Below are 55,959 nucleotides of genomic sequence, written 5' to 3' on the forward strand. Positions count from 1 at the left end.
GACGACCTGCGCAACATGTGCTACGAAAAGGCCAAGCGTATCTACGGCGATCCGCTGCCCGAGCCGGTGCAGGCGCGGCTTGACCGTGAGCTTGGCTCCATCATCGGCAACGGCTATGCGGTTATGTACATCATCGCGCAGAAGCTGGTTACCAAGTCGCTCGCGGACGGCTATCTGGTTGGCTCGCGTGGTTCGGTCGGCTCGTCGCTCGCGGCGTTCATGTCGGATATCACCGAGGTAAATTCGCTCGCCCCGCACTATCTGTGCCCGGACGACAAATATCTCGAGTGGCACGAGGAATACTCCTGCGGTGTCGATCTGCCCGATAAGATCTGCCCGAAATGCGGCAAGCCGCTCACCAAACAGGGCTTCAACATTCCGTTCGAGACCTTCCTCGGCTTCGAGGGCGACAAGGTGCCGGATATCGACCTGAACTTTGCGGGCGAGTATCAGTCGCGCATTCACTGGTACACCGGCGAGATCTTCGGACACGACCATGTGTTCCGAGCGGGCACCATCGGCACGGTTGCTGAAAAAACCGCGTTCGGCTACGTTAAAAAGTACATGGAGGAGCGCGGCGTTGAGTGCTCCCGCGCGGAGGAAAATCGCCTTGCCGCAGGCTGCACGGGCGTGCGCCGCACCTCGGGTCAGCACCCGGGCGGCGTTGTCGTTGTACCCAAGGAGATTGAGATTTACGACGTCTGTCCGATTCAGCATCCGGCAGACGACCCGGATTCCGAAATCATCACCACCCATTTCGAGTATCACTCCATTGACGCGAACCTGCTCAAGCTGGACGAGCTGGGACACGATGACCCGACCATTATCAAGCATCTGGAGAACCTCACCGGCGTAAACGCGCAGGAGATTCCGCTCGACGACCCGGAGACCATGAGCCTGTTCCACTCATGCAAGGCACTCAAGTACAAGGGCGAAAACCCGGATACCGACCCGATCCTCGGTGACCTCGGCTGTGTGGCCGTGCCCGAGTTCGGAACCAAGTTCGTGCGCGGCATGGTCAAGGAGACACACCCGTCTACGTTCGCAGAGCTGGTTTCGATTTCCGGCCTGTCGCACGGCACGGACGTTTGGCTCGGCAATGCCGCAGAGCTGGTCCGCAAGGGCATTCCGCTGTCCGGCTGTATCTGCTGCCGAGACGATATCATGAACTACCTGATCCTGCAGGGCGTCAAGCCCAAGCTGTCGTTCAAGACGATGGAGTCCGTCCGAAAGGGCAAGGGACTGACCGAGGAAATGGAAGCCGCCATGAACGAGCAGCATGTGCCCGAGTGGTACATCGACTCGTGCAAGAAGATCAAGTATATGTTCCCGAAGGCGCACGCGGTCGCGTATGTCATGATGGCGTTCCGTATCGCGTGGTTCAAGGTGCACCGTCCGCTCGCGTTCTATTCGGCGTACTTTTCCATCCGCGCGAAAGGCTTTGATGCGTCCTGTATGATCAAGGGCGATAAGGTCTGTCTGGATAAAATGTCCGAACTGCGCCAGAAGGAGCGCGACAAGACGATTTCAGCGGCAGAAAAGGATATGATGACGACTTTGGAGGTCTGCCACGAGTTTTACAGGCGCGGATTTACGTTCGAGCCGATGGATGTTTATAAATCGGACGCAACGCGCTTTCTCGTAACGGAAACCGGACTGATTCCGCCGTTTACATCCATGCCGGGCATCGGTGAGCAGGCGGCGCTCAGCATCGTGGAGGAGAGAAAGAACGGTAAGTTCCTCTCGGCGGAAGAGCTGATCGTCCGGTGCCCGAAGGCGTCCAAGGCGGTCGTCGAGCTGCTTGAGCAGATCGGCGCGCTTGGCTCCATGCCGAAAACAACGCAGATGACCCTCTTTTAGAAAGGTGTGACGATTATGGCAAAGTACGAAAAGCATCTGACGGGAAATTTTGACGAGCTGCTGGAGCTTGTAACGGACGGCGTGCTGAACGGCAGCATGTCTGCGTCCTACGAGAACGGCTCGGATTGGACAAACGGCACGGTCCGCTGCGCGGTGCGCGTGTTCGAGCGTTACAGCTACATGGGCGGCAACCGCGTCAGCATGAATGTCACTCTGGTCGGCAACGACCGCGACCTGTTTCTCTCCGCCATCACTTCGGGCGGCAGTCAGGCCGTGTTCTTCAAGCTCAATACCCTCGGCGAGGAGAGTTTTCTGGAAAAGCTGGTGCCGATCGTGGAGAACTATGCAAGACGGTAAACATTCGTGCTGGTTCTGCTGGGGAGACAGCGCGCACGCCCTTCTGCGGGAAGCGCAGATATGCTATCCCTCTGTGTTCCCCAAAGCCGAGGTTTTCGGCCCGCAGGACGATCTCAGCGAAGGCACACTGCAAAACTGGAACAATCCGGCGGCGCGTGAGCAGATGCTTCGGGTACGCTATGCGGATTTTGATGCGGACACGTCCGATGCCTTCGTGCGCGAGAACGAGCGGGCGGCGACTGCGCTCGATACCGCGGATGAAATCGTGCTATGGACGGCGCAGGACTGCCCCGCAGAGCGGTGCATGATGCTGTCCCTGATCAACCGCTTGCAGGGAAGGGACGTTCCGATCTGGCTGGTCGAGGTGAGCGAGATGCCGCTCACCGAACTGCGCGAGCCAGAGGGCACGATCGGCGGCGCGACTGCCATCGCCGTCATGATGGATGATAAGATACCGTGGTATTGGCGGCTGTTCCGCCATCCGCTGACGTGGTGGTATCTGCGAAAACGCAAAAAGCTGGCGCGTCAGGAGACCCGCGCGGGCGGCACGGTGCGCTACGGCCTTGTCGGCGAGATGGAGTATCGCGCCGCGCCGTATTTCTGGGAAAAGCGGCGGCGGCTCACCGATGAGGAACGCCGGCGCGCCGCCGAACAGTGGGCGCAGCTTGTGCGTGAGGACGCGATGCTCCGCGCGGTCGTGAATGGGGAGGTGCGCTCGGTCGGTGAGGATTTCTACGACGAGATTATCCTTTCCTGCGTCAGCAAGACAGAAAAAACAGCGGCCGTCGCCATCGGCAGCGCAATGGCAAAGATCGATGCTGAAATGTGCAGCCGCGTCGGTGACCTGCTGATCTACCGCCGTCTGCGCGCGCTGGCAGATGCAGGACGGGTCGCGCTCGTGCGCACCGAGCCGCAGGAGGCTGGCGGCGCACCGTATTGGGGCGTCAGCGTCAAGCGCACCTGCTGAGCGAATGCAAAATAAGGACTTGACAGACCTTGGTTTGATATGGTATCATTTCATCGTGATAAAGTGATAAAGGAGCAGCGGAGCCATGAACCGTTTTCGTATTTCCACCCCGGAGGGTACCCGAGACCTGTTATTTTCCTCGTGCCGTGCGCTGCGGCAGACGGAAAACGCTGTGCGCGACGCGCTGGAGGAGCGCGGCTACAGCGAGATCATCACCCCGGCGGTTGAGTATTTTGATGTATTTGCGCAGGCAAACCCCGAGCTGGATCAGGATCAGATGCTGAAGATCATCGACAAGTCCGGCCGGATCTGCGTGGCGCGTCCGGATAACACCACGCCGATCGCGCGTATCGCGGCCACCCGACTGGATGACGCGGCGCTGCCGGTCCGCCTGTATTACAGCCAGAAGGTGTTCCGTTCGGTGTCCGGCGACCACGGCCACAAGGGCGAGTTTCTGCAGGTCGGCGCGGAATTTATCGGCGCGGACGGTCTGGAGGCCGACAAGGACATTCTCACGGCTGCGTTTGCCGCACTCAGCAAGACCGGCGCGGACAACTTCCGCGTAGAGCTTGGTCACGCTGAGATCTACAAGGCGCTGATGGATGAGCTTGGCGCGGATGCACAGTCCGCCGAGGGCATCCGCCGCCTGATCGAAAACAAGTCGTTTGCCGCGCTCGGTGACGCACTTGAGCCGTTTAAGGGCAAGCCCGCCGCAAAGGCGCTCAGCGCTATGCCGAACCTGTTCGGCGGCATCGAGGTGCTTGACGAGGTCGAGTCGCTCACCGGCAACGTGCGCGTGCTCGGCGCGACCGCTTATCTGCGCCGACTGTATCAGGCACTGGATGAGGCAGGCTACGGCGACCGTATCATGATCGACCTCGGCCTTGTCCACGAGATGGATTACTACACCGGCATCATGTTCCGCGGCTACATCGGCGGAGCGGGCGCGGCCATCCTCGCAGGCGGCCGTTACAACGCGCTGTGCGCCAAGTTCGGCAAGGATATGCCCGCGGGCGGCTTCGGCATTGACGTGGAGAGCGTTGCCGACAGCCTTGCAGGACAGAGCCGTCCCGAGGTCGCAACCCGCCGGGATACCGTGCGTATCGCACTGACCAAGGGCCGTCTGGAGAAGAAAACGCTCGCGCTGCTCAAGGCCGCAGGCTGCGATATCTCCGAGCTGGAGGCCGGAACGCGCAAGCTCATCTTCACCCTGCCGGACAGCGGCGTGGAGATCGTGCTTTCCAAGGCAGCGGACGTAATCACCTACGTTGAGCACGGCGTGTGCGACATGGGCGTGGTCGGCAAGGATACCATCATGGAAAAGGGCGGCAGCTTCTACGAAATGGTAGACCTCGGCTTCGGCAAGTGCCGCTTTGCCCTCGCCACCAAGAAGGGCAAGGACGTGTACGGCGGCTATAAGACCCCGGTTATCGCTACCAAGTATCCGGCGGTCACCAAGGCCTTCTTCAATAAGAAGAATATGGATGTTGAGACCATCAAGATCGAAGGCTCGGTCGAGCTGGCGCCGCTGCTCGAGCTGGCGGACGGCATTGTGGATATCGTGGAGACCGGCACGACGCTCAAGGAGAACGGCCTCGAGGTCGTTGAGAATGTAGCGCCCATCTCGGCAAGAGTTATCGTCAATCTCGCAAGCGCGAAGATGAAGAAGGCAGCGATTCAGAAGGTTATTGCAGAACTGGAAAGTGGCTTGGAGAAGTAAGCCAATACATATATAATATAAATCATATCCATAGGGCGGGGTGCCCTACGGAATATTGATACCAATGCCGGTGGACGAAAACGGTTGACACAAAAGGGGAATACCACAATGTTTATGAAAACAGTCCTCGCGGACGGACAGGCAGAGCAGCAGGTTATCCGCGAAATGAAAGCCCGTGCGGCTGGTGCGCGCGGCGATATTGAGCAGATTGTCCGCGGTGTGATGGCGGACGTACAGCAGCGCGGCTGGGATGCGGTCGTGGAGTACGCCGAGCGGTTTGACGGCAAGGCGCCGTACATTGTCGAGTCGGAGGTGCTTGACGACGCGTACAACGCCTGCGACCCGAAGCTCATCGCGGCGCTGGAAAAGGCGGCGGCGAACATCCGCGACTACCACGAGCAGATGCTCGTCAAAACGTGGGAGTGGAACCGCTCGGGGGGCGAAACACTCGGTCAGACCGTGCGCGGACTTTCGCGCGTCGGCATTTATGTGCCGGGCGGCACGGCAGCGTATCCGTCGAGCGTGCTGATGAACGCCATTCCGGCCAAGGTTGCCGGCGTCGGTGAGCTTATCATGGTAACGCCGCCGACCGAGAATATGTCGAACGAAGTCCTCGCGGCGGCGAAGATCGCCGGTGTAGATACCGTTATTGCCATCGGCGGCACACAGGCGATTGCCGCGCTGACCTACGGCGCAGGCTTTATCCCGCAGGTGGACAAGATCGTCGGCCCGGGCAACGCCTTTGTTGCGGCAGCCAAGAAGCTGGCGTTCGGCACGGTCGATATCGACATGATCGCCGGTCCGTCCGAGGTGCTTGTCATTGCCGATCACACCGCCAACCCGACCTACGTTGCCGCCGACCTGCTCAGTCAGGCCGAGCACGACAAGCTGGCTTCCGCCGTCCTGCTGACCGATTCCATGGCGCAGGCACAGGCGATCTCGTGTGAGATGGAGCGGCAGGCGAAGCAGCTCCCGCGGTGGGATATCATCAAGGAGAGCGTTGCGAACTACGGTTGCGCCATCGTGTTTGATGACCTGAAGGACGCCTGCAGGATGGCTGATGTGGTCGCACCCGAGCATCTGGAGGTCGTAACCGCCGCTCCGCGTGAGCTGCTGCCGTACCTGCACAACGCAGGCGCGATCTTCCTCGGGCAGTACGCCCCGGAGCCGCTCGGTGACTACATGGCAGGCCCGTGTCACGTTCTGCCGACCTCGGGCACGGCGCGTTTCTTCTCGCCGCTGTCCACGGACACGTTTTTGAAAAAAACCAGCGTTATCGAGTACACGCGGGACGCGCTCGAAAGCTACGCACAGGATATTATCGCGCTCGCGCAGAGCGAGCATCTGGACGCGCACGCAAACTCCATCGCGGTGCGCTTTGCGGAGGAAAACGACAATGAGAACCGCTGAAATCAAACGAAAGACCAAGGAAACCGACATTTCGCTCAAGCTGACGCTTGAGGGCGGCGACCGCAAGATCGACACCGGCATCGGCTTTTTCGACCATATGCTGAACAGCTTTGCCGTGCATTCCGGCTTCGGTCTCACGCTCACCTGCAAGGGTGATCTGGAGGTGGATGGTCACCATTCGGTCGAGGACTGCGGCATCGCGCTCGGTCAGGCACTGGCGCAGTGTGTCGGTGACAAGGCCGGAATCGCGCGCTTCGGTCAGGCGTTCGTGCCGATGGATGAGGCGCTCGGCTTCTGCGCGCTGGATATCTCCGGCCGCCCGTACCTCGTGTTCGATGCCCCCATGCCGCAGCCGATGTGCGGCCAGTACGACACCTGCCTGACGGTCGAGTTCATGCGTGCGCTGGCGGTACACGCCGGACTGACGCTGCACCTCAAGTGCGAGTACGGCGAGAACGCGCACCATATCACAGAGGCGCTGTTCAAGGCGCTTGCACGCGCGCTCAAGCAGGCCGTTGCGGTTACCGGCGGCGGCGTTTTGAGCGCGAAGGGTGTTCTCTAAATTTCATAAACATGGTGCCAACCGTTACGGCAGGATGAGGTCATCCCGCCCTGCGGAACAGATTCCGAGAGGTACAACATGAGTTATATTGCAATCGTAGATTATGGCGCAGGCAATCTGATGAGCGTACACAACACGCTCGATTACCTGGGTTATGAAAATAAAATCGCGGCTTCGGCGGACGTGATCGATAACGCGGCGGGCGTTATCCTGCCCGGTGTCGGCGCGTTTCCGGATGCGATGGCGGCTTTGACCGACTCCGGTTTGACGGAGGCGGTGCTGAAGGCTGCAAAGGAAAAGCCGTTCCTCGGTATCTGCCTCGGCATGCAGATGCTGTTCGAGGAATCGGACGAGGTGCGTCCGTGCAAGGGTCTGGGTCTGCTGCCGGGACGCATTGAGCGCATTGAAACGGCGCTCAAGCTGCCGCAGATCGGCTGGAATGCGCTGGACATTCTGCGTCCGAATGCCATGACCGAGGGTCTGGAAAACGGCAGCTATGTGTATTTCGTGCACAGCTTCATGGCGCATCCGGCGGACGAAAACGACCTTGCCGCCGTGACGGATTACGGCACGCGTGTGCCTGCCATGGTGGCGCGGGGGAACCTGTTCGGCTGCCAGTTTCACCCGGAAAAGAGCGGTGAAGTGGGACTTGCGATGCTTCGCAACTTTGCAAAACTGACGGAGGTGGGAAAATGAGAGTTATCCCCGCGATTGATTTAAAAGACGGTCAGTGCGTGCGCCTGCAGAAAGGCGACTACGGCACTGCACATAAAGTAGCAGAAAACCCGGTCGAGACCGCACAGCGGTTCCTCGATGCCGGTGCAGACCTTGTACACATGGTTGACCTTGACGCCGCGAAGGACGGCTCGCACGCGAACTACGGCGTGGTGGAGCAGGTCATCCGCGAGACCGGCGCGACCGTGGAGCTTGGCGGCGGCATTCGCTCCATGCAGGATGTCGAGACCGTGCTTGCACTGGGCGTTTCGCGCGTTATCATCGGCTCGGCGGCTGTCCGCGACCCGGAATTCGTAGCCGAGGCTGTAAAAAAGTACAGCGACAAGATCGTTGTCGGCATCGATGCCAAGAGCGAGACCGTCCGCACGGACGGCTGGCTGGGCGACAGCGGTGAGAACTACATCGCGTTCGCGGAGCGCATGGAGTCCATCGGCGTGCGCCACATCATCTTCACCGACATTGACAAGGACGGCATGCTCGCCGGTCCGAACTTTGACCAGCTGGCGGCGCTGCGCGCCTCGGTCTCCTGCGAGATCATCGCGTCCGGCGGCGTGTCCACCCTTGAGGATATCGCAGGCCTGAAAAAGCTCGGCATTGATGGTGCAATCGCAGGCAAGGCGGTGTATACCGGCACCCTCGATTTGGCAAAGGCCATCGAACAGGCCAAGTAACCGCTCTACGGTTACGATTGAACCTTCGATTTGAACGGAGTGAAAAACTTGTTAGCAAAACGCATCATCCCCTGTCTGGACGTAAAGGACGGGCGCGTGGTAAAGGGCGTGAACTTTGTCGGACTGCGCGACGCGGGCGACCCGGTCGAGCTGGCGAAGTTCTACTCGCAGGAGGGCGCGGACGAGATCGTGTTCCTCGATATCACCGCCACGAGCGACAACCGCGATACCATTGCCGACGTTGTGCGCCGCACCTGCCGTGAGGTATTCGTGCCGGTCACGGTCGGCGGCGGCATCCGCACCGTGGACGATTTCCGCGAGATTTTACGCGCCGGTGCAGATAAAATTTCCATCAATTCCTCGGCGGTCAAGAATCCCGATCTGGTGAACGCCGCTGCGGAGAAATACGGCAGCCAGTGCGTGGTCGTTGCCATCGACGCGCGCGCGAACGCCGAAATGCCGTCCGGCTTTGAGGTTTACGTTGCGGGCGGCCGCACCCCGACCGGCAAGGACGCGGTCGCGTGGGCGAAAGAGGTTTACGAGCGCGGCGCGGGTGAGATCCTGCTGACCTCGATGGACAAGGACGGCACCAAGTCCGGCTTTGACCTAAAGCTGACCAAGGCAGTTGTGGAGGTGGTCGGCATTCCGGTCATCGCGTCCGGCGGCTGCGGCTCGCTCGAGCATTTCTCCGAGGTGTTCGAGAAAACCGGCTGCGATGCCGCATTGGCAGCCAGTCTGTTTCATTATCGGGAATTGACCGTGGGCGAGGTGAAGGAACATTTGCAGGAACGTAACATTCCTGTAAGACGGTGAAGTAATTGAGAATTGAAAATGGAGAATTGAGAATTAAGGAACGGTGCGAAGCACCGCATTAAATTCCGCGCTTTGCGCGGCACATTCATTTTCCATTTTCCATTCTCCATTCTCAATTAAAAGGTGAATACAATGGAATTATCTAAATTTTTCAAAAAGGCTCCTCTGGTGCCGATTATCTGCCAGGATGAGCGCAGCGGCGAAGTCCTGATGCTCGGCTACGCGAACGAGGAGGCCCTGCAGCTGACGATGGACACCGGAACGGCATGGTTTTTCTCGCGCTCGCGCCAGAAGCTGTGGAACAAGGGCGAGACCTCGGGCAATTTTATCTTTGTCAGCAGGATTCTGTCCGACTGCGACGATGACACGCTCATCTATGTCGGCACGCCCAAGGGTCCGGTCTGCCACACCGGACACCGCACCTGCTTTTTCACCACGCTGTGGGAGAAGCCGGAAGAAAAGTAAAAGGAGAGCAGCATTATGAATTCGTTTGAGCAAATGGAAGCCGTTATCGCGCAGCGCCGCGCCGAGCCGCAGGAAGGCTCATACACCTGCTATCTGTTCGAGAAGGGCATTGACAAGATTCTCAAGAAAGTTGGCGAGGAGTGCGCCGAGACCATCATTGCAGCCAAGAACGGCGACAAGGCCGAGCTGGTCGGTGAGATCAACGACGTATTCTACCACATGATGGTAATGATGAACGAGTGCGGCGTGACCATGGAGGATGTCTGCAAGGAAATGGACATCCGCGCCCAGAAGATCGGCAACCTGAAGAAATTCCACGTTTCCGACCACAACACCTGATTTAGACTGCTGCAAGACTGCAGTTTCGAGACAATATAGGACCTGTGCCAAAAATGCACAGGTCTTATTGTTTTGTCGGAAGGAATATGGTATGATGAACTTGAGGTGAGCAATATGCGCAGAAAAGACAGAGAAATCACCGGCCGAGAGAACATCGAGCCGATCCTGCAGGCCTGCAAGGTCTGCCGCGTCGCCATGACCGGCACGGACGGCTGGCCGTACGTCATTCCGATGAACTTTGGCTACACCTGGGATGAGGACGGGCTGACGCTCTACTTTCACGGCGGCGTGAAGGGCAAGAAGATTGATTCGCTGAGGGCGGACCCGCGTATCTGCTTTGAGCTGGACTGCGAGGAGGGTCTGACCGGCGAGGGCGACTTGGCCTGCCGGTACAGCTATGCGTTCTCGTCCATCGTGGGGTACGGCAAGGTGGAATTTGCAAAGGACAATGACGAGAAACGGCAGGGCTTGGACGTTATCATGCAGCACCAGACCGGCAAGGGCGGCTGGACGTACACGGACGCGGCTCTGTCCGTCACCGAGGTGATGCGCGTGCGCGCGGAGTCGTTTGAGGCCTCGCGCAAGGCGCCGAAGGGATGAGCATGAAGCACATCGGGACCAAAATTCTGGCAGGCGTGCTGGTGGTGCTGCTGGCGGGAGCGGGCGTGCTGATCTGGCGGAATCTGCCGGAGGATGCACCGCGCCTGCAGGAGCCGGAGGAGACCGTTCGGCAGGAGCCGGAGGTGCAGCCGGACACCACAGCGACCCTGTGCGTGGCGGGCGATATTGTGGCGCACATGCCGCTTGTCGCGGATGCGTGGAACGGCGAAGCGTATGATTTTACGCACCTATTTGCGGACGCAAGACCGTATTACGAGGCTGCGGATTACGCAACGGCCTGTCTGGAGACCACGTTCAACGGTCCGCCGTATTCGGGCTATCCGCAGTTCTGCGCACCGGATGCGCTGGCCTACGGCCTGGAAACGGTCGGGTTTAACCTGCTCTCAACGGCGAGCAACCACAGCATGGATACCTGGTACAGCGGTCTGGTCCGCACACTGGATGTGCTGGACGCCGCCGGTCTGGAGCATGTCGGCACTTACCGCACACAGCAGGAGCGCGATGCGGTGAAGATCATCGACGTGGGCGGCATCAAACTGGCCATGCTGGCGTACACCTTCAGCACAAACGGCCTGCCGGTGGACAGCGAGCACCCGTACAGCGTCAGCGTCTACACGACCGACTACATGACCGACTGCAGTGTGGTGGATTACGACCTCATCCAGTCGGATCTGGACAAGGCGGGGCAGTCCGGTGCGGATGCGATCGCCGTGTATGTACACTGGGGAAACGAGTACCACACCGAGCCGTCCGAGCAGCAGGAGCAGCTGGCGGACTACCTGTTTGCGCACGGCGCGACATTGGTGCTCGGCGGGCACGCGCATGTGCCGCAGCCGATGGAGCTGCGGACGCTGCCGGACGGCCGCACAGGCTATCTGTGCTACTGTCTCGGCAACCTGATCTCCAACCAGTTTGACCCGTACACCAACCTGACGGCGGCTGTCACGCTGACACTCACCAGAAGCGGCGAGACCGGACAGGTGACGGTTTCCGGCGCGGAGTACGCGCCGATGTTCATGCTGCACGCAAGCGACTCCAACGAGGGACGCTACCGCCTGCTGGATATTCGGAAATCCATGCAAGATTTTGAGCAGGGGGATACGTCGGTTGTAAACCGGTCGGTATATGACCGAATGAAGCAGGGACGTTCCGATATGCACCGTATCTTCGGCACGGATGAGGTGCTTTCGCTTGCAGCATAAGAAAACCAGCAGGTTTCCCTGCTGGTTTGAGGCTGTCGAAAAACTCCGTTTTTCGAGCATCCTCTCGATTGAAACCACGCTTTCAATCGAATCTTGACGAAAAGCCGCGCCCTACGGGCACAATTTTTAGTCCCTTGTATAATTCCCGAGGTACACGCCCCCGGGAATTATGAATTTGCTGTGCAAATTCTATTTTATGCGTGCTGCCGCACGAAAAATAAAAACGATAGATTGACTTTATCGACAGACTGAAACCAGCAGGTTTCCCTGCTGGTTTTTTAACACTTTGGTAACATTTGATTTTCGACACGGTGTTGACTTGCGGACACAACGCTGATAAAATAAGTACCATCCACAGAAAAACGTCCTGCTGAGCACCAAGGAGGAAAATGCGCATGCCCGAAGCCAAAAACAACCGCAGAGTGCGCTTTACGCGATCTGCACTGCGTGAAGCCCTAATCGACCTGATTCTGGAGAAGCCGCTGGTCTCTATCACGGTCAAGGATATCTGCGCGAGAGCGGACATCAACCGCTCGACCTTCTACCTGCATTTCAAGGACGTGACCGACATCCTTCGCACGACCGAGGACGAGATCATCGAGCACATGCGCGAGCATGCGCCGATGCACGAACGGGAGTGCCGCGAGCTGCAGGAGATCAAGGAATTCTTTATCGACTTTCTGGAACAGATCCGGAACAATCCGCGCATAATGAAGGTGATTCAGGTGCTGTGCAGCGAGCAGGGAGACCCGTATTTTGTACGCAAGCTGCAGACCATGACGTATGAAGCCTTCCTCGACGGCTGGGATATGCACATGATGCCGGAAATGAGCGAGCAGCGGAAGCTGCTTGTGTTTTCGTATATCATTTCGGGCATGGTATCCATGCTGTCCACCTGGGCGACCAGAGCGCAGGACACGCCGACCGAGCAGGTTGTATCGCTTTTGATGGGGTTGATGTGGCACGGACTGGACTGTTTTGCAGCATTTGACAAAAAAAGTGCTTTTCCGATCGAATAAGCCACTTGACATTTCTATGGGGAAATGGTATATTAAGGATGCTTCGTAAATAAGCAATGTTTTCCGTCGATAGCATTGCAGATCGGCCCTTTTCGGTGTATTCCGGGAAGGGTCGATCACTTTTTATATAAAAATTTGAGGAGGAGAAGAAATTGCACAAACAGGGAGCTTTGCGCGAATTCGGGCACTATGCCGCGATGAACATCCTGGGGATGATCGGCATTTCGTGCTACATTCTCGCGGATACATTTTTTGTCGCACAGGGCACGGGCTCGCTCGGATTGGCGGCGCTCAACATCGCCATACCGGCGTACAACCTGATGAACGGCATCGGCCTGATGCTCGGCGTGGGCGCGGCAACGCAGTACATGATCGCGCGGGCGCAGAACGATCAGAGACAGGCGGACAGCGTATTCACGCACGCGGCGGCACTCGGGCTGCTGCTCGGCGCGCTGTTCCTGCTCGGCGGACTGTGCTTTGCGCAGCCGATCGCGCGGCTGCTCGGCGCGGACGCGCAGACACTCGGCATGACGACAACCTACCTGCGCATGCTGTGGTGCTTCGGGCCGTTCTTCGTGATGAACAACGTGCTGCTGGCATTCACGCGCAACGACGGTGCGCCGACCGTTGCCATGTGCGGCATGATCGCGGGCAGCCTGTTCAACATCGTGTTCGATTACATTTTCATTTTCCCGTGCGGACTGGGCATGTTCGGTGCGGCGCTTGCGACCGGCTTTTCGCCGTTTGTCAGCATTCTGGTGCTGCTGACGCACCTGCGGAGGCCGTCCCGCGGATTCCATCTTGTCAAAACGCCGCTGCGCGTCAGCCGTGTGCCGAGCCTGTGCGCGCCCGGTCTGTCCTCGCTCATCGGTGAGATCGCCTCCGGCGTGGTGCTGCTGCTGTTCAATCTGGTGCTGCTGCGCCTCAGCGGCAATACCGGTGTGGCGGCTTACGGCGTGGTGGCAAATCTTGCTCTGGTGGGAATCGCTGTCTTTACCGGATTGTGCACCGGCATACAGCCGCTGGTCAGCCGCAGCTCGGGTCTCGGTGACAGGGAACAGCTGCGGCGGCTGTTCCGTTGGGGCATCTGTACTGCGCTTGCGATTGCAGCCGTGCTGTGCGTATCGGTTTTCCTCGGCGCGGAGCCGCTGACGGCGGTGTTCAACAGTGAGCATGACCCGGAGCTTGCCGCTTATGCGGAGAGCGGCCTGCGGATCTACTTCACAGGCTTTTTGTTCGCAGGCGTGAACATGGTCACGGCAGCGTTTTTCAGCGCGTCGGATAAGACTGTGCAGGGCTTTGCCATTTCGCTGCTGCGCGGTGTGATTGCTGTGCCGCCGATCCTGTTCCCGCTCGCGTGGGTGCTCGGCGTCGATGGCGTCTGGCTGACGTTCCCGATGGTGGAGCTGGTCACGGCGGTCGCCGCACTTGTCTGGGCGCGAAAGTACATCGTTGAGAATTGAGAAATGGCGTGGTGGCTTGCGTTGGTTCTCCCCCTCAAATATCATTCTCTATTATTGCACGAAAAAAGGACTGATTCTCTCGGATCAGTCCTTTTATGATACCGTTTAACCTTACAGCTCTTCCACAAGCGCCTTAAACAGCTTGCCGCGTTCCATGAAATTCTTAAAGCGGTCGAACGACGCACTGGCCGGACTCATGATAACGACATCGCCGTTTTCTGCGCGGGCAGCGGCCTCCTGCACGGCTGTTTCGAGGTTCTCCACCTCGATAATCGGGGGATGCTCGCCCTCGATATTCTCCACGCACTCCCGAATCTTGGGTGCAGTCGCGCCGGTGAGCAGCAGCAGCTTTACATGGTCGCAGATAGGCTGACCGAGCACATCGTAGGGGATATGCTTGTCGTAGCCGCCTGCAATGAGAATGACCTTCTGCTGGAAGGAATTGAGGCCTGCGATGGTTCTCGTCGGACTGGAGGCGATGGAGTCGTTATAATACTTCACGCCGTCCTTCTCGCGCACGAACTCGATGCGATGCTCGACGCCGCCGAACGTGGTCGCCACGGCGCGGATATCGTCGTCAGAGGCGTAGCCCTGCACGACGGCGGCCGCCATCATCATGTTGTACACGTTGTGCGCGCCCGGAATGCGGATGTCGGATGCGGGCATCAGCTCACGGCGCACGCCGCCGTCCGCGATGTAGATCATGCCGTCCTTGAGGAACACGCCGTTGGCCAGCTCCTGCGTTTTGCTGGTGCAGAACAGGTTGCCGGATGCCTTGAGCGAGCGCGTCACCTCATCGTCGAGATTGAGGATCAGCTTGTCGTTCTCGCCCTGATTGCGGTAAATGGCAGTCTTGGCCTGCACATATTCGTCAAAATCCTTGTGGTAGTCCAGATGATTGGGCGTCAGATTGGTGATCGCCGCAATGTGCGGAGAGTGCTTCATGCCCATCAGCTGGAACGAGGACAGCTCCACGACTGCAAGGTCGTTTTCAGTCATCGTGTCCACGCGGGGGAGCAGGGGCGTGCCGATATTGCCGCCGAGATGCACGGTATAGCCCGCGTGCTTCAAAATCTCGCTGACGAGCGTGGTGGTCGTGGTCTTGCCGTCCGAGCCGGTGATGCCGATGATCGGACACGGGCAGACCGCGAAGAAAAGCTCCATCTCGCTGGTGATCTCCGAGCCGTTTGCACGCGCCTTCTCAAGAAAACGCGGGTGAACACCCGGAGTACGGAAGATAACGTCCTCATCGAGCGCATCAAGGTAATGCGGGCCGAGAACGAAGTCTACGCCGAGGGTAGCGAGGGTAGCATAGCCATCGCCAAGCTCGGTGGGTTCTTTTTTGTCATGCACGGTAACGCGCACGCCTGCAGCGCGCAGCATACGGATGAGCGGCATATTGCTCACGCCCGCGCCGATTACGCCGACCCGCTTATCCGACAGGCCGCCGAGGTATTGTTCTAATGCTGTCATAAATGCGTAACACCGCCTTTGTACGAGGAACAGTATACATGATTTTTCATGATTTTGCAAGTCCGGTTTGACGGCAGGCGATTTTTACGGTATAATGCTATTTATGACTGGTGCAGACGGTCGCGTGCCTTCGGGCATGAGGAAAGTCCGGGCTGCACAGGGCAAGGATAACGGATAACGTCCGCCGAGGGTGACCTTAGGAATAGTGCAACAGAGATATACCGCCGTTTTATGAACGGTAAGGGTGGAAAGGCGAGGTAAGAGCTCACCACGTCCCATGGCAACATGGGAGGTCTGTAAACTCTATCCGCAGCAACGCCGACTGGGACCACGATTGGCCCGATCGTCCCGACTGGCGGCTTGAGATGCACGGCAACGTGCATTCGAGATAGATGACCGTCCACGACAGAACCCGGCTTACGCACCAGTCATGCCATAGCACCGCAGATTTTTCTGCGGTGCTTTTCTTTTACCTTCTGCAGATTCTGCAGAAATGGAGAATGGAAAATTAACGCTATCGTGTAACCTTCTTCATGTATTTCCATAAAAATTGCCGTTGCATTTTGTGCTTTCTCCATATCCTGCGCCGGAAAAATTTGTTATACTTGAGGTAAGATAGGGAGGTGCATTTTATGAAAGGACTGGGAAAACGAATCCTTGCGATGGCGGCTGTGACAGCAGTCTGTGTGTGGGCGGCGGGCAAATCGAGTTACGCGGTAAAACCGTACCGGCTGGATGAAACAGAGCTTGCACAGCAGGTACAGATGCTAAAGGAGAACAATCTGACGATGTTTTCCGGTGTAACGGTATACGATGGTATCGTGATCGGTGACACAGCGCATTATGTAATGACGCAGGAGGGCATCGAGCAGGAATGCTTTCTGGGCGAAATGACTGCGAAACGCAGCTGGCTCGGTACATGGAAATTTTACAGTATGGGCTCCGGCGATTCCGGCATTAACTACGATATCACCTGCTGCGGCGGACACAATTTTTTGCTGCTGAGCGGCAAGGACCCGGAACAGCAGGTCGCAAAGGTGACGCTCAACTGGTACGGACAGACCTATGAGATGGAAAACGAAAGTGCAAAGCCGTATTTTCTGCTCTGCACCGAGCTGACCGGATACATGCCGGATGAGTTGCTCCCGTCGGAGGATATGTTCCGTTTTTACGATAAAAACGGCAAGGAGATTCCGCGCTGGTACGATTCATACAGCGGCTCGATGGATGGTTCAAGTATTGCGGTCGCACAGGGCAGCATTTACAAGGCGGAATAGACAAGGAGCACCTGTGGTCGGCAGGTGCTTTCTTTTGATACCGAGATTGAATGGTTTGCGGGCGAACACTGTTCGCCCCTGCGGTAAAGCCGGCGATTACTCGACGCAGCGCAGACGGAACTCGCGCAAGGATAGCGACAATTCCTAACTGCTAATTCCGAATTACTGATGATCCGAACTTGCTTACAGCTATATAAATGTGTTATAATAAAATTTAATTGGACAAACACAAGGGGAGGAACCACTGTTATGATGATCGAATGTCCGCACTGTCATATGGAAACCGAACACAAGGTGATCGACCATATCAATATCGACCGAAATCCCGAGCTGCGGGCAAAGGTACAGGATCTGTCTGTCTTTCGTGTAAAATGTCCAAACTGCGGCGAGACACTGCTCGCCGTACACCCGTGCCTGTACCATGACATGGCAAACCAGTTTATGGTATGGCTGTGGACCGAGGACGGTCAGGTTCCCAAGGCGGAATTTGATCCGCTGGCAGGCTACACCCTGCGCGTGACCGACAGCCTCAACACCTTCCGTGAGAAGATCAACATCCTCGAGCGTGGTCTGGACGACCGTACCATCGAGATCATGAAGCTGCTGCTGTTCGCACAGCTGAACCGCGACCTCGATGTTGTCGAATTGCTCTTCCATGAATTAGACGAGCGCACGGGCGATTTCCGCTTCGTGGCCGTGCTTTCCGACGGCGCGGAGCAGTATGCCGCTATGCCGGGCGCGGCGTATCAGCGCCTGCACGCGGATGTGGAAACCTATCTGTATACGCCGGGCGGCGAGTTCTCGCGCATTGATATGACGTGGGCGCATCAGGCACTCGAGCTGCTGCATGAAATGGGCTGACGGTTTACCTTCTCCGCAGGGCATAAAAAAGGATGTGCCGTCTTGACACATCCTTAGGGTAACACCGCACAATTTGTTCACAGATTGCTCTTGTTCAATTATGCGGCATTGCCTTAGTTTTTTCATTCTCAGCCGATAAGCAGCTGCACCAGCGTACCGCCGATCACGGCGGTGGCAAACGTTGCCGCGATGACCGGCAGGGCGCGATGACGGCCTTCCTTCTCCTCGAGAAGAACGATGTAGCCGAAGCCTGCGCCGGTGGAAAGACCGGCAACCAGAGCGCCGAAGCTGATCGTGCCGCCGACAAACAGCTCGCTGAGCAGCACGCTCATCGCACAGCTCGGGATCAGACCGAGCACTGCGCACAGCAGCGGCTGGAAGATGCTGTTGGTCAGCATGAGGGAAGCCACGCGCTCCTCACCGATGCCGTGCACGACCATGTTGAGCGCGAACAGCACGACAAACAGGAAGATGGTGGTCTTGATGGTGTGGGACAGGATATTCGCCACCGGCGAGGTCTCACAGCCGCAGTCGCCCATCTCGATCTCAAGCGGGCCGTCGGTTCCGGCTTTGTGCTTACGGAACACGGTGCAGCGCAGAACATAGCCGCCGATGACCGCGATCGCAAACTTGACCACGAGCAGCAGCACCACCTGCTGTACGCTTGCGCCGCCTGCCAGCATGATGGGCACCGCCTCATCCGAGGTGGCAAGGAACACGGCAACCAGCGTTGCCGGTGCAAGAAAGCCTGCCGAGAACAGCGCGGACGCTGCTGCGGAAAATCCGCACTGGGGAATAGAGCCGGCGAGTGCGCCGACCACCGGACCGAACTGCGCCGCACGTGAGAGCAGCTCCGGCGTGTTGGTCAGCCGGTTTTCGATGTAGTACAGCAGTGCGTACACGATAAGCAGCAGCGGTACGGTCTTGAGTACATCGAAAAATGCTTCCGGCAGAACGTGATGGATAATTTCTAACAAATAGGTCACCTCATAGTTGATCTGTGGGTTGATAACATTCGTATTGTCTCAGGGACAATTATAATAAGTATAGCACAGAACCCAGTCCGCAGGCAAGCGGGATTTGCCGGACTGCATACCAAAGATAGCAAAAGGAATCGAATATTTACCATGAAATTTAACGAACTCAAGTTGGAGAAAAACATCCTCAAGGCACTGAAGGAGGCGGGCTATTCCGAGCCGACGCCCATTCAGCAGCAGGCGATCCCGCCGGTGCTCGAGGGCCGCGACCTGATGGGCTGCGCCCAGACCGGCACGGGCAAGACCTGTGCGTTCTCGGTGCCGATCATCCAGCGCCTGGCAAAGAGCGAGGGCGGAAAGGGCACCATCCGTGCGCTCATCCTCACGCCGACGCGCGAGCTTGCTCTGCAGATTTACGAAAACGTGTGCCAGTACGCGCGCTACATGCCGTGCAGTGCGGCGGTCATCTTCGGCGGCGTATCGCAGGTGCCGCAGGTCGAGGCAATCGAACGCGGTGTGGACATTCTCATTGCCACGCCGGGCCGTCTGTGGGATTTGATGGGCCAGAAGATCGTAAAGCTGGACAAGGTAGAGTTTTTCGTGCTCGACGAGGCCGACCGTATGCTGGACATGGGCTTCTTCCCGGATGTCAAGCGCATCGTGAAATTCCTGCCGAAAAAGCGCCAGACCCTGCTGTTCTCGGCTACCATTCCGGCAGAGATCGCCGATCTGGCAGAGAAAATGCTGCATGAGCCGGAGCATATCTCGGTAACGCCGAGCGCAAAACCGGCGGACAAGATCGAGCAGCAGCTTTATTTTGTAGAAAAGCAGGAAAAGCGGGAACTTCTGCCGGATATCATCCGTCAAAGCAATGTACACCAGGTTCTGGTGTTCACCCGCACCAAGCACGGCGCAGACAGGGTCGCGCGCGACCTCAACCGTGCGGGCATCAAGACCAAGTCCATCCACGGCGACAAGTCGCAGAATCAGCGCCAGCGTGCGCTCGCGGACTTTAAGGAGTGCAAGATCGCGGTTCTGGTTGCGACCGACATTGCCGCGCGCGGCATCGACATCAACGACCTGCCGCTCGTTATCAACTTTGACCTGCCGAACATTCCGGAAACCTATGTGCACCGTATCGGCCGCACCGGCCGTGCCGGTCAGGAGGGCACCGCGATTTCCTTCTGCGACCGCTCCGAGCGTCCGTACCTCAAGGATATCGAAAAGCTGATCGGCAAGCGCATTCCGGTTGCCGGTGAGATTCCGCACGAGGAAAAGGAGGAGGAGAAGCGCGAGTCCGGTCAGCGCAAGACCGCGAACAAGCGCAGCCGCCGCAAGCCGGTCTCCGAGAACGCCACCGCCGAGGAGGTCGCCGCAGACGCTGCCCGCGAAAAGGAAGCCAAGAAGAAGGCGCGTCAGGCGAGAGCGAATGTCAAGCGTCCGTCCCGCCGCGAGAAGGCCGCCGAGCAGCAGACCGAGCAGCAGGCGAAGGCAGCCGCGCCGCGCTCCCGCAAGGGCAGAAACGACAGAAACGACAGAAATGATTCGAGCCGCAGAGGCCGCCGGAACGACCCGTACGCCCGCTTCGAGAAGAACGAGCCGCGCGTAGATGCCCACACGCCGAGCCGCGCGTATGCGCTCAGCGATGAGGCTGCCGCGCGCATCCGCAGGAAGGTCGAGGCCGCACTGGCCGCTCGTGCCGCAAAGGCGGACGGCAAGGCCGCTCCGCAGCAGGAGAAGAAGGGCAGAGGACACGGCAGCAAGTCTGCGCAGAAGCCCGCACAGCAGCAGAACAAGACGGCACAGAGCAAGACGACGAACCATCGTCATAGACGCCGCCGTACCCCGAACAACAACCGCAAAGGTTAAGAAGTTGCTGTCATAACCATTGCACACCGCCTGAACGGCTTTTTTGCCAGCATACTGCGTTGTTTTCCCTTGCAATCCGTCAGGATTCCTGCGGGAAAACGCCTTATCTGCTGACAAAAGATCTCGTTCATCCGGCGCACTCTGGCTATGACAGCAACTTCAGTGATAGAGACAAACCCGAACCGTATCCCGCGGTTCCCGGACTGAGAGAGAAGGAGCAACACGAATGAACGGCGCAAAACACCGCTTCGCACTGGGACTGACCTGCTTTTTTCTGATCGGCATCACGGTTGTGTATCCGTTTCTTCTGTACACACCGAACGCGTTCGTCACTCGCTGGCGTGAGTGGTATATCGAAACCGCAATGGGCACCATGACACACCAGTGGCTGGCCACCTGGTTTATCCCGGAGGATATCATCAACGAGGTGATGACCAAGCGCTACCTGATGAACCAGAAGCAGGAGGGCATCGTCAGCAACTGGGACGGCGCATGGGAGGAGAAAGAAACCGCCGAAACGCCGAAGGACAAATTCTATGCCATGTTCAGTGAGCTGGACGAGAGCGAATTTGAGAGCTTTCTGGCGGATAATCCGGAGTATCTGGAGAACGGCTACGACGAGATCAACATCGACCTGATCGGCGAGCCGAGCCAGACGCACTACGACACCGGCCTCAAGACCAGGCAGGGCGACACGGTGTTGGCGGTCAACGCCGAGCACGGCATTCTGATCGTCGAACAGACCGGCGAGGACACGCTCGGCATGGAGTACGCGGGCAAGATCGCGCTCTGCAAAAAGCCTGAGAATATCTTTGTCGGCACGAGCGAGGGCCTTGGCGATTACGGCTCGTTCGTATCCGATATGGTGAGAGATTATGACGCCATTCTGGGCATCAACGCCTCCGGCTTTGCCGATTTTGACGGCAACGGCACGGGCGGCACCGTGTACGGCTTCCTGAAAAGCCGGGGAGAGAAGTATCAGGACGCAGTAGGCGACGGCTGGAAGATCATCGGCTTTGACAACGAGGATCACCTGCAGGTCGGTGCGTTTAACGATACCTCCAGCCTGCGCGACGCGGTGGAGTTCCACCCGGCGCTCATCATCAACGGCGAGAATCTGGTCGCAGGCACCGGCCTGAACGAGCAGCAGCCGCGCACGGCCATCGGTCAGGCGAAGGACGGCACGGTTATCATGATGGTCATTGACGGCCGTCAGATGCACTCGTTCGGCATTTCGATCGAGCGCTGCGGCGAGATCATGGAGCAGTATGGCGCGTATCAGGCGTCCATGCTGGACGGCGGCTCGTCCTCCGTTATGGTCTATCGCGGCCGCGAGATCACCAGTCCGACTACGCTTTCCCAGAATGAGGAAGGCCGTTATCTGCCGGATGCATTCCTGGTGAAATAAAAATTATCACGATTTCGGAAAAAACACTTGTATTTTCCGTCATTGCATGATAGAATAAATAAGCGCCTGTGAGACAGGCGCGATACGGAGAAGTATCGAAGTGGTCATAACGAGCTCGACTCGAAATCGAGTTGGCGGTAACACGCCACGTGGGTTCGAATCCCACCTTCTCCGCCAAAATAAAGACCATCCATCCGGATGGTCTTTATTTTTTACCGAAAGTGGGATTCGAAAGGCGGCTCTTAGCAGAGTGCCGGTGGCACTCTGCAACCGCCGTGGCTTTTCCTCAGAAAAGGAATCCCACCTTCTCCGCCGGCAGGGCAGGCGGGATTCGAACCCACCTGAAAAATTTTCCTCAATCAACAAAATTTTTTCTCCGCACGGCAAATTTTCTATCATGTAAATCACCGCAAAAGCCGCGAAAAAGTTCGATATTTCACCGATTTTACCGACAATTCACGGTGTTTGAAAATTTCTCAAATTTTTTCGCAAATTTTGTTGACAAAGGGGGATACCCCTGATATAATATATCTTGTCGCTGAGAGACAAGCGGTTCACCGCGAGAGATCAATGCGAGTGTGCTGGAACTGGTAGACAGGCACGTTTGAGGGGCGTGTGTCGATCGACGTACGGGTTCAAGTCCCGTCACTCGCACCACCTTCTTTCAACAACCAAATATGCGGATGTGGCGGAATGGCAGACGCGCTAGCTTCAGGTGCTAGTGTTCGCAAGGACGTGGGGGTTCAAGTCCCCCCATCCGCACCAAGTTAAAGAGCTTCAAACTTACGTTTGAAGCTCTTTTTCTGTACTTTTCGGAAAGCTCATCGGAGCAGGGGGAGGAGGCTGTCCGATGCCCTTGTCTAACAGATTGTCTGCCATTTCACCCAATTCCACAGAATGCACCAAAACCAAGCCGACAGAATGTGGATTTTCTGTATTGACACCTGCTCAAACCGTGGTACAATTATAACAGAAAAAGCAGAGTAGAGCACAATGCGTTAAGTGCCGCTGAAACGGGGAGTTGTTCGGCGGACGAAAGGGAGCCTTTTCCTTGCGGTATTGTGGTCGCATCCCGCTGCTGCAACTGTTTAGGCACTTTCCTAAATCGCTGTGGCAACAGATGAATTTGATTAGGAGGTGTCTTTTTCTATGTCTAAAACTCCGAATATCTTTGTCCGCTCGCTGCGTGAGCTGAGGTCCACCCGCTGTCTGGCGGTCACGGCGCTGCTCATTGCGATCAACGTCACGCTGGATCTGCTCGGTCTGTCGATCAAGCTGCCGCCGAACCTGCGTATCGGCTTCGGCTTCCTGTGCAATGCGTCGATCGGCATGCTGTTCGGCCCGGTTGTCGGCATGATGGCCGGCGTGTGCACCGATGTGCTCGGCTACTTTGCGGGCAACCTGTCCATGGGTGCGTATTTCCCGGGCTATACGCTGACGGCCGTTGTCGGCGGTCTGATCTGGGGTCTGTGGCTGTATCCGCGCAAGGTCACCGTATGGCGTGCCATCGGCGCAAAGACCTGCATCAACCTGTTCTGCAATATCTGCCTGAACACCCTGTGGCTGACCGTCACCGGCGGCAAGGCGATGAGCGTGCTGCTCGTTACGCGCGTGCCGAAAAACCTGATTCTGCTGCCGATCGAGATCGTGCTGGTCTACTTCGGCATGAAGCTGGTCAACCGTATCTATGGCGCGCTGCCGAATGGAAAAGCGGCGACGGAAATCGAGAATTGAAAATGGAGAATGATCCGTAAGATAAAAACAGTCCCTCGGCCTGTCGCTTGACAAAGCCGGGGGATATGCTATAATAAAGTCAAAGGGACACTGTTACAGCAGTCAGGCCCTTGTACTTTCATCAGTTAAATTTTGATGACCGTTTCGGGTACCAGCCGGACGGTCATCGCGCTTTTATACAGAAAATGTACAGTACAATGACCGCACATACAAAAAGCTGAAATGCTTTCTTCTGCACTTGCGCCACCTCCTTCCTGCCGCGGACTGCGGGAAAGGAAAAGAGGGTCTGACCGCCTTATGTAACAGTGTCCGCAATGATTATAGCATATAACACCGAATAAAGTCAATCAGCCGCCTTTTTGGGCGGTTTTTGTTTTATTTGAAAACATTGGCAGCACGCTTTCAGCTTTTTGTGAATAATTCTGTTTTTCCCTATGCAAACGGCTGATTTTTTGTTATACTATATATGATTGGAGAAGAACGGTACAGTCCGTTCGCTGAAAGGGAGTGACCTCTTTATGAAACTTACAAAAGAGAGTATTAAACATAACGTGGCATGGAAGGGTTATCGTCTGCCGCAGTACGACATTGACGCTGTGCGCGAAAACACCCACAAGGCACCGACTTGGCTGCATTTCGGCGCCGGCAACCTGTTCCGCGCCTTCCCGGCTGTACTGGCGCAGCGCCTGCTGACCGCCGGTCTGTCCGACACCGGCATTATCTGCTGCGACGGCTACGATGAGGAGCTGATCGACCGCTGCTACCGCGCCTGCGATCATCTGTCGCTGGTTGTCACCCTGTATTCCAACGGCACGATCAACAAGGAAGTGGTTGCGTCCGTTACCGAAAGCCTCAAGCTGAGCGAGGATATGCTGCGCCTGAAGGACATTTTCCTGGCGCCGAGCCTGCAGATGATCAGCTTTACGCTGACCGAGAAGGGCTATATCATCCAGGACGACACCCGTGAGTTCCTGCCGGACTACAAGCACGACCGCGAGAACGGTCCGGAAGGCTGCCAGTCCTTCTTCGGCAAGCTGACCGCACTGTGCCTCGAGCGCTGCCGCGCAGGTCTGTCTCCGCTGGCACTCGTTTCGCTGGATAACTGCTCGGATAACGGCACCCGTCTGGAGCGTGCTGTCCGTCACATGGCCCGCGCATGGCAGCGTGGCGGCTTCATCACCGAGGATGAGTATTACTTCCTGCTCAAGAAGAATACCTTCCCGCTGTCCATGATTGATAAGATTACCCCGCATCCGGATAACCGCATCGCAGACAAGCTGGCGGCTGACGGTCTGGAGAACGCAAAGCCGTTCGTAACCGAAAAGGGCACGCACGCGGCTGTTTACGTCAACTCCGAAAGCCCGCACTACCTGCTCATCGAGAACGCATTCCCGAACGGTCATCCGGCTCTCGAGCAGTGCGGCGTTATCATCACCCGCCGCGACATCGTTGAGAAGTCTGCGATGATGAAGGTAAGCACCTGCATGAACCCGATGGATACCGCCCTCGGCGTATTCGGCTGCATGCTCGGCTACACCCGCATCAGCGACGAGATGAAGGACACCGAGCTGGTAAACCTCATCACGCGCCTGAGCGAGCAGGAGGCAATGCCGATGGTAGCCGATCCGGGCGTTATCGACCCGGAGGCATTCCTGCACGAGGTTCTCGGCGAACGTTATCCGAACCCGTTCCTGCAGGATTCCCCGCAGCGTACCGCAACCGATACCTCGCGTAAGATTGCGCCGCGCTTCGGTACTACGCTGTACGCTTACTATAACTCCATGCTGCCCGCACACCGTGCTACCAAGCTGATTTACATTCCGCTGGTACTGGCCGGCTGGCTGCGCTATCTGGAAGGCGTGGACGATAACGGCAGCGAGTTTACCCTCAGCCCCGACCCGAATATCGAGCATGTCCGCGCGCTGATGGGCAACCCGAAGCTGGGCGACGACGTAAGCGAGGCCCAGCTGTATCCGCTGCTGGCAAACCGCTACTACTTCGGTGTCAACCTGTTTGAGATCGGCGTAGGCGAGACCGTTGTCCGCATGTTTGGCGAGATGAACCGCGGCCCGCACGCTGTCCGCGAGACGCTGCAGAAGTACTGCGGCGAGGAGCAGGAGCAGGAGTGGATTTTCTCTTAATTACCGAAAAACGTAAGACAAAAGGCGAACCGTAAGGTTCGCCTTTTTGTATGCAGATAAAACAAAAACCGCCACAAAAGGCGGTTGATTGACAAGGTATTGCAATATATGCTATACTCAGAATGTCAACAACGATGTGAAACAGGTTGTTCCTCCCAACATAAGGGAGGTGATGACATGGTCACTTATTCCGATCTGTTCCAGTTCGGTCTTCTGATCGTTGCTATCATCAGTCTATGTCTGAAACATAGAAGATAACCGCCCCTGAAAAGGAGCGGCGTTTCCTCAATTAACCAAGTTTTTTAGGAACGACCGCTCTTGCCAGAGAGCCATCGTTGTTGATACAATTATAACGCAGTGCCCTGGTTTTGTCAAGCGACAGAGCCGGGGCACTGTTATTCCGTTATCCGCTGACAAAGTTTACAAAACTATCCCAAAGATTGCTGAACAAGGTGTTCCACGACGCCTGCGGGTTATGAATTGCAAACCATACAAGGCCCGCCGTTAAAAGGACAGACACCGCGATTATCAACCAGAAGCAATACCATCTCTGTTTAGGTGTCATAGTATTTTCCTCCTCAGTCATAACGGTAATTTTCACCTCGGGGAGTTTTACATCTGATATCTATATAGTAACAGATATTTACGGCTTGTAAAGGGATTTTGCACAGAAGCCGGTGCATTATTTTTGTCCGGCGGCTACCCGTAATCCCGGCGCATACCTCAGCCATTTCCCGCTTTTGAGCCGCAGGAAGAAGCAGATCGACCGGCACAGCCAGTCACCGATCATGGCAATCCAGATGCCGATTGCGCCCATGCCGAAGTGCACCGCGAGAATATATCCCGCGACAAGCCGCAGTCCCAGCATGGAGATAATCGAGCACACCATCGGATACCGCACGTCGTTCGCCGCACGCAGGATATTCGGCATGGCGAACGAGGTCGGCCACAGGAAGATCGCGCAGCCGTTGTGGATCATAATCAGCGTCATGCCGAGCGCAAGCGCCTCCGCAGACACGCTGTAAATCTTGAGGATAAGCGGCGTGCACGCAATCGTGACAAGACAGGTGCTCGCGGTAACGGCGTAGGTGATGACCATCAGCTTTTTCGCCATGCGGCGCGTCTGCGGCTCGTCGCCCGAGCCGATGCACTGCCCGATAACCGTAATCATCGCCAGACTCATCGCCTGACCCGGAATGACGGCTACGGCATCCAGGTTATTCGCCAGCGCATTCGCGGTAATCTGCGTCGTGCCGAACAGCGAGATCATGCTCACGACGAGCACGCGGCCAAGCTGAAACAGGCTGTTTTCCAGTCCGTTCGGCACACCAATCTGCAGAATGCGGCGGATCAGCTCCTTATCCGGTCGAAACCGCTGTCCGCGCCGCAGAGAGACCGTGTGCTCGGGGTTCAGCAGCAGAATCGTGATAGCGACAGCCGCCGTGCCGCGCGACAGCACGGACGAAAGCGCTGCGCCTCCGACGCCCCACTTGAACACGAAAATGAACAGCGAGTTGCCGATGAGGTTGACGATGTTGATCAGCCCTGCAATCAGCATGGAGATACGCGAGTTGCCCTGTGCGCGGAACAGCGCCGCACCGGCGTTGTAAATCGCGAGAACAGGGTAGGAGAACACGCTGACCGTCAGGTAGGTGAGCGCGCTCTGCATCACGTCGTCCTCGATCGTGCCGAACAGCAGCCGCAGCAGCGGTGCGCGGAACAGCATGACGAGCGCCGAGATGATCAGCGCAATGACCGTGACGACTAAGTACAGCTGCTTGGAGGCGTCGCATGCACGGTCGTTTTTTCTCGCGCCGAGCAGCTGTGCGACCACGACCGCACCGCCGGTCGCCAGTGCGGAAAAGATGTTGATGATGAGCACGTTGAGCATATCGACCAGCGATACGCCGGAAACCGCCGCTTCACCGACCGAGGAGACCATCATCGTGTCGGCCAGACCGACCGTGATGGCGAGCACCTGCTCGATAACGAGCGGAAAAATCAGCTTTTTGAGTGCAGCATTGGGAAATAACTCTTTACTCGTAAAAAATACACCTCGAATCAGAGAATAACGCGGTACGCCTCGATCAGCCGTTCGAGCGACCATGCGGCGTTCGCCGGACTGGTGGAGGGCAGCTGCGTGATGGGAACGCCGGTTTTCGGCTCGATCAGCCTGCGGTACAGCTGCGCCGACTTGCCGCCGGTGGCAAAAATGCGCGTAATTTTGCTCTCGCGGAGCAGGCGGCCTATGTCGTTCGGCTCGGCGTTGCGGATAGACGTGTCGGACGCACCCGCAATATCGCATTTGGCGATGGTGTCCCACAGCGCCACATGATGCCGCAGGCACATCGCGCGCTTGTCCTCGATGGAGACCGGCACCTCCTCGCCAAGCACAGCCGCCAGCACGCGCCAGAACCGGTTCTGCGGGTGGCCGTAGAAGAATCCGACCTCGCGGGATTTCGGGCTTGGAATCGAGCCGAGCAGCAGCACGCGCGACTCGCTGTCGTACAGCGGCGGAATGGTGTGAATGATGGTTTGCAGTTGCATGGATCAGTCCTCCAGTACGGAAACAAAGCTGCGGAACGCGCTCGGCAGCGCGTAAGCGTCGCGCAGCTCGGCGGGCGTGATAAAGGTGAGAGCGGGTGCAGGTGTGTCCAGTTCGACGTACACGCCGTTCATGTGCCACTCCACATGGGTGAAAATATGTCTGGCAGGCCGCAGAGAGAGCAGCTTTCGCACGCTCCATCCCATTTCGGTGAGCACCGCGCGCAGCTCGTCCGGCGAGAGATGACCGTCCAGCGAGGGCAGCTCCCACAGACCGGCGAGCAGGCCCTTTTTGGGTCTCTGCCGCAGACCGACAAGCTGACCGCAGCGCACAACAAGTACGGTGCGTTTTTCCACTCTCCGCGCCTTTTTCGCCGCGCGGAGCGGCAGCACAGCCGCGCTCCCGCGATGAAAGCCCTCGCAGAGATGCTGAATCGGGCAGTCGTCACAGCGCGGCGCGCCGTTCGGCAGACAGACGGTTGCACCAAGCTCCATCAGCGACTGGTTGAGGTCGCCGGGACGGTCGGACGGCATGAGTGCGGCGAACCGCTCGCGCGTCTGCTTTTTGAATTTTGCGTCCGTGATCGGCGTGAAATCGTTATCCAGCCGCGCCGCCACACGCAGAACATTGCCGTCCACTGCCGGAACGGGCAGTCCGAACGCGATAGACGCCACCGCGCCTGCCGTGTACTCGCCGACGCCGGGCAGAGCAAGCAGCCTGTCGTAATCAGCAGGCAGTTCGCCGCCGTATTCTTCGCACAGCAGGACTGCTGCACGGTGCAGGTTGCGCACGCGGCTGTAGTAGCCGAGCCCCTCCCAGAGCTTGGTGTAAACGGCCTCGTCCGCCGCTGCGAGAGCGGGAATATCGGGCAGCGCGTTCATCCAACGGGAGAAGTAGCCGCGCACGGCCTCCACGCGCGTCTGCTGCAGCATAATCTCGCTCACCCAGACGCGGTAGGGAGTAGGCTCAGACCGCCACGGCAGGTCGCGGTGACCGGCGTCATACCAGCTCAGCAGCGGCTGCACGATGGCCTTGCTTACCCCGCTCAATATTTCATGTCATCCAGCGTAGCGCCGGTGTAGAACATGGTGAAGGTCGCGTCGGCAATGTGCTTGCCCTCGTCGTCGTGCACCTCGACCATGTAGACCGACACCTTGCGGCCGCGCTTGCGCTCGTACGCCACAGCGGTCAGCTTTTTGCCGCAGCGGCCCGGACGGTAGTAGTGGATAGTGCTGTCGAGCGTGACGGCCACCGTGCCCTGAGACGCCGCCGCAGAGCCGGCCGCAATGTCGCACAGGGTGAAGATCGTGCCGCCGTGCGCCATGCCGAGCGGATTGAGCAGCTCGGGGGTCAGGTCAAGTTCTACGGTTGCGCCGCCGTCCTTGTCGAGCGTCACAACGTGCATGTGCATCAGTTTGTTTAAGCCGCCGGCTTCCTGCCGCAGCTTGAGGATTTCTTCGATGGTCAAGGTTAGGACTCCTTTATATATTCTATAATCTTTTGATAAACGATGGTTTTTCGCCTTCGAGGCGAACGGTTCTTGCCTACGCGGCAGGCGCACAAGAGGGTAGACACCAAGGTTTCTACCCTCTTGAGAATCACCCATTTCCTTAGAGGGCACGGCGCAGATTGCCGACATGTGACCGCTGCGAAGCAGGGGAGCGGCAGAGGAGTTTTTCTTCCGCAGAGACGCACTGCGTGCGCTCATGTATCCGCATATTCGCAGTGTCGGATACCGTTCTGCTACACAGACCAGCTACTCTACGCAGGCGCGACATACCCGTGTCGCGCAATTCGTGAGCGCGTTATGATAGACAGGGCCTACGAAGATAAATTGTACCAAACGCCTAATTCGTAGGTGCCGTGCGGTATAACGTGTTAAAGAGTTGCGCAACACGGGTATGTTGCGCCTGCGTTGACTAAACCGCCTGTGTAGTAGTACGGTAGCCGATACTGCGAATAGGCTGCTCATGAGGACGGACACCGAAGGTAGTCCGTCCGTAGCAGAGGAAAAATCCTCTGCCGTACCCCTTTTCGCAGCGGTCACATATAGGAAATCTGCGCCAGATTAGGAAGCAAGGGAAAGGTAGGAGTTCAAAGAGGAAGGGAAACCGTAGGTGTCCCTTCCTTTTTGCCCCCGCGGCGGGTGCCGCAGTCTCCCGCGCTCCGCAGAGCGCAACTCCCCGCTGAGGTTCAGCGAAAAACTCCCGCCCGTTAGGGGCGAACACGCTGACGCAGTTCGAGTACCCCGCTCAGCCGGTGCTGAAAAAACTGCCGCCCGTCAGGGGCGAACACGCTGACGCAGTTCGCGTGCCCCGCTCAGCCGGTGCTGAAAAAAACTCCCCGCCCGTTAGGGGCGAACCGCCTGCGCAGTTCGCGTGCCCCGGTCAATCGGGGCAGGATAGCAGGTGAAATCTGCGATACTACTCTATTTTATTATAAAATGCACCCGCTCCTGCGTCAAGCGCAACCGCCCGGCGAAGCCTGACGAATTTTTCTAACAGCCGTCGGATTACACAATCCCCAATATGTAGTTACCAATCGAAAACAGGACAACAAAATGCAGGGAAAAGTGCCGAAAACCCAAAGCGAGCCTGTCGAAATGCGTCGAATATGACTGTTTTCTGTACTTTACAAACGGTAATACAGCGAGTATAATATAAATATATATTTTATAGTTGTGCCTTCTGCGGCACAACGCAGACGGAGAATGTTGGAATGAGTGATTTTTCGCGCACGCTTGCGCTTCTGCGACGGGAAAAGAAAATAAGTCAAAGAGCGGCAGCGGGCGACCTCGGCGTTTCGCAGGCGCTTCTCAGCCACTATGAGAACGGACTGCGTGAACCCGGTCTGTCTTTTGTCGTGCGTGCGGCGGATTATTACGGTGTGTCCTGTGACTACCTGCTCGGCCGTTCGATGGCGCGTGACGGCTCTGCTGTGCCTGCCGAGCGCATGGAGGGCACGGACACCGAGACGGAGCACAGCCGGATCGTGCAGGCGGCAGCCCTGCTGCTGCAGGTTGCCGAATCACTTGAGAGCAAGCAGCTTTCGCACGAGATCGAGTCGTATTTCGCGGTTGCAATCTACAAGGTGTACCGCTATCTCTACATGGCCGACCCGGCCGGGGTGGATGCGGTGTTCCGCGCGCCGCAGGATCGCTTCGAGTACCTGTGCGATGCCCGCATGAAAGAGCATGAGCTGAAAATCCGTCTGGCGGCCAACGGCGAGGAAGGCTGCGGTCTGACGCAGGAGAATATCCGGCGGATGCCGCTCGCCCCGAGCGAGATTGCACGGCGTTATCCGGATTTGTCGAGTGCGCTGCTGACCGTTCTGCAGCAGGTGTCGGATTCGATCGACCGGAAAAATAAAATGCAATAATTTCGGACAAACCTATTGACAAATACACCGGTGTGAGGTATACTAAATAAGTCGCTGAGACAAGACGACTTGATGAAACGCTGGTGTAGCTCAGTTGGTAGAGCAGCTGATTTGTAATCAGCAGGTCGGGGGTTCAAGTCCGTCCACCAGCTCCAATCAAGCTGGTAACTGAATATGGAAGGTTTCCCGAGTGGCCAAAGGGAACAGACTGTAAATCTGTCGTCTATGACTTCGGTGGTTCGAATCCACCACCTTCCACCAAAACAGAAGGACATTCCAAAAGGAATGTCCTTTTTCTGTTTTGGCGGAAGGTGGTTGTGGATTCGAAAGGTGGCTCTTAGAAACAGCCCGGTGGGCTGTTTCAACCACCGTGGCTTTCACCGCAGTGAAAGCGAATCCACCACCGGACGGGCAGGCACGCGCGTAGCAGTGCGGTTAGGGGACTGCACCGGACGCTCAAGTTAGGCACACACCCTAAACGAAGCGCCGGCTCTTAGAAACGTGCCGGTGGCACGTTTCAACCGGCGTGGCTTTGCCGCAGCAAAGCGAATCCACCACCGGACGGGTCGGCACGCGTGTAGCAGTGCGGTTAGGGGACTGCACCAGACGCTCAAGTTAGGCACGCGCCATATGCGAAGGAATGCAAAACAGGCACGCGCCTAATTCGAAGGAAAGAGCGCTCGTTCGATAGCGAAATCAACCTGCACAGGCGTTTGCAACGATATATTGCCGCTTGCGACGTTATCCCGTAGGGGCGCACAGTATGCGCCAGGGCAGCGCAAAATCATACGGGGCGTGGGCGAACACTCCGACTCGCTAAGAGCCGCCTACGGCGGTTGCTCGCTGGACGCCCACTGCGGTGGGTGTGTTCGCCCCTACGGTTTGGCCGGTGCAGATGGATTTACAAACGGTGTGCCGAGGTCGTACCTTAGGGCACCTTCTCTTGCGGCTTTGCCGCAGCAAAGCGAATCCACCACCGGACGGGTCGGCAGGCGTGTGGCAGTGCGGTTATAGGACTGTACCAGCCAATCACGGCAGGCACGCGCCCAATCCGAAGGGAAGAACAGGTTATCCGATAGCGAAATCAACCTGCACAGGCGTTTGCAACGATATATTGCCGTTTGCGACGTTATCCCGTAGGGGGCGCACAGTATGCGCCCGGGCAGCGCAAAATCATACGGGACGTGGGCGAACAATGTTCGCCCCTACGGGATAGATTGTACAGACCGAAAAATATTTCCCTGAGTTGACCATTCGTGGTCAATTTTTTTCATCAATTCAGCATATAGGTGAGGGCAGAACCATTGCCGGTCAGGGCAAATGCAGCAGCGCATCAGCGGGCGTGAGAACCAATCGGCGGCGACCTGAGCCGATGAAGCTGCTCCATCGAATAGAGCAAAAAACAGCCTTGTTGGGCATCAACAGGGCTTATTCCCATGCCCATCGTTTTTTCTCGCCCAGAAAACGCGATTTCTCGTCCGGAAAACGGCATTTCTCGTCCGGAAAATCCACAGAGCAGAGAAGAGCAGAGGACAGAACAGAAGAGCAGAGAAGAGCAGAGCATAGCAGAGAACAGCAGAGCAGAAACAAAATTGAGAATGGAGAATGATTCTGACTGACCTGACCCTGACTGACGAAAAGAGATTTTCTAAATTGCTTTCTGCAAATAAAAAAGGACTTCCGGTAAAACCGGAAGTCCTTGATCTATCGTTTTGGTAACGAGATTACTTAGCCATGGAAGCAACTTCTGCTGCGAAGTCGTCAACCTTCTTCTCGATGCCCTCGCCCTTCTCGAAACGAACGCACTTAACGAGCTTGATCTCGCCGCCCAGCTCCTTGGCAACAGCCTTGATGTGAGCCTCAACGGAAACCTTGTTCTCCTTAACGAAAGCCTGCTGCAGGAGGCAGTTCTCCTCGTAGTACTTGCCGATACGGCCGTCTACCATCTTGTGGATGATCTGCTCCGGCTTCGGCTTAGCAGCGGTCTTGTTCTCCTCGAGAGCCTGGATCAGGAGGATCTCCTTCTCCTTTGCGAGGGTAGCCTCGTCAACATCGGACTTGTCCAGGAAGGACGGGTTCATAGCAGCAGCCTGCATGCCGATGTCCTTGCCCAGCTCCTTAACAGTAGCGTTGTCCTTCAGACCCTCGGAAACTTCCAGACCAACCAGAACGCCGATTACGCCGCCCATGTGGTTGTAAGCAACGTTAACGGTGGAGTTGTCGAAACGCTCGAAACGACGGATCTGCAGGTTCTCGCCGATGGTCAGAACCTTCTCCTGCAGAGCGTCCTGAACGGTGCCTTCGCCCATCTTGCAAGCCTTGAGAGCCTCAACGTCAGCCGGAGCGTCCTTGATAACAACGTTAGCAACGTCGGCAACGAACTGCTGGAAGTCAGCGTTCTTAGCAACGAAGTCGGTCTCGGAGTTTACCTCGATGATTGCGCCTACGCCGCACTCATCACATACGGTAGCCTTGACCAGACCCTCAGCAGCGATGCGGTCTGCCTTCTTGGCAGCCTTAGCCAGGCCCTTCTCACGGAGCAGCTCGATAGCCTTGTCGAAGTCGCCGTCGGCCTCGGTCAGTGCCTTCTTGCAGTCCATCATGCCTACGCTGGTCATTTCGCGGAGCTTCTTTACGTCAGCAGCGGTAAAAGCCATTTTATTATTCCTCCAATTTATGATTTTACGATGAAAAAAACGTAGGGCACAACGAACACCGGCGCGCCGGGTCGTCGCGCCCTACGAACAACTCACTGAATGTTATATTGAGTTATGAATTACTCAGCCTTAGCCTCAACCTCGAGCTGCTCGCCCTGCTTGCCTTCCAGAACAGCGTTAGCCATGGTCTGGGAGATCAGCTTGATAGCGCGGATAGCGTCGTCGTTGCCCGGGATAACGTAGTCGATCTCGTCCGGATCGCAGTTGGTATCAACGATTGCAACGATCGGAATGCCCAGCTTGCGTGCTTCTGCGATCGCGTTCTTCTCCTTGCGGGAGTCAACTACGAACAGAGCGCCCGGAAGCTCCTTCATTTCCTTAACGCCGCCGAGGTACTTCTCGAGCTTAGCGATCTCGAGCTGGAGCTTGATAACTTCCTTCTTCGGGAGCAGATCGAAGGTGCCGTCAGCCTGCATCTTCTGCAGCTGGTTCAGACGAGCGATACGGGTACGCATGGTCTTGAAGTTGGTCAGCATGCCGCCCAGCCAACGTGCGTTAACGTAGAACTGACCGCAGCGCTCAGCCTCTTCCTTGATTGCGTCCTGTGCCTGCTTCTTGGTGCCGACGAACAGGATGGACTTGCCGGAAGCTGCCATATCGCGTACGAAGAAGTATGCTTCCTCGAGCTTCTTTACAGTCTTCTGGAGGTCAATGATGTAGATACCATTGCGCTCGGTGAAGATGTAGGTAGCCATTTTCGGGTTCCAACGACGGGTCTGATGGCCGAAGTGTACGCCGGCCTCCAGCAGCTGCTTCATAGAAATTACTGCCATTTTGTTTTTCCTCCTTGGTTTTTCCTCCATCCCTGATCATCTGACAGCGGCAACAGAACGAGCGTCCCATCACCGACCGCTTTCATCACGGGATGTGTGAATTCATGCTATGATAGTTTACACCAATGGGAGGGGGATGTCAAGAGGAAAGTTGAAAATTGAGGATGGAAAATGAAGAATGAAGAATGAACGATACGGTTTACGGCGTTTCTCCGGGGTTGGCAGTGCATGAAATGCATACCGCAGGGTGCTGAAATCTTTTTTCGCCGCATAAAATTATGGCAGGAGGGGATTTCTTTGCGATTGGGTTTTCGTCACACCGCGTTTCAGGCGGTATGCACGGTTTTGGTTTTATGCTTTGCGCTCGGACTGCTTGCGCGTGCCGACACGGTGCAGCCGGTATTCGGGGAGGACAGCGTGCGCGTGCCGATCCTAATGTACCACAGCATTCTCAAGGACAGCGCACGGCAGGGCAAATATGTTATCTCGCCGGCGGTTTTGGCGGCCGATCTGGACGCCTTGCAGGCGAAGGGGTATACCGCCGTAACGGTGAGCGATCTGCTGGCGTATGTACAGGACGGCGCAGACCTGCCGGAGAAGCCGGTGATGATCACCTTCGATGACGGCTACTACAACAATTACATTTATGCTTATCCGCTGCTCAAGCAGCGCGGAATGAAGGCGGTTGTGTCCATCATCGGCAGCCAGACCGCGCTTTTCACCGACAACGGAGAGGAAAACGCCTACTGGTCGCATTTGCGGCTTGACCGCCTGCGCGAAATGCAGGATGTGTTTGAGGTGCAGAATCATTCGTGGAACCTGCACGAGTACGGCGAACGCCGCGGCTGTCTGCGCCGCAGAGGCGAGGACGAAACGCGCTATGAGACGCTGCTCCGCGAGGACACCGAGCAGACGCAGACGCTCATCACGGACGCCGGACTGCCCGCGCCGACCTGCTATACCTATCCGTTCGGCGCGTGCTCCAAAGAGAGCGAAACGCTGCTCAAGAGCATGGGCTTCCGGTGTACGCTCGGGTGCGAGGAGCGCATCAATACCGTTACACGAAACCCGGACTGTCTGTTTGAACTGGGGCGGTTCAACCGTCCGGCAGGGCAGAGCACGGAACGTTTCCTGCACCGCGCGTTAGGAGAGGATTAAATGCAGAATACCATGCGATTTTCCGAGCTGCACTGCCGTGAGGTGATCAATCTGTGCGACGGAGCACGGATGGGCGAGGTGAGCGATCTGCTGTTCGATCCGGTCTGCGGACAGATTACCGCACTCGTTGTGCCCGCGCAAAGCGGCATTGTCGGACTGTTCTCCAAAAATGACTGCGTTATTCCGTGGGGGTGCATTGAAACCCTTGGGGAAGACTATATTCTGGTCCGATATAGACCTAAATAAATATAGGATTAGACCTGTACCGTAGGGCGGGGCACTCCGGAATGGCTTCTCTTGCCCTACGGAGAAGGCAAAACCACATCAAATGCAAAAAGAAAAAGGCGGACAACCGTCCGCCTTTTGGCTCAATCCTTCTTATACTTTGCAACGCCCTCGGTGTAGAGGTTGCCGCCGACCGAATCCTGCGACACGATGGCGGAGAAATTCTCCACGGTGAGACGCTTGACCGACTCACAACCCAGCTCGTCATACGCGATGACCTCGACATTCTTAATGGATGCCGCCTTCGCCGCGCCTGCGCCGCCGATGGCTACCATATAAACCGCGCCGTTGCGCGCCATTGCGTCCTGCACGCCCTGACCCCGCACGCCCTTGCCGATCATGCAGGCAAGACCTGCATCGAGCAGACGCGGTGCGAACGGGTCCATACGGCCGGAGGTGGTCGGGCCGACCGAGCCGATGACCTGACCCGGCTTTGCGGGGGTCGGGCCGGCGTAGTAGATCGCCGCGCCGTCGAGGTCGAACGGCAGCTTGTCGCCTGCGTCCATCGCGGCAACGATCTTCTTGTGTGCGGCGTCGCGCGCGGTGTAGACCGTGCCGGTCAGCGTTACGGTGTCGCCCGCACGCAGCTTCGGCGCCATTTCCTTGAGCTGTTCGGTTTTCAAATCGTAGTGTGCCATGCTTATTCCTCCGTTTTCGGGCGCAGATTGTTCAGAACCTCACGCAGTCCGTTTTTTGCCTTGTCCGGCTCGGGATGGGGCGCCTCGCCGTCCTTTTTGCCGAGCGACGCGCTGATCTTGTCAATTTCACCGAGCACCTCACCGGCCTTGCGGGCCATCTCGGCGGATTCCTGCTGGTTGCGTGCCAGAACGGTGCGGTAGTTCTCCTTGGTGGCATCCAGCTGGCGGCGCACCTGCTCGATGGTCTCCATCGACTTGCGGCGCAGCTTCTGCAACTCAACCTTGGCATCCTCCTCGATCTGCTTGGCGCGCCGGTACGCGGAAAGCTCCATCTCGGCGATCTTCTCTCTGGTCGCATCGTATTCGCCGCACTTGGCCGACAGCTTGGCGTTCTCCGAGGTCAGCCGGTCGTTTTCCGCCGCAAGCTGCGCCGCACGGGCGTTCTGCGCCTCGATCTCGGTCGCCTGAAGGGAAAACCCGCTTTCGATCTGGTCCAGCTGTGCGCGGATTTTATCGGTATCCAGCGTCATTTCGCCCAGCCGCTCGAGCAGCTCGGCGTTCTTCGCGGTAAGCGCCTCGTTCTGTGTGCGCAGCTCGTTCATCGCGGACTGAGCCTCGGTCAGCTGAGAGCGAAGCTCGGCGGTCTCGGTGTAGTATTTCGTGTCGGTTTCTTCTATGTAATGCAGTACGTCCTCGCGGTTAAAGCCGCCGAAGATGGCACTGCGGAATCCACGGGTTTGCTCGTCCATTGCAGTTCCTCCCACAATAATCTTTCTTTAGTATAGCAAATTCATGAGATAAAGGCAAATAATAATTAGTAATTACTAATTCCTAACTGCTAATTACTGACTCATATATATAATATGTGTCTTGCAATCAAAAAAAGAACGTGCTATTATTATCTTAACTTGCAAAAACGAGGAAGATGCTCAATGTTAGAATTAAAAGATTTCGAGGCAGCTGCGGACCGACTGAAAAACGTCATCCACAACATTCCGCTGTCTACGTCCTGCACCTTCTCCGCCATGACCGGCGCAGAGGTTTATCTGAAGTACGAAAATCAGCAGAAGACCGGCTCCTTTAAGGTGCGCGGTGCTTACAATAAGATTATGAAGCGCTTCGCTGAGGGTGACCTGCACGCTGTTGTTGCGTCCTCTGCGGGCAACCATGCACAGGGCGTTGCCTTTGCGGCAACCGCTGCCGGTGTAAAGTCCACCATCGTTATGCCGCGTTCCGCGCCGATCGCCAAGGTTTCCGCAACCCAGGGCTACGGTGCCGAGGTTGTTCTGGCGGGCAATATTTATGATGAAGCCTATGCCAAGGCGTGCGAGATCTGCGAGGAGACCGGCGCAGAGTTCATCCACCCGTTTGACGATGAGGATGTTATGGCGGGTCAGGGCACCATCGCACTGGAAATCCTGCGCGACCTGCCGGGCGTTGACATGATCTTCGTTCCGGCAGGCGGCGGCGGACTGATCTCCGGCGTGGCTGCCTGCGCAAAGCAGATCAACCCGCGCATCCAGATCATCGGCGTACAGGCTGAGGGCGCACCGGCGATCGCAAATTCGTTCCGCACCGGTGAGCGCATTCCGTCCGATACCGTGCACACCATCGCTGACGGCATTGCCGTAAAGACCCCGGGCGAAAAGACCTTTGAGTATATCAAGAAGTATGTGGACCGCGTTGTCACGGTTTCCGATGACGAGATTGCTTCCGCTGTTCTGCTGCTGCTCGAGCGCTGCAAGCAGGTCGTTGAGACCTCCGGTGCGGCTCCGCTTGCGGCTGTACTCAACAACAAGGTGGATGTACGCGGCAAGAAGGTCGTCTGCGTGCTGTCCGGCGGCAATATCGACGTATCCTTTATCCACAAGATTGTGGAAAAGGGCCTGATTACCCGTTGCCGTCAGCTGAAGTTCTCTGTGCTCATGCCGGATGCACCGGGCGCACTCGAGCATTTCTCGCACATCGTTGCACAGCAGAATGCCAATATCATCCTGTTCCAGCATGACCGCGTACAGACGGACCTCGAGATCGGCGAGGCGATTATCCATGTCGTCTGTGAGGTCGGCGGCGTTGACCACGCCAAGCGCCTCATCGACACCCTCACCGATGATGGCTATAAGGTGTTCACTTCGCAGATTTGATAAAAATGCAATGAAATTACAGCGTTCCGCTTGGATAGAGCGGGACGCTGTTCTTTTTTTCGGAAGAATGGAGAATTGAGAATTGAAAGTGAACGTAAACCATCACATTCGTTTTCCGCTCTCCATTTTCAATTACGCCTGCCTCCTCACTCCTGCCTGAATCAGTGACAAATGTAATATTGACAAATAAATAACGATGTGCTATTATCTCAGCGTGATAAGGAATGAAAAAACAGGTGGACGTTTTATCGCATTATTTGCCTTAAAACGGATAGAATAATAAAACCACGCATACAGTCAATCGCAGAAAGGAAGCATTACGCTATGGCAGCACACATCAACGACGAAATGCTGAACAAAATGGACGCATACTGGCGGGCGGCAAATTATCTTGCAGCCGGTCAGCTTTACCTGCTCGACAACCCGCTGCTCAAGGAGCCGCTGAAGCCTGAGCACATCAAGAAGAAGATCGTCGGTCACTGGGGCACGGTGCCCGGTCAGAACCTGATTTACGTTCATCTGAACCGCATCATCAAGCAGTATGATCTGGATATGATCCTGCTGTCCGGTCCGGGTCACGGCGGCAATTTCTTCGTGGCGAACACCTACCTCGAGGGCACTTACAGCGAGGTTTACCCGAACATCAGCGAGGACACCGAGGGCATGAAGCGCCTGTTCAAGCAGTTCTCGTTCCCGGGCGGCATTGCCAGCCACGTTGCACCGGAGACCCCGGGCTCCATCCACGAGGGCGGTGAACTGGGGTATTCTCTGGCGCACGGCTTTGGTGCGGTGCTGGATAACCCCGACCTGATCGCAACCGTAGTTGTCGGTGACGGCGAGGCGGAGACCGGCCCGCTGGCAACCTCGTGGCACGGCAACAAGTTCCTCAATCCGGTGACGGACGGCGTTGTTCTGCCGATCCTGCACCTGAACGGCTACAAAATCTCTAACCCGACCCTGCTTTCGCGCATTCCGGAGGAGGAACTGCGCAAAATGCTCGAGGGCTGCGGCTGGAAGCCGTATTTCGTCGAGGGCGATGAGCCGATGAAGGTACACCGCGCACTGGCGGACACGCTCGACACCGTAACCGAGGAAATCCTCGCCATCCGCAAGCATGCCCGCGAGACCGGCGACACGACCCGTCCGATCTATCCGATGATCGTGCTGCGCACCCCGAAAGGCTGGACCGGTCCGAAGAACGTGGACGGCAAGCAGATCGAGGGCAGCTTCCGCGCGCATCAGGTGCCGCTGATGATGGACAGCCCGGAGCACCTGCCCATGCTCGAGCAGTGGCTGCGCAGCTACCATCCGGAGGAGCTGTTCGACGAAAACGGCAAGCTGATTCCCGAGCTCAAAGCGCTGGCGCCGACCGGCGAGCACCGCATCGGCGCAAACCCGCACGCCAACGGCGGTCTGCTCATGCACCAGCTGCGCCTGCCGGATTTCCGCGATTACGGATTGAATGTTCCGGCTCCGGGTGCGGTCGAGGGTCAGGATATGATCGAGCTTGGCGCTTATGTCCGCGATGTCATCAAGCTGAACATGGACAGCCGCAACTTCCGCGTATTCGGCCCGGACGAGACCATGTCCAACCGCCTGAGCCACATTTTCGAGGTCACCGACCGCGAGTGGAACGCCGAGCGTCTGGACACCGACGAATTTCTGTCCGCAAGCGGCCGCGTGATGGACGGCATGCTGTCCGAGCACATGTGCGAGGGCTGGCTCGAGGGCTATCTGCTGACCGGCCGTCACGGCTTTTTCGCAAGCTATGAGGCATTCATCCGCATTATCGACTCGATGGCGGCACAGCACGCCAAGTGGCTCAAGGTCTGCAACGGCCTGCCGTGGCGTCAGCCGATCGCGTCGCTCAACCTGATTCTGGCTTCCAACGTATGGCAGCAGGACCACAACGGCTTTACCCATCAGGACCCGGGCTTCCTTGACCACATCGCCAACAAAAAGGCGGATGTTGTCCGTCTGTACCTGCCGCCCGATGCAAACTGCCTGCTCAGCTGCTTCGATCACTGCATCAAGAGCCGCAACTATGTCAATGTCATCGTGGCATCCAAGCATCCGCGTCCGCAGTGGCTGACCATGGAGCAGGCTGTGCAGCACTGCACCCAGGGCATCGGTATCTGGGAGTGGGCATCCAACGATCAGGGCGCAGAGCCGGACGTTGTTATGGCGTGCTGCGGCGAGACGCCGACGCTCGAAACGCTGGCTGCCGTATCCATCCTGCGGGAAGAGCTGCCCGAACTTAAGGTTCGTGTTGTCAACGTGGTTGACCTGATGAAGCTGCAGCCCGAGCGGGAGCATCCGCACGGCCTGTCCGACGCTGAGTACGACATGCTGTTCACCAAGGATAAGCCGATCATCTTCGCCTTCCACGGCTACCCGACGCTCGTTCATGAGCTGACCTACCGCCGTCATAACCGCAACCTGCACGTTCGCGGCTACAGGGAGGAGGGCACCATCACCACGCCGTTCGATATGCGCGTGCAGAATGATATCGACCGCTTCCACCTCGTCAAGGACGTTCTGCTGCGCCTGCCGCAGCTTGGCAACCGCGGCGCGTACCTCTACCAGAAAATGAGCGATAAGCTGGTGCAGCATCAGCAGTATATCAACGAGTACGGTGAGGATATGCCGGAAGTCCGCGAGTGGAAATGGAAATAATAGAGAATTGAAAATGAAAAATGGAGAATGACCGTGAAGGGATGGTTCTCCGCAGGGCGCACATTGTGCGCCCTTTTCCTTTGCATAGGCATAAAAATGTTGAAATAATGATAGAATGGCAGAGATGCAGCCGTAGGGTGCGCCAAGGTGAAATGCGGCGCAGCCGCAAGAGAAGGTGCCCTACAGTATTCGTTCAATCTATACATATGCAGCGCGGACGGAACTCGCGCAAGGACAGCACAATTCTCAATTTTCAATTTACACCTTGACACATTCCCGAAAGGGTGTTATTATCTAACTGTACTAAAACACACAGTACAGTTGATACACTCTCAAATCAACAAAAGGAAAGGAGGCGCGTCAGGTGATTAAAATCGACTATCGGGATGCCCGACCCATCTATGAACAGGTGGTGGACGGCATTGAGGGACTGGCTTTGCGTGGGGCACTGCCGGCGGACACCCAGCTGCCCAGTGTACGGCAGCTTGCGATGGAACTGTCGATCAACCCGAACACAATACAGCGCGCTTACGGAGAGCTGGAACGCCGCGGTGTGATCTACGCCGCAAAAGGACGGGGAAATTTTATATCGGACAATGCAGCGGCGCTGCGTTCCCAGAGGCTTAACGAACTGGGTGAGCAGATTACCGCACTGGCCGGTCAGGCGCGCTCACTCGGGGCGACCGAGGAGCAGCTGCGCGGCTGGGTAGAGAGGAAAGGAGAGAGCAGAACATGATTACGGCAACCAACGCGACCAAGCGGTTTGAGGACATCACGGCGGTCGATCACATCTGCGCGGAAGTGAAGGACGGCTCGGTTTATGGCCTGATCGGCTCAAACGGCGCGGGCAAGTCCACGTTCCTGCGCATGCTGGCAGGCATCCTGCAGCCGGACGAGGGCACGGTGCAGATCGACGGCAAGGACATTTTCGAGAACATTGCGATGAAGGAACGGTTTTTCTTCATCTCGGATGAGCAGTTCTTTTTCCCGAACAGTACACCGAAGGAAATGAAAAACTACTACAAGCGCTTTTACAGCAAATTCGATGAAGCGCGCTACCGCAAGCTGATGAACGGCTTCGGTCTGGACGAAAACCGCAAGCTGCGGACGTTCTCCAAGGGCATGAAAAAGCAGGTTTCGGTCATCTGCGGCGTATGCAGCGGCACGGACTACTTATTCTGCGATGAGACGTTCGACGGTCTCGACCCGGTCGTTCGCCAGACGGTAAAGAGCCTGTTTGCCGAGGATGTAGCCGACAGAGGTCTGACGCCTATCATCGCCTCGCATAACCTGCGTGAGCTGGAGGACATCTGCGACCACGTCGGTCTGCTGCATCGCGGCGGCATCCTGTTCTCGCGCGATCTGGACGACATGAAGCTCGGCATGTACAAAATGCAGTGCATTTTCCCGAATCCGCTGCCGGATTCCGCGTGGGAAGGCTTTGACATTCTGCACAAGGAGCAGCGCGGCTCGCTGTACACTATTACGGCGCGCGGCAGCCGGGAAGAGCTGCTCGCCAGGGTGAACGCGCTGAACCCGACCTTCTGCGAAATGCTCCCGCTGACGCTGGAGGAAATCTTTATCAATGAAACGGAGGTGGCAGGCTATGATGTCAAGAAACTCCTGTTCTAAGGGTCTCGTGCGGGATTGCATGAAACGCAATCTGTGGGCCATCGTGCTGTCCACGGTGGGATTCTTTATGGCACAGCTGCTGCCGGTGATTATGACGGCGCAGCACAGCCTGTCGGCACATAAGCAGGATCTGGTCAATCTGAGTGCGGCCGATGCCGCGGCAAGCTGGCAAGGCTATGTGGAGAGCGTCGGTGAGATGCTCGGCGGACAGAATGTGTTTGTCAAGCTGGCCGTCATCATTCTGGCGGTCACCTGCGGTGTGAGCATGTTCGCGTACCTGCACAATCGCCGCAAGGTGGATTTCTATCACAGCCTGCCGATTTCGCGCAGCCGCCTGTTCGCGGTAAACTACGCGACCGGTGCGCTGTGTGCGCTGGTGCCGTACCTCGTGCTGCATGCGCTGAGCATTGTCGGCGCATGTGCAATGGGCTTCGGGGAAGCGGTCAATGCATCGCTCATCGGCGTGATCGTGTCCAACGTCATTTTCTTCTTCCTGCTGTACGCGATGGCGGCTGTTACGACCATCCTGTGCGGCAACACGGTCATCACGCTGCTGCTCGGTCTGTGGGTGTACTTCGGACCGACGCTCGTAACCGCACTGTGGCAGGGTCTCAAGAGCATGTTCTTCCAGACCTATGTGACGGATGCCTCCGTGACTTCGCTGCTGTTCTGCAGTAAATTTGCACCGCTGATTCAGTATTTCGGCGTAAACGGCACGAAAATGCATAGCTGGGCAGTGGAGCCTGTCTATGCGATGGATTACTCCGCCGGGCTGCAGGAGTCGAGTGCTATCGGTCTGCTGATCGGCTATGCGGTTGCGGCGATCGTTATCACCGCACTGGCGCTGTTCCTGTTCCGCATCCGAAAGAGTGAGCGGGCGGGCACGGCACTGGCATTCAACCCGATCAAGCTGCCCGTCAAGATTATTATCTGCGTGGTTATGGGTACGGCGTTCGCTGAGATTTTCAAAATGCTGGTCTACGAATCCGAGCTGTGGTTCTGGGTCGGTCTGGTACTCGGCACGGTCATTTTCCACTGCGTGGTGGAGATTATTTATGCGTTCGACTTCCGCGCCATCTTCCGCAAGCCGCTGCAGCTGGTTATCATCCTTGCAGTGCTGTGTGCGGGTCTGCTGACCATGCAGGCGGATGTGTTCGGTTATGATGAGTGGCTGCCGGATGAGGGCAGCATTGCAGCGGCAGCGCCGATGGGTTACGTCGGTGAATCGGCACTGCTCAGTGAGCCGGAAAACATCGCGGCAGCGCGGCAGCTGGCGGCGCTCGGCGTGGAAAGCCTGAATAATACGGATGAAAATGCACAGAAGGCGTGCATCACCGTCACCTTCAAGCTGAAGAACGGCAAGGTGAAGAGCCGCTCGTATGAGCTGCCGGCCACAGACGAAGTGTTCACGCTCAAAAAGCAGATTTACCAGTCCGCAGAGTACAAGCAGAAGGCGTGGTCGCTGTTTGCGCTCGGCGAGGTCAATGAGGGTTATCACCGCAACATTGTTTTCTACACCAACGGTGACGGCTACAACGGCGTCGGCACACTCAGCGACTCGCAGAAGGCGCAGGAGATCATTGACACGCTCAAGGCAGAGACGCTGACCCACACCGGAGACGCAATGCCGGTGCTGCGCATGGAATTCTCGCAGCAGAACAACGACGATTATTACAACGAGGGTGCCGTATGCGTGACCGACAAGGACGTAAAGACGCTTGCACTCATCAAAAAGTACGCCAATATCGTTCCCAAGGCCATCAGCGCGAAAAACGTAAAGCTGATTACACTGAGCATCTATCTGCCGGATAAAGACTTCTGGCAGGGCGTGCAGGTGACCGACAGGGCGGACATTGACGCGCTGCTCAAGAATGCGGTCAACATTGACGCAATGAATCTGTACGGCAGCGATGCGATGGCGTACGGCGTTATGCAGCAGTTTACCCGCAGCAACGTATCCGTGACCTACACGGACGAAAAGGGCGATGAGTGGGATGCAAGCGCAGGCTACACCGAAGAGGATTATCCGAAGGATATCATCGAGAAATACCGTGCACAGGCGGAGAAGGACGCGGAAAACGGCGTCGAGTCTGTACAGGACGGTGATGTTGCCTATACAACGGAAGTGCCCCTCGGATGAGAAAGCGCGGTATCATCGGCACGCTGCTTCTGCTGGTGTACCTTGCAGGTGTGGGACTGTTTACCGGTCCTTCACTGGCGCAGCTGCTCGTTGGCCATCTGCCGCAGCCAAGGCTGGAGCTGATTCCGTTTGCGGATATGATTTCCGTGCTGACGGACAAAAACGCGGTCGGACTGGGCGCGTTCGTGAACATTGCCGGAAATATCGCGCTGCTGTTTCCGCTCGGGCTGTTCCTGCCGCTGTTCTGGCGGTGGTTCGAGCGGGCAGGCCGCACCATCCGGTGGTGCTTCGGCACCTCGCTCAGCATTGAGCTGATACAGCTGGCCGCGGGCGGCGTCACCTCGGCAGATGATCTGCTGCTCAATACGCTCGGCGGTGCGTTCGGCTTCGCGGCGGCAAGGCTTCTGATGAGAGCGTGTCCCAAGCTCGCGCCGCAGGGCGAGGGAAGGGCAGAGTGGGCAGCACCGCTTGTCTGCTGGCTCGTCATCATCGCGGCAAGTACAATATCCGATCTGCTGATTCTGTGGTAGGAGACAGCGGGTCGCAGGATAGAGAGTAATATACGGAAAACAGGCACACCGTGAGGTGTGCCTGTTTTGGGGTTAACGGGTGAAAATGCTCGTAAAAATGAAAAAACGCCGTGTTGGCGTTGAATTGACGGGGTTCGACAGAATATGATATAATGCAGATGGACGCTGTTGCATAGTAGCGGTCAGACCCACATTCCTTCCCGTGGTCAGCGGCAGGAAGGAGGTGGCGCGCGTGCAGAAAAAGGCTTGGAAACTCCTTGTGTGTGCAGTAATCGTGCTGTACATTTTCTGTATAAAAGCGCATTGACCGCTCGGATTAGGCCCCGGAGCGGTCAATGACTTTTAGTTGTTGATCAGTAAAGGGTCTGACTGCTGTGACAGCGTCCCTTGAGTTCATTATAACATATGCTTGGGTTTTGTCAAGTGATGAAACCGGAGCGCTTGTTTGGCTTTTGGATTGGGCGCGTGCCTGCCGTGATTGGCTATTGCCGCCCATGGTCGCACTGCTACATGCGTGCCGACCCGTCCGGTGGTGGATTCGCTTCCGTTGTGACGGAAGCCACGCCGGTTAAAACGTGCCACCGGCACGTTTCTAAGAGCCGGCTTTCGAATCCATTCCACCTGACACCAAAAAAGAACCGATACTCGAATGAGTATCGGTTCTTTTGGTGGAAGGTGGTGGATTCGAACCACCGAAGTCATAGACGACAGATTTACAGTCTGTTCCCTTTGGCCACTCGGGAAACCTTCCATATTCAGTTACCAGCTTGATTGGAGCTGGTGGACGGACTTGAACCCCCGACCTGCTGATTACAAATCAGCTGCTCTACCAACTGAGCTACACCAGCGTTTTGTCAAGCCGTCTGTCTCAGCGACTTATATATAATAGCATGCAGAGAACAAATTGTCAACAGCTTTTTGCAAAGTTATCGAAAATAATTGTAAAGCCCTGTAAACCGCTATCGGAAAAAGGCGGACACACCGGTCCGCCCCTGCGTATGGATTAAACGAACATATTTTGCACCAGCACCATGTAAAGCACCGTGCCGACGCCGATGGACAGCAGGTTATTATGCTTCCAGATGTGCAGCAGCGCCGTGATGGCAATGCACAGCAGCTCGGGAATACCATGCGTACCCGTCACCCAGCCGACGTTCTTGAGGCAGTACACGACCAGCAGCGCGATGACTGCGGGCGGCAGGGTAGAGCCGAGGTATCGGATGATCGGCGGAATGGGCTTGGAGCCGTTGAACAGCAGGAACGGCGCGACGCGCGTTGCAAATGTGCAGACGGCTGCCACGGCGATCATGGCGATAGCGTATGTCGTTGTCATATCAGGCGACCTCCTTTGCCAGACGGCCGCGCATAGCGACCAGCATGACGCAGATTGCGAGCATGGCGGGCAGGATGAAATTGTCCGGCCCGAGGATGGCGAGCGACACAGCTGCTGCAGCCAGCCCCATCAGTGCAGGAATGTGGCACTTCGTGCTCTGCCATTGCTCCACAAAGATCACTGTGAACAGCGAGGTCATGGCAAAATCAATGCCGGTGGTGTCAAACGGCAGTATGCCGCCGATGATCGTGCCGAGCACCGAGCCGAGGATCCAGTAGCTATGATCCAGTATGGCGATCCAGAAGCGCATATCGCCTGCATCAATGCCCTCGGGCGTCTTGACCGAGCACAGCAGGGAATAGGTCTCATCGGTCAGCGAGAAGATCATGTACCACTTGCGGCGGCCCATCGCATGAAAAGTCTCCAAAAAGGACAGACCGTAGAAGATATGCCGGCAGTTGAGCAGCAGTGTCATCACAGCAACGGTAACAAGGGATGCCTTGGCTGCCAGAAGCGACACAAGCAGATACTGTCCCGAGCCTGCGTAGATGGTCAGGCTGCAGAAGAAGGACCAGATCGATCCGAAGCCGATATCGCGCAGCATAACGCCGAATGCGAAACCGATGAACAGATAGCCGCACAGTACGGGTATCGTGGCGGTAAAGGCAGGACGAAGCGCCTTTTTCATGGAAATCACCTACATACTATAAGGGTAAAAGAAAAGCGCTCTGCGAACAGAGCGCTTTGGCATTTCAACGTAAACGCACAAATCGTTAAAATCAGATAGCGCGGGTAACCTTGCCGGAACGGAGGCACCGAGTACATACGTTGATATGGCGGGGAGTACCATCGACCATAGCCTTTACGCGACGAACGTTCGGCTTCCAGGTTCGATTGGAACGACGGTGAGAGTGGGAAACCTGAATACCAAAGGTCACACCCTTATTGCAAATATCGCACTTTGCCATTTTCCTGCACCTCCTTCTTTCGGGCATTGCATAGCAGATATTATATTACCACATGTATAGAATGAATGCAAGCATTTTTTTCAGAAAAAGAGAAAATTTCAAGTTTTCCTGCGGTCCGTGCGGAAATCGTTGAAAATAACAGGAAAATAGGGTATAATACATCTATATCTACTTTATGTATATACAAGGCAATACCGCACAATTAAAGCTGCGGTGCTTTGCGGAAATTTTGTGCCCTGACTTCGTTGCAATTTCACGGTAATACAACAAGTATTACCGCAAAACTGCGCCTCGTCAGTACGCAAAATTTACTCGCAAATCGCTCTTGTTCAATTATGTGGTATTGCCATAAAACAGCAGAGTAAAGAGGATATATTAATACCTGCCACAGCGGAAGGGAGCATTATACTTATGCAGTTAAAAGAATTCGGTGTCAGCTTGGGCGATCTGATCCATGAATTTAATTTTGAGGTCGTTTACGGTCCGGAAGGCTTTGAAAAGACCGAGATCACCAAGGACGACGTAAACCGTCCCGGTTTGCAGCTGGCAGGATTTTTTGATTATTTCGATCCGAACCGTATCCAAATCATGGGCAAGGTTGAGTCCAGTTATGTAGAGGGTCTGTCGAGCGAGGAGCGCCGCAGCCGTTTCGACCGTCTGTTCGAGACCGGCATCCCTGTGCTGCTGCTCTCGCGCAACATTGACGTATTTTCGGAGTGCCTTGCGGCTGCACAGGAGCACGGTGTGCCGATCCTCCGTACCAACGAGTTTACCTCTACCATCATGAGTGCGATCATCGCCTCCCTCAAGGTCAATCTTGCACCGCGTGTTACGCTGCACGGCGTACTCATCGAAATCTACGGCGAAGGTGTGCTTCTGCTCGGTGACTCCGGTGTCGGCAAGTCCGAGACCGCGATCGAGCTGGTAAAGCGCGGCCACCGTCTGATCGCGGACGACGCGGTTGAGATCAAGCGTGTATCCGACAAGACGCTCGTCGGTACGGCGCCCGAGGTTATCCGCCACTTTATCGAGCTGCGCGGCATCGGCATTGTTGATGTTCGCCGTATCTTCGGTGTCGGCGCGATTAAAATGACCGAAAAGGTTGAGCTTGTCATCAACCTCGAGCCGTGGGAGGACGGCAAGCAGTACGACCGTCTCGGCATGGACAGCCAGACGACCTCCATCCTCGATATCGCGGTTCCGAGCCTGACCATTCCGGTAAAGCCCGGCCGTAACCTTGCTGTTATCATCGAGGTTGCAGCGATGAATGACCGTCAGAAGAAGATGGGCTTCAACGCCGCGAAGGAACTGCAGGAGCGTATGCTCAAGCAGTACGGCAACTGATAAAAGGTAAGGCAATACCGCACCATGCAAGCGGTGCTGCCCTCAACAATTCAATAAAAGGTGGGGATCTTTATGAAAAAAGCAGCGGTATTGGTATGTATGGCGTCTGTTCTTCTTTCGGGATGCAGCGGTGCCGGTGGGGAAAAGGTGTCGCAGACGGCGGATTCGTCCGCGCAGGCGGTCGCGTCCGAGCTGGCAAAGACCGACTGGACGGCAGTCAGCACCGATATAAACAGCGATGACGCTGCGTATGTGATGGCGCATAGGGACACGGTTGCGCTCGACAGGCTGATCGCGTTTACACTTACAGCCGATGGCGGGCCGAGTGAGGGCGCGTGCGAGGAGCTGCGAAGCCGTTTTCTGGAATCGCCGCACACTGTTCTGGCGTATCTGGTGCTGATGGGCGATCAGACGGTATCGTCGGACGACAGCACACCGGCGGCGGAGTTCATCTGCGGGCAGATTGCCTCGGCAGATGCTGCATGGCATGACGGCTCGGAGGAGTTTGCACAGGTAATGGAATCGTGCAAAGCCGACTATCCGGAAGGACCGGCGGCGGAGCTGCTGAGCAAAATGGAGACGGCACACGAAGCCTCTCTGGAACGAAATAAATAAGGTATGCAGGCAAAAGCGTGACTTTGACGGTCATGTCTTTTGCCTGCGTTTTCTTTTAGGGAAAACGACTAAACAGAGCGGATGTTTTTTGTTGCACTCACCGAAAGAAAACCGGGAACAAAACCACTTCCGGACCGTCTAACTGGGTATAAAAGGAGGTAGTTATTATGATGGAGAAAAAACGAATGGCGGCATTGCTTGCAGCGGTGCTGTTCGGCATGAGCGCGATTCCCGCCGGAGCGGTGAACCTGATCGACACGGACGCGGCAGCGACCGACTCCGCCGAGCACGCGGAGCTTGACCTGTACGGCGTGCGCGCCACAGTAACCGACAGGCAGGACGGCGAGCTGACCGTCAGCACCGAAACCGCAGGCACAGTTGTGGTGCATATTGCGGAGCAGACGATCATCATGGACACGCAGACTGGTTTGCCGGCAGGCGCGCAGGATATCAAGAAAGGCGATGAGGTGTACCTCTACTGCGGGGAAATGATGGCGCTGTCCGAGCCGCCGCAGGTGTATGCCAAGGCGATTCTGGTCAATCTGACCGACGAACATGAGCCTGCCAATCTGTTGTCCGCCGAGCAGGTGAAGAAGAACGCGGACGGCAGTCTGACCGTGCAGGCAAGCGACGGCAGCCTGATGCTGAACATTGCGCGGAATGCGTCTGTTACGCCGTTCGGCACGAAAAATAAGGCGAAACTCGATGATATTCGCATGGGAACCCGGTTTTTCGCATGGTATGACACGATTCTGGAGAGCTATCCGGCGCAGGCGGGTACGGACAAGGTCGTGCTGCTGCCGCAGGAGGATGACACGTTCGCCATCGTCATTGAGGGCGACATAGTCGCAGGCGAAGGCCGCATGACGAACGGCGTGGCGATGGTGCCGCTGCGGACGGTCGCGGAAACGCTCGGCTACACGGTGAGCTGGAACGCCAAGGACCGCACGGTGCACCTAACCAACGGCACGGTGCAGACGACCGTGACCATTGGTCGGGACGAATACTTCCACGCGACCGCAATGCCGGACGCAGACGGCATGAGCGCACCGAAGGCACTCGGCGCCGCGCCCTATATCGCGCAGAGCAGAACGTGGGTTCCGGCGGAGCTGTTCGGCCTGCTCGGCGAGCAGATTGAGATGCGCGGGGACGCGCTGTATCTCGGCGGGGTGCCGAATGCTTTCACCGGAGAAGCCGATGAGACGAATGCGTTTAACATCGTGTGCAAGGACAAGACGCTCGACAAAGGGCACATGGAAAACGGCGTGGCTATGGTGCCGCTCCGTGAGGTCGGCGAAGCCCTCGGCTACACCGTGACGTGGGACATAGAGAACCGTCAGGCGAAGATGAACAACGGCAAGGTTATGACGCATATAAACATCGGTGAGGATTCCTATATCCGTTCGGTGATGAACGGCGACGGCACGGAAGCACCGGTTTCGTTCGGCGCGGCGCCGTATTTCGCTGATGGCAAGACGTGGGTTCCGGCAAAGCTGTTTGAACTGCTCGGAGAACAGGTTGAAATGAAAGGGAATACGCTGTATCTCGGTGGAACGGAGAACTAAATACGAGAAAGGATGACCGCCATGAAACGAAAGTGGAAAGCCTGCCTGTGCATAGCCGCGTTCCTGCTGGCCGTGCTACCGGTCTCCGCAAGCGCGGATTCGGGCCCGAAACCGCAGATCACCATTCAGGTGCAGAATGCGCCGCCGGGAACGTGCTGCATTGATCTGCAGACATTCGGTTCTCCGAAAGAGGACTGGTTCGATAATCTGGAATGGAACCATATCGACCGTTCTACGCTGGACAAGGATATGGTTGTGGCGCTGGAAAATGCCTGTCCGAGCGACCGGCATTATGTGATGCTGCACGGTACGAATGCACCTGTGAATTTTGAGCAGACAAGTGATAACAATGCGACGTTTGGTTATTTCGGCGTGCCGAATATCTTTTGGATTGCCGTGTATTCGGCTGAGACCGGTCAGGTGCTGGTTTCTGAGACGCAGTTCCGTGACCAACTGCAGCAGTCGTATACAATCGACTACCTCACCGGTGAGGTGAGGGCTGGAAGTGCCATGTTGAGTTATCTCAAACAGTTCGCGTCCTCGCTGCTGCCGACGCTGCTGCTTGAGGGAATCCTGCTGCTGCCGTTCGGCTTCTGGGACAGGCGCAACGCAAGGCTGTTCCTCGGCGTAAACATCGGCACACAGCTGCTGCTCACGGTCGTAACGGCGGTCTGCATGCGGATTGGCATGCCGTTCTACCGGTATCTGGTATTTGCGCCGCTTGAGTTTGTGATTTGGATCATCGAGGCCGTTATTTACCGTAAACGGCTGCAAACCCGGCGGGAAACGGCTCATCCGATCGTTTACGCGCTGTGCGCCAACGCACTGAGCGCGGCCGCAACTTTGTTCAGCGTGCACATGATATTTCCGTGGGTTTGAGTGAAAAGAACCTGTCAATCGACAGGTTCTTTTGCGTATTTCGTCGTTTTGTGGTATGCTATACGGAGCAAAGGAGGCGAGCGGCCGTGTCAGCCAAAGCATACTATCATCTGCCCGGATTGTTTGAATTTTACGAGTTTTACCGCGCATTCCTACCGTTATACCGCGCAAATCGTGACTGGTTTTACGACTGGTGTGAGATTGGGTCCATTTACGGCGCACCGGCGGACTGCCTCTGGGGAGGCGGACGAGCGGGTTTCGGTGAGTGCGGCGCACGCGAAGCGCTGGCTCTGGCGCAGGAATACGGCATTTCCGCGCGGCTGACATTCAGCAATTCGCTTCTGCGCGAGGAACACCTGTCCGACCGCAAATGCAATGCACTCTGCGAGCTGTTTTCGCGGGCAAACGGCGTACAGAACGGCGTAATCGTGCATTCCGAGCTGCTGACCGACTACCTGCGGACGCGGTATCCGGCGCTGTACCTCGTGTCGTCCACGACCAAGGTACTGACCGATTTTGACGATTTCCGGCGCGAGCTGGACAGGGAAGAATTTCGGTATGTCGTGCCGGATTTTCGATTGAATAAACGGTTTGAGGAATTAAACGCCTTGTCGCAGGTGCACAAAGATAAGGTGGAATTTTTGTGCAATGAGTGCTGCTGGTTCGGGTGCAGTGACCGTAAGCAATGCTACGAGGTTGTCAGCCGCAAAAATCTCGGTGAGGACTGCGAGCACCGGTGCAAAGCACCGGATGCACAGAGCGGCTATCGGTTCTCCAAGGCGATGGAAAATCCGGGGTTCATCGGCGTTGATGCTGTTCTGCGGACGTATCTGCCAATGGGATTTTCGCAGTTCAAGATCGAGGGCAGGGGACTGGGCAGCGCGCTGATCCTCGAGTTTTTGCTGTATTATATGACAAAACCGGCGTATCAGCTGCGCGTGAGAGAAGAAATTTATCTGGATAATATGTTAGACCTGTTTTAACGCATAAGAAAAGAACCTGTCGTAAGACAGGTTCTTTTTCGCATAAGCAAGCAGAAATTACTTGTTCTTATTCTTGATGTACTCGTCCATCGCGGCAGCGGCACGCTTGCCAGCGCCCATTGCGAGGATAACGGTAGCCGCACCGGTAACAGCGTCGCCGCCGGCGAATACGCCGTCCTTGGAGGTGATGCCGTGCTCGTCATCAGCCACGATGCAGCCCTTGCGGTTGGTATCCAGACCCGGAGTCGTGTGACGGATCAGCGGGTTCGGGCTGGTGCCGATTGCCGCGATAACGCAGTCCAGATCGAGCACAAACTCGCTGCCCTCGACCAGAATCGGACGGCGGCGGCCGGATGCGTCAGGCTCGCCCAGCTCCATCTGCTGGCACTTGAGGCCGGTGACGTTGAAGTTCTCGTCAGACAGCACCTCGAGCGGCGCGGTCAGGAACTTGAACACAACGCCCTCTTCCTTCGCGTGGTGAATCTCCTCGAGACGAGCCGGAAGCTCCTTCTCGGAACGGCGGTATACGATGTAAACCTCTTCCGCGCCCATGCGCTTTGCGCAGCGAGCGGCGTCCATGGCTACGTTGCCGCCGCCGACAACAGCGACCTTCTTCGCGTGGTAGATCGGGGTGTCAGAGTTCTCCTTGTACGCCTTCATCAGATTGATGCGAGTCAGGTACTCGTTTGCGGAGTAAACGCCGTTTGCGTTCTCACCCGGAACACCGATAAAGGTCGGCAGACCGGCACCGGAGCCTACAAAGATAGCCTCGTAACCGTCACCGAACAGCTCGTCGATGGTCTCAGAACGGCCTACAACGAAGTTCAGAACAAACTCAACACCGAGGTCCTTCAGCGTGTCGATCTCCTTCTGCACGATGGTCTTGGGCAGACGGAACTCCGGAATGCCGTACATGAGTACGCCGCCGGCGGTGTGCAGTGCCTCGAAAACGGTAACTTCGTAACCCATGCGTGCCAGATCGCCTGCACAGGTCAGACCGGCCGGGCCTGCACCAACGATGGCAACCTTGTGACCGTTGGATTCCGGCTTTACTGCCTTTTCGGTGCTGTTTTCGCGCGCGTAGTCGGCTACAAAGCGCTCCAGACGGCCGATTGCTACAGCCTCGCCCTTGATGCCGCGTACGCAGTGGCACTCGCACTGGCTCTCCTGCGGGCATACACGGCCGCAGACAGCGGGCAGTGCGGAGGTCTCCTTGATCTTGGCAGCCGCCTCGAGGAACTTGCCCTCGGCAACCAGAGCGATAAACTCCGGAATCTTAACCTGTACCGGGCAGCCGGTCATGCAGGGCTTGTTTTTGCAGTTCAAGCAGCGCTGTGCTTCCTCGATCGCCATTTCAGCGGTATAGCCGAGCGTTACCTCTTCAAAGTTCTTATTGCGGACGTCCGGCGCCTGCTCGGGCATCGGGCACTTCTTCGGATTCATATTCGGCATGATTACTTGACCTCCTTCTTGAACAGATTGCAATGCTCCTCGCGGCGCTCTACCGCTGCGCGCTCCTGTGCCTTGTACATGGCACCGCGGCGCATTGCACTGTCAAAATCAACGAGGTGACCGTCGAAATCCGGGCCGTCAACGCATGCGAACTTGGTCTCGCCGCCAACGGTAAGACGGCAGCCGCCGCACATGCCGGTACCGTCAACCATGATGGTGTTCATGGAAACGATGGTCTTGATGCCGTACGGGCGGGTGGT

General features: G+C 56.8%; 51 protein-coding genes, 7 tRNA genes, 1 other RNA gene and 1 riboswitch (1 of these 60 running past the window's edge). Of the genes, 42 read left to right on the forward strand and 17 right to left on the reverse strand.

Translation table 11 applies throughout. The features are described from left to right. The 15 genes from DW088_RS08880 to DW088_RS08950 form a co-directional block, all read left to right on the forward strand. Positions 1-1,860: the 3' portion of a PolC-type DNA polymerase III gene (locus tag DW088_RS08880; RefSeq protein WP_243029854.1), read on the forward strand. Its footprint begins 2,514 nt before the window's first position; 1,860 of the gene's 4,374 nt are visible here — the last part of the coding sequence; the start codon falls outside the window, past its left edge; its stop codon occupies positions 1,858-1,860. A gap of 15 nt (positions 1,861-1,875) precedes the next feature. After that, positions 1,876-2,217 (forward strand): DUF6054 family protein, encoded by a 342-nt coding sequence (locus tag DW088_RS08885; protein ID WP_118285354.1) that lies wholly within the window; start codon positions 1,876-1,878, stop codon positions 2,215-2,217. After that, positions 2,204-3,184 (forward strand): DUF3658 domain-containing protein, encoded by a 981-nt coding sequence (locus DW088_RS08890; RefSeq protein WP_118360440.1) that lies wholly within the window; start codon positions 2,204-2,206, stop codon positions 3,182-3,184. The genes DW088_RS08885 and DW088_RS08890 overlap by 14 nt, the downstream gene beginning before the upstream one ends. A gap of 85 nt (positions 3,185-3,269) precedes the next feature. Continuing rightward, positions 3,270-4,904 (forward strand): ATP phosphoribosyltransferase regulatory subunit, encoded by a 1,635-nt coding sequence (hisZ, locus tag DW088_RS16740; protein ID WP_118360441.1) that lies wholly within the window; start codon positions 3,270-3,272, stop codon positions 4,902-4,904. Positions 4,905-5,012: 108 nt separating this feature from the next. Then, positions 5,013-6,314 carry a histidinol dehydrogenase gene (gene hisD / locus DW088_RS08900; RefSeq protein WP_118360442.1) on the forward strand — a complete coding sequence of 434 codons (1,302 nt, stop codon included), beginning with the start codon at positions 5,013-5,015 and terminating at the stop codon, positions 6,312-6,314. Next, positions 6,301-6,876 carry an imidazoleglycerol-phosphate dehydratase HisB gene (hisB, locus tag DW088_RS08905; RefSeq protein WP_117491093.1) on the forward strand — a complete coding sequence of 192 codons (576 nt, stop codon included), beginning with the start codon at positions 6,301-6,303 and terminating at the stop codon, positions 6,874-6,876. Before hisD ends, hisB begins: the two co-directional genes overlap by 14 nt. Before the next feature lie 78 nt (positions 6,877-6,954). Next, complete coding sequence (hisH, locus tag DW088_RS08910; RefSeq protein WP_117491095.1) at positions 6,955-7,572, forward strand: imidazole glycerol phosphate synthase subunit HisH; 618 nt, start codon at positions 6,955-6,957, stop codon at positions 7,570-7,572. Then, the gene (gene hisA / locus DW088_RS08915) at positions 7,569-8,282 is read left to right on the forward strand and encodes a 1-(5-phosphoribosyl)-5-[(5-phosphoribosylamino)methylideneamino]imidazole-4-carboxamide isomerase (protein WP_116704957.1); all 714 of its coding nucleotides are present in this window, start codon (positions 7,569-7,571) and stop codon (positions 8,280-8,282) included. Before hisH ends, hisA begins: the two co-directional genes overlap by 4 nt. Positions 8,283-8,330: 48 nt before the next feature. Beyond that, positions 8,331-9,095 carry an imidazole glycerol phosphate synthase subunit HisF gene (hisF, locus tag DW088_RS08920; protein ID WP_117751662.1) on the forward strand — a complete coding sequence of 255 codons (765 nt, stop codon included), beginning with the start codon at positions 8,331-8,333 and terminating at the stop codon, positions 9,093-9,095. A 132-nt stretch (positions 9,096-9,227) separates the two neighbouring features. Further along, positions 9,228-9,560 (forward strand): phosphoribosyl-AMP cyclohydrolase, encoded by a 333-nt coding sequence (gene hisI, locus DW088_RS08925; RefSeq protein ID WP_117491101.1) that lies wholly within the window; start codon positions 9,228-9,230, stop codon positions 9,558-9,560. 15 nt (positions 9,561-9,575) lie between these two features. Further along, positions 9,576-9,899, forward strand: a complete 324-nt coding sequence (gene hisE, locus DW088_RS08930) for a phosphoribosyl-ATP diphosphatase (RefSeq protein ID WP_110436493.1) — start codon at positions 9,576-9,578, stop codon at positions 9,897-9,899. Positions 9,900-10,013: 114 nt separating this feature from the next. Beyond that, entirely contained in the window at positions 10,014-10,499 is a 486-nt protein-coding gene (locus DW088_RS08935) for a pyridoxamine 5'-phosphate oxidase family protein (RefSeq protein WP_118360443.1), read from the forward strand. Positions 10,500-10,501: 2 nt separating this feature from the next. Next, entirely contained in the window at positions 10,502-11,722 is a 1,221-nt protein-coding gene (locus DW088_RS08940; protein WP_118360444.1) for a CapA family protein, read from the forward strand. A 395-nt stretch (positions 11,723-12,117) separates the two neighbouring features. Continuing rightward, positions 12,118-12,741, forward strand: coding sequence for a TetR/AcrR family transcriptional regulator (locus DW088_RS08945; protein WP_158574648.1), 624 nt, complete (start codon positions 12,118-12,120; stop codon positions 12,739-12,741). A 152-nt stretch (positions 12,742-12,893) separates the two neighbouring features. Beyond that, positions 12,894-14,204, forward strand: a complete 1,311-nt coding sequence (locus DW088_RS08950) for an MATE family efflux transporter (protein WP_199720425.1) — start codon at positions 12,894-12,896, stop codon at positions 14,202-14,204. 111 nt (positions 14,205-14,315) lie between these two features. On the opposite strand, the gene murD is transcribed toward DW088_RS08950, so the two are convergent. Beyond that, positions 14,316-15,677 (reverse strand): UDP-N-acetylmuramoyl-L-alanine--D-glutamate ligase, encoded by a 1,362-nt coding sequence (gene murD, locus DW088_RS08955; RefSeq protein ID WP_118360446.1) that lies wholly within the window; start codon positions 15,675-15,677, stop codon positions 14,316-14,318. Positions 15,678-15,781: 104 nt separating this feature from the next. On the opposite strand from murD, the gene rnpB reads away from it, so the two are divergent. The 3 genes from rnpB (at position 15,782) to DW088_RS08970 (ending at position 17,815) form a co-directional block, all read left to right on the forward strand. Beyond that, positions 15,782-16,112, forward strand: an RNA gene (gene rnpB, locus DW088_RS08960) — RNase P RNA component class A. A 197-nt stretch (positions 16,113-16,309) separates the two neighbouring features. Beyond that, the gene (locus DW088_RS08965) at positions 16,310-16,954 is read left to right on the forward strand and encodes a hypothetical protein (protein ID WP_118360447.1); all 645 of its coding nucleotides are present in this window, start codon (positions 16,310-16,312) and stop codon (positions 16,952-16,954) included. A gap of 249 nt (positions 16,955-17,203) precedes the next feature. Next, a complete protein-coding gene (locus DW088_RS08970; protein ID WP_117751668.1) occupies positions 17,204-17,815 on the forward strand; it encodes a CpXC domain-containing protein in 612 nt (203 codons plus the stop codon). Between the two features lie 128 nt (positions 17,816-17,943). Here the strand turns inward: DW088_RS08970 and DW088_RS08975 are convergent, their stop codons facing one another. Next, on the reverse strand, positions 17,944-18,792 hold the full coding sequence (locus DW088_RS08975; protein ID WP_147323825.1) for a putative manganese transporter: 849 nt from the start codon (positions 18,790-18,792) through the stop codon (positions 17,944-17,946). A gap of 150 nt (positions 18,793-18,942) precedes the next feature. Here DW088_RS08975 and DW088_RS08980 point away from each other — a divergent pair, with 150 nt between their 5' ends. The 8 genes from DW088_RS08980 to DW088_RS16745 all read left to right on the forward strand — a co-directional run bounded on the left by DW088_RS08980 (position 18,943) and on the right by DW088_RS16745 (position 26,202). Then, the gene (locus DW088_RS08980) at positions 18,943-20,661 is read left to right on the forward strand and encodes a DEAD/DEAH box helicase (protein ID WP_118360448.1); all 1,719 of its coding nucleotides are present in this window, start codon (positions 18,943-18,945) and stop codon (positions 20,659-20,661) included. A gap of 226 nt (positions 20,662-20,887) precedes the next feature. Continuing rightward, a complete protein-coding gene (locus DW088_RS08985; RefSeq protein WP_118360449.1) occupies positions 20,888-22,069 on the forward strand; it encodes a phosphodiester glycosidase family protein in 1,182 nt (393 codons plus the stop codon). 86 nt (positions 22,070-22,155) lie between these two features. Then, a tRNA-Ser gene (locus DW088_RS08990) sits at positions 22,156-22,246 on the forward strand. A gap of 395 nt (positions 22,247-22,641) precedes the next feature. After that, positions 22,642-22,726 (forward strand) — tRNA-Leu (locus DW088_RS08995). 22 nt (positions 22,727-22,748) lie between these two features. Then, positions 22,749-22,834 (forward strand) — tRNA-Leu (locus DW088_RS09000). 212 nt (positions 22,835-23,046) lie between these two features. After that, positions 23,047-23,149: riboswitch (THF riboswitch) on the forward strand. Positions 23,150-23,218: 69 nt separating this feature from the next. Further along, positions 23,219-23,803 carry a folate family ECF transporter S component gene (locus tag DW088_RS09005; RefSeq protein WP_118360450.1) on the forward strand — a complete coding sequence of 195 codons (585 nt, stop codon included), beginning with the start codon at positions 23,219-23,221 and terminating at the stop codon, positions 23,801-23,803. Positions 23,804-24,321: 518 nt separating this feature from the next. Further along, the gene (locus DW088_RS09010; RefSeq protein ID WP_118360451.1) at positions 24,322-25,944 is read left to right on the forward strand and encodes a mannitol dehydrogenase family protein; all 1,623 of its coding nucleotides are present in this window, start codon (positions 24,322-24,324) and stop codon (positions 25,942-25,944) included. A 177-nt stretch (positions 25,945-26,121) separates the two neighbouring features. Further along, positions 26,122-26,202, forward strand: a complete 81-nt coding sequence (locus tag DW088_RS16745) for a putative holin-like toxin (RefSeq protein WP_407926634.1) — start codon at positions 26,122-26,124, stop codon at positions 26,200-26,202. Between the two features lie 424 nt (positions 26,203-26,626). Here DW088_RS16745 and DW088_RS09015 read toward each other — a convergent pair whose 3' ends face one another. From DW088_RS09015 to DW088_RS15875, 4 genes are read right to left on the reverse strand one after another with little or no spacing between them, the layout of a single operon-like run. Then, positions 26,627-28,051 (reverse strand): MATE family efflux transporter, encoded by a 1,425-nt coding sequence (locus tag DW088_RS09015; protein ID WP_118360452.1) that lies wholly within the window; start codon positions 28,049-28,051, stop codon positions 26,627-26,629. Next, entirely contained in the window at positions 28,006-28,491 is a 486-nt protein-coding gene (locus tag DW088_RS09020) for a DNA-deoxyinosine glycosylase (protein ID WP_118360453.1), read from the reverse strand. The genes DW088_RS09015 and DW088_RS09020 overlap by 46 nt, the downstream gene beginning before the upstream one ends. A gap of 3 nt (positions 28,492-28,494) precedes the next feature. Continuing rightward, positions 28,495-29,538 carry an A/G-specific adenine glycosylase gene (locus DW088_RS09025; RefSeq protein WP_118360454.1) on the reverse strand — a complete coding sequence of 348 codons (1,044 nt, stop codon included), beginning with the start codon at positions 29,536-29,538 and terminating at the stop codon, positions 28,495-28,497. After that, positions 29,535-29,957, reverse strand: a complete 423-nt coding sequence (locus DW088_RS15875; protein WP_110436509.1) for a PaaI family thioesterase — start codon at positions 29,955-29,957, stop codon at positions 29,535-29,537. The genes DW088_RS09025 and DW088_RS15875 overlap by 4 nt, the downstream gene beginning before the upstream one ends. A 1,250-nt stretch (positions 29,958-31,207) precedes the next feature. On the opposite strand from DW088_RS15875, the gene DW088_RS09035 reads away from it, so the two are divergent. The 3 genes from DW088_RS09035 to DW088_RS09045 all read left to right on the forward strand — a co-directional run bounded on the left by DW088_RS09035 (position 31,208) and on the right by DW088_RS09045 (position 32,128). Beyond that, positions 31,208-31,867, forward strand: coding sequence for a helix-turn-helix domain-containing protein (locus tag DW088_RS09035; RefSeq protein ID WP_118285335.1), 660 nt, complete (start codon positions 31,208-31,210; stop codon positions 31,865-31,867). A 79-nt stretch (positions 31,868-31,946) separates the two neighbouring features. After that, positions 31,947-32,022, forward strand: a tRNA-Thr gene (locus DW088_RS09040). 21 nt (positions 32,023-32,043) lie between these two features. Then, a tRNA-Tyr gene (locus tag DW088_RS09045) sits at positions 32,044-32,128 on the forward strand. A gap of 1,463 nt (positions 32,129-33,591) precedes the next feature. Here the strand turns inward: DW088_RS09045 and tsf are convergent. After that, on the reverse strand, positions 33,592-34,524 hold the full coding sequence (tsf, locus tag DW088_RS09050; protein ID WP_118360456.1) for a translation elongation factor Ts: 933 nt from the start codon (positions 34,522-34,524) through the stop codon (positions 33,592-33,594). Positions 34,525-34,643: 119 nt separating this feature from the next. After that, positions 34,644-35,357 carry a 30S ribosomal protein S2 gene (gene rpsB / locus DW088_RS09055; protein ID WP_118360457.1) on the reverse strand — a complete coding sequence of 238 codons (714 nt, stop codon included), beginning with the start codon at positions 35,355-35,357 and terminating at the stop codon, positions 34,644-34,646. A 297-nt stretch (positions 35,358-35,654) separates the two neighbouring features. Here rpsB and DW088_RS09060 point away from each other — a divergent pair, with 297 nt between their 5' ends. Next, positions 35,655-36,515: a polysaccharide deacetylase family protein gene (locus tag DW088_RS09060; RefSeq protein ID WP_158574649.1), complete on the forward strand. Its 861-nt coding sequence runs from the start codon at positions 35,655-35,657 to the stop codon at positions 36,513-36,515. Next, positions 36,516-36,761, forward strand: a complete 246-nt coding sequence (locus DW088_RS09065; protein ID WP_110436514.1) for a YlmC/YmxH family sporulation protein — start codon at positions 36,516-36,518, stop codon at positions 36,759-36,761. Between the two features lie 122 nt (positions 36,762-36,883). Here DW088_RS09065 and DW088_RS09070 read toward each other — a convergent pair whose 3' ends face one another. Continuing rightward, a complete protein-coding gene (locus DW088_RS09070) occupies positions 36,884-37,438 on the reverse strand; it encodes a FumA C-terminus/TtdB family hydratase beta subunit (RefSeq protein ID WP_116704940.1) in 555 nt (184 codons plus the stop codon). 2 nt (positions 37,439-37,440) lie between these two features. After that, positions 37,441-38,187, reverse strand: a complete 747-nt coding sequence (locus DW088_RS09075; protein ID WP_117492274.1) for a hypothetical protein — start codon at positions 38,185-38,187, stop codon at positions 37,441-37,443. A 183-nt stretch (positions 38,188-38,370) separates the two neighbouring features. Between DW088_RS09075 and ilvA the strand changes: the two genes are divergently transcribed. The 6 genes from ilvA (at position 38,371) to DW088_RS09105 (ending at position 46,560) form a co-directional block, all read left to right on the forward strand. Then, positions 38,371-39,582 (forward strand): threonine ammonia-lyase, encoded by a 1,212-nt coding sequence (gene ilvA, locus DW088_RS09080; RefSeq protein ID WP_118360459.1) that lies wholly within the window; start codon positions 38,371-38,373, stop codon positions 39,580-39,582. A 324-nt stretch (positions 39,583-39,906) separates the two neighbouring features. Further along, on the forward strand, positions 39,907-42,258 hold the full coding sequence (locus DW088_RS09085) for a phosphoketolase family protein (protein ID WP_118360460.1): 2,352 nt from the start codon (positions 39,907-39,909) through the stop codon (positions 42,256-42,258). 364 nt (positions 42,259-42,622) lie between these two features. Next, a complete protein-coding gene (locus DW088_RS09090; RefSeq protein ID WP_118360461.1) occupies positions 42,623-42,994 on the forward strand; it encodes a GntR family transcriptional regulator in 372 nt (123 codons plus the stop codon). After that, positions 42,991-43,890, forward strand: coding sequence for an ABC transporter ATP-binding protein (locus DW088_RS09095; protein ID WP_117751839.1), 900 nt, complete (start codon positions 42,991-42,993; stop codon positions 43,888-43,890). Before DW088_RS09090 ends, DW088_RS09095 begins: the two co-directional genes overlap by 4 nt. Then, a complete protein-coding gene (locus DW088_RS09100) occupies positions 43,865-46,030 on the forward strand; it encodes a DUF6449 domain-containing protein (RefSeq protein ID WP_118360462.1) in 2,166 nt (721 codons plus the stop codon). The genes DW088_RS09095 and DW088_RS09100 overlap by 26 nt, the downstream gene beginning before the upstream one ends. Next, entirely contained in the window at positions 46,027-46,560 is a 534-nt protein-coding gene (locus DW088_RS09105) for a VanZ family protein (RefSeq protein ID WP_118360463.1), read from the forward strand. The genes DW088_RS09100 and DW088_RS09105 overlap by 4 nt, the downstream gene beginning before the upstream one ends. 666 nt (positions 46,561-47,226) lie before the next feature. On the opposite strand, the gene DW088_RS09110 is transcribed toward DW088_RS09105, so the two are convergent. The 5 genes from DW088_RS09110 to rpmB form a co-directional block, all read right to left on the reverse strand. Continuing rightward, a tRNA-Tyr gene (locus DW088_RS09110) sits at positions 47,227-47,311 on the reverse strand. A gap of 21 nt (positions 47,312-47,332) precedes the next feature. Continuing rightward, a tRNA-Thr gene (locus tag DW088_RS09115) sits at positions 47,333-47,408 on the reverse strand. Positions 47,409-47,563: 155 nt separating this feature from the next. After that, on the reverse strand, positions 47,564-47,893 hold the full coding sequence (locus DW088_RS09120; RefSeq protein WP_118360464.1) for a branched-chain amino acid transporter permease: 330 nt from the start codon (positions 47,891-47,893) through the stop codon (positions 47,564-47,566). Between the two features lies 1 nt (position 47,894). Then, entirely contained in the window at positions 47,895-48,581 is a 687-nt protein-coding gene (locus DW088_RS09125) for an AzlC family ABC transporter permease (protein WP_118360465.1), read from the reverse strand. A 91-nt stretch (positions 48,582-48,672) separates the two neighbouring features. Continuing rightward, positions 48,673-48,861: a 50S ribosomal protein L28 gene (gene rpmB / locus DW088_RS09130; RefSeq protein ID WP_110436524.1), complete on the reverse strand. Its 189-nt coding sequence runs from the start codon at positions 48,859-48,861 to the stop codon at positions 48,673-48,675. Between the two features lie 411 nt (positions 48,862-49,272). Between rpmB and hprK the strand changes: the two genes are divergently transcribed. From hprK to DW088_RS09155, 5 genes are all read left to right on the forward strand, one after another. Beyond that, entirely contained in the window at positions 49,273-50,205 is a 933-nt protein-coding gene (gene hprK / locus DW088_RS09135) for an HPr(Ser) kinase/phosphatase (RefSeq protein WP_118360466.1), read from the forward strand. A 72-nt stretch (positions 50,206-50,277) separates the two neighbouring features. Further along, entirely contained in the window at positions 50,278-50,820 is a 543-nt protein-coding gene (locus DW088_RS09140) for a hypothetical protein (protein ID WP_118360467.1), read from the forward strand. 167 nt (positions 50,821-50,987) lie between these two features. Next, a complete protein-coding gene (locus DW088_RS09145) occupies positions 50,988-52,385 on the forward strand; it encodes a copper amine oxidase N-terminal domain-containing protein (RefSeq protein WP_118360468.1) in 1,398 nt (465 codons plus the stop codon). Between the two features lie 21 nt (positions 52,386-52,406). After that, on the forward strand, positions 52,407-53,264 hold the full coding sequence (locus DW088_RS09150) for a hypothetical protein (RefSeq protein WP_147356559.1): 858 nt from the start codon (positions 52,407-52,409) through the stop codon (positions 53,262-53,264). Positions 53,265-53,350: 86 nt separating this feature from the next. Further along, a complete protein-coding gene (locus tag DW088_RS09155; RefSeq protein ID WP_118360470.1) occupies positions 53,351-54,247 on the forward strand; it encodes a hypothetical protein in 897 nt (298 codons plus the stop codon). A 57-nt stretch (positions 54,248-54,304) separates the two neighbouring features. Here DW088_RS09155 and gltA read toward each other — a convergent pair whose 3' ends face one another. Continuing rightward, on the reverse strand, positions 54,305-55,699 hold the full coding sequence (gene gltA, locus DW088_RS09160) for an NADPH-dependent glutamate synthase (protein ID WP_118360471.1): 1,395 nt from the start codon (positions 55,697-55,699) through the stop codon (positions 54,305-54,307). 2 nt (positions 55,700-55,701) lie between these two features. Next, positions 55,702-55,959, reverse strand: a 258-nt coding sequence (locus tag DW088_RS16290) for an iron-sulfur cluster-binding protein (RefSeq protein WP_442861182.1), incomplete at its 5' end; no start/stop codon positions are given.

Source organism: Butyricicoccus sp. AM05-1 (assembly GCF_003474415.1).
GTDB classification, from domain to species: domain Bacteria; phylum Bacillota; class Clostridia; order Oscillospirales; family Butyricicoccaceae; genus Agathobaculum; species Agathobaculum butyriciproducens.

Excerpts from the sequence above, each read along its gene's own strand:
- DW088_RS08885 (WP_118285354.1), top strand. The coding sequence starts at position 1,876 with ATGGCAAAGTACGAAAAGCATCTGACGGGAAATTTTGACGAGCTGCTG.
- DW088_RS08890 (WP_118360440.1), top strand. The coding sequence starts at position 2,204 with ATGCAAGACGGTAAACATTCGTGCTGGTTCTGCTGGGGAGACAGCGCG.
- hisZ (WP_118360441.1), top strand. The coding sequence starts at position 3,270 with ATGAACCGTTTTCGTATTTCCACCCCGGAGGGTACCCGAGACCTGTTA.
- hisD (WP_118360442.1), top strand. The coding sequence starts at position 5,013 with ATGTTTATGAAAACAGTCCTCGCGGACGGACAGGCAGAGCAGCAGGTT.
- hisB (WP_117491093.1), top strand. The coding sequence starts at position 6,301 with ATGAGAACCGCTGAAATCAAACGAAAGACCAAGGAAACCGACATTTCG.
- hisH (WP_117491095.1), top strand. The coding sequence starts at position 6,955 with ATGAGTTATATTGCAATCGTAGATTATGGCGCAGGCAATCTGATGAGC.
- hisA (WP_116704957.1), top strand. The coding sequence starts at position 7,569 with ATGAGAGTTATCCCCGCGATTGATTTAAAAGACGGTCAGTGCGTGCGC.
- hisI (WP_117491101.1), top strand. The coding sequence starts at position 9,228 with ATGGAATTATCTAAATTTTTCAAAAAGGCTCCTCTGGTGCCGATTATC.
- hisE (WP_110436493.1), top strand. The coding sequence starts at position 9,576 with ATGAATTCGTTTGAGCAAATGGAAGCCGTTATCGCGCAGCGCCGCGCC.
- DW088_RS08935 (WP_118360443.1), top strand. The coding sequence starts at position 10,014 with ATGCGCAGAAAAGACAGAGAAATCACCGGCCGAGAGAACATCGAGCCG.
- DW088_RS08940 (WP_118360444.1), top strand. The coding sequence starts at position 10,502 with ATGAAGCACATCGGGACCAAAATTCTGGCAGGCGTGCTGGTGGTGCTG.
- DW088_RS08945 (WP_158574648.1), top strand. The coding sequence starts at position 12,118 with ATGCCCGAAGCCAAAAACAACCGCAGAGTGCGCTTTACGCGATCTGCA.
- murD (WP_118360446.1), bottom strand. The coding sequence starts at position 15,677 with ATGACAGCATTAGAACAATACCTCGGCGGCCTGTCGGATAAGCGGGTC.
- DW088_RS08965 (WP_118360447.1), top strand. The coding sequence starts at position 16,310 with ATGAAAGGACTGGGAAAACGAATCCTTGCGATGGCGGCTGTGACAGCA.
- DW088_RS08970 (WP_117751668.1), top strand. The coding sequence starts at position 17,204 with ATGATGATCGAATGTCCGCACTGTCATATGGAAACCGAACACAAGGTG.
- DW088_RS08980 (WP_118360448.1), top strand. The coding sequence starts at position 18,943 with ATGAAATTTAACGAACTCAAGTTGGAGAAAAACATCCTCAAGGCACTG.
- DW088_RS08985 (WP_118360449.1), top strand. The coding sequence starts at position 20,888 with ATGAACGGCGCAAAACACCGCTTCGCACTGGGACTGACCTGCTTTTTT.
- DW088_RS09005 (WP_118360450.1), top strand. The coding sequence starts at position 23,219 with ATGTCTAAAACTCCGAATATCTTTGTCCGCTCGCTGCGTGAGCTGAGG.
- DW088_RS09010 (WP_118360451.1), top strand. The coding sequence starts at position 24,322 with ATGAAACTTACAAAAGAGAGTATTAAACATAACGTGGCATGGAAGGGT.
- DW088_RS16745 (WP_407926634.1), top strand. The coding sequence starts at position 26,122 with ATGGTCACTTATTCCGATCTGTTCCAGTTCGGTCTTCTGATCGTTGCT.
- DW088_RS09015 (WP_118360452.1), bottom strand. The coding sequence starts at position 28,051 with ATGGTCGCTCGAACGGCTGATCGAGGCGTACCGCGTTATTCTCTGATT.
- DW088_RS09020 (WP_118360453.1), bottom strand. The coding sequence starts at position 28,491 with ATGCAACTGCAAACCATCATTCACACCATTCCGCCGCTGTACGACAGC.
- DW088_RS09035 (WP_118285335.1), top strand. The coding sequence starts at position 31,208 with ATGAGTGATTTTTCGCGCACGCTTGCGCTTCTGCGACGGGAAAAGAAA.
- tsf (WP_118360456.1), bottom strand. The coding sequence starts at position 34,524 with ATGGCTTTTACCGCTGCTGACGTAAAGAAGCTCCGCGAAATGACCAGC.
- rpsB (WP_118360457.1), bottom strand. The coding sequence starts at position 35,357 with ATGGCAGTAATTTCTATGAAGCAGCTGCTGGAGGCCGGCGTACACTTC.
- DW088_RS09065 (WP_110436514.1), top strand. The coding sequence starts at position 36,516 with ATGCAGAATACCATGCGATTTTCCGAGCTGCACTGCCGTGAGGTGATC.
- DW088_RS09070 (WP_116704940.1), bottom strand. The coding sequence starts at position 37,438 with ATGGCACACTACGATTTGAAAACCGAACAGCTCAAGGAAATGGCGCCG.
- DW088_RS09075 (WP_117492274.1), bottom strand. The coding sequence starts at position 38,187 with ATGGACGAGCAAACCCGTGGATTCCGCAGTGCCATCTTCGGCGGCTTT.
- ilvA (WP_118360459.1), top strand. The coding sequence starts at position 38,371 with ATGTTAGAATTAAAAGATTTCGAGGCAGCTGCGGACCGACTGAAAAAC.
- DW088_RS09085 (WP_118360460.1), top strand. The coding sequence starts at position 39,907 with ATGGCAGCACACATCAACGACGAAATGCTGAACAAAATGGACGCATAC.
- DW088_RS09095 (WP_117751839.1), top strand. The coding sequence starts at position 42,991 with ATGATTACGGCAACCAACGCGACCAAGCGGTTTGAGGACATCACGGCG.
- DW088_RS09100 (WP_118360462.1), top strand. The coding sequence starts at position 43,865 with ATGATGTCAAGAAACTCCTGTTCTAAGGGTCTCGTGCGGGATTGCATG.
- DW088_RS09105 (WP_118360463.1), top strand. The coding sequence starts at position 46,027 with ATGAGAAAGCGCGGTATCATCGGCACGCTGCTTCTGCTGGTGTACCTT.
- DW088_RS09120 (WP_118360464.1), bottom strand. The coding sequence starts at position 47,893 with ATGACAACGACATACGCTATCGCCATGATCGCCGTGGCAGCCGTCTGC.
- DW088_RS09125 (WP_118360465.1), bottom strand. The coding sequence starts at position 48,581 with ATGAAAAAGGCGCTTCGTCCTGCCTTTACCGCCACGATACCCGTACTG.
- rpmB (WP_110436524.1), bottom strand. The coding sequence starts at position 48,861 with ATGGCAAAGTGCGATATTTGCAATAAGGGTGTGACCTTTGGTATTCAG.
- hprK (WP_118360466.1), top strand. The coding sequence starts at position 49,273 with ATGCAGTTAAAAGAATTCGGTGTCAGCTTGGGCGATCTGATCCATGAA.
- DW088_RS09140 (WP_118360467.1), top strand. The coding sequence starts at position 50,278 with ATGAAAAAAGCAGCGGTATTGGTATGTATGGCGTCTGTTCTTCTTTCG.
- DW088_RS09145 (WP_118360468.1), top strand. The coding sequence starts at position 50,988 with ATGATGGAGAAAAAACGAATGGCGGCATTGCTTGCAGCGGTGCTGTTC.
- DW088_RS09150 (WP_147356559.1), top strand. The coding sequence starts at position 52,407 with ATGAAACGAAAGTGGAAAGCCTGCCTGTGCATAGCCGCGTTCCTGCTG.
- gltA (WP_118360471.1), bottom strand. The coding sequence starts at position 55,699 with ATGCCGAATATGAATCCGAAGAAGTGCCCGATGCCCGAGCAGGCGCCG.